Below are 56705 nucleotides of genomic sequence, written 5' to 3'. Positions count from 1 at the left end.
TCGCGCGCACCTGCCAGGTCGGGTGCGACCAGTTCTGGTCGCCCGGGTTCCTGGCGACGATCACGCGCCCGCTGCCGTCGGGGTCGCTGACCGCCAGGTCGCCGTCGCCGTCGATGAAGGCGGCCTTCGCGCCGTTCGGCGACCAGGCCAGGTCGCGGACCTCGGTGCCGAAGTCCACCCGGGTGCCGTTCATGACGACATAGCGGGTGCCGTCGCTGATGGTCAGACCGGAGTGCGCGGTGCCGTTGAGCTTGGTGCTGCTGCCCACCGGGCTGGCCCCCGAGCCGTTGGCGCCGTCGTCCCCCGCGTTCCCCCCGCTGCCGCCCTTCCCGCTGGGGGTGGGCTGACCGCTCGCGCCGCTCGTCGCCGAGGGCGCCGGGTCGGAGGCGGTGCCGTCCGCGGGGCCGCAGGCCGACAGGAGCAGGGCGGCACCCGCCGTGATCCCGGCGGTGAGCGCGATGGCGGCGGCGGTGCTGCGACGGCCACGGGCACGAACGGACATATCGGGTTCCCCCCAGGAACGGATGCGGTGCGGCGTTCTCCGGCCGCTCGCGGCGGTGTCCCGCTGTTCCGGCCGGCTCCGGCTGTTCGTGCCGGTGACACAAAGAGTGCTCCCGCAACGTCCGTCTCCTGTGCTGCCGTTGTCACGCCAGTGCAACAGCGGGGGCGCGCGCGGCGGGAGGGCCCGCGGTCCCGCGCCGACCAGGACCGGTACGGTCCGCGTGCCCTGCGGGCGGTTCGCGCGTTGTATCGATCATGAACGTAAGCCGAATCCTCACCACCGCCGCCGCCGGTTCCTTCCTGATCGCGGCGGGCGCCCCCGCCGCCATGGCCGCCGAGCAGTCCGCCGACCTGGGCTCCACCCTGAGCAGCACCGCGATCACCGCGAGCGCCGCGGGCGAGCAGGCCAAGGGCGCCACCGCCAGCGTGCTCGGCGACTACAAGGTCGACCAGAAGGTCCAGGACGTGAAGAACGTCGCCCAGGCGGGCACCGACGCGGTCACCGCCGCCAACGACCTGGTCCACTGACCCGAGCCAAACGCCGTACGCACGGGACGCGTGCGGGCGCGTAGGCACAGACCCACCACACGCAGGGGCGCCCCGCGGGACTTCTCCGGTCCGGCGGGGCGCCCCTGCGCGCGGGTTTCGGGCTCTAACCCTTGAGGGTGCCCACCGGCACCAGGCAGTGCGCGGCGGTGCCCAGGACGTCGGTGTCCCCGGCAAAGCCCTGGAGGGTCTCCTCGGTCACCGGGGTGCCCGGCTTGGCCTCGGGCCACGGGCGGGTGGCGAGGATGAAGTACACCGCGCCCCGGTCCTGCGCCGCGGCCACCCACTGCTCGGGCACCGGGCACGCGGCGTGCAGGTACGGCATCGTCAGCACGGCCTTGCCGCCCTCGACCAGCACCTTCACCGGGACGTTCGGCGCCTGCTTGACGTCGAGGATCGCGCCGCCGACCGGCAGCCCGACCTCCTCCGCGACGGCCAGCGCCGCCTCCTGCCCCGACTCCGGGCCGTCCGGCCCGTCACCGAGCGAATAGGCCATCAGGAACGGCATGTCGCGGCCGTCCTCGTGGTGTTCACCGGCCCACGGAATCACCACGAGGGTGCCGAGTCGGCGCTGGAGGGCGGAATTCAGGGCGGTATTGGTCTGGCTCATGCGCCGGACCCTAACCGCCGGGAGAGCCCGGCCGGGGCGGATATCACCTCCGCGGGCGACCCGAGGCTCCCGGATTCCTCCGTTAGGGGAGAAGTCGGCCGCGCGTACGCACCCTAACGGCCCATCAGGGTGATGTGGATCGGCAGCGGTTGAGAACAGGAAATCCGCAGTTCACACAGTTCGCGCCGCCACCCTCGTGGGCGGCGGCCATTCTCAGCAGTTGCGGTAATACCGTCTGCTTTTCACGGTGGTGGCGTAGCTGTTCACCACCGAAGGGAACTGTTTTCCATGCGTACCCACCGGATCACCGGCGTGGTCGTCGCCTCCGCGCTCGTCGCCACCATCGCCGGCGGCGCGCTCACGACGACCGCCGCTGCCGCCACTCCCGCAGACACCAAGCCCGCGGGCACCGTGACGGCACCGGCCGCGCCGGACGCGACCGCGCTGCTCGCGCAGGCCAAGTCACTGGGAGACGTGGCAGGCGTGCTCACCCCGGTCACGAAACTGGTCCAGGACGTGCTCGCCAAGCCCGGCACCGTCAAGCCCGAGACCATCACCGCCGACGCCGCCGGGGCCAAGTCGGCGATCGACGCGGCGAAGGCCGCCGCGCCGGCCGTCCCCGCCGCTCCCGCCGCCCCTGCGGCTCCCGCTGCCCCGGCGGCTCCCGCGGCTCCCGCCGCGCCGGCTCTTCCCGCCGCTCCCGCCGCCCCCGCGGTGCCGAGCCTCGGCAGCCCCTCGGGCAAGGTCGCCACGCAGCCGTCGGCCAAGCCGTCCGCCACGCGGGACCTGAAGGCCGACGCCCTCACCGCGCTCCAGACGGCCGTCGACAACCTGGTCAAGGCGTCCACGGCCGGTGACCCGGCGGGGCTGCTGACCGCCGCCACGGCCGTCGTCACCGGCCTGGTCAACGTCGTCGTCGCCACCGTCCTCGGAGGTGGCCTGCCGGCGCCGAACCTGCCCGGTCTGCCCGCCCTCCCGTCGCTGCCCGGCGGCCTCCCTTCGGCCCCCGGCCTGCCGCTCTGACCGAGCGCCGGGCGTAGCCGGAGCCGTGGTTCACAGGGTTCCCGAGCGGCGCCACGAGCCGTGCTCCGGCCGGATGTGACACCCGAAGGGGTGAGCGCGAACAGCGCTCACCCCTTCGGCCTATTTTGATACGCCGTCACCGATTCAGCCCAACATGCGTGACTATTCGTGATCTCCCCCCGTTGCGCACAGCGTCAACGCCGCAGGTATTTGCGGTTGGGTTTCGTCTCAGGGAGATCTTGATGTCGCGTATCGCAAAGGCGGCGGCCGTCACCGCCGCGGCGGGTGCCGTTCTGGCCGCCGGCGCCGGTATGGCTGTTGCCGACTCCGGCGCGCAGGGTGCCGCTGTCGGTTCGCCGGGTGTGCTGTCCGGCAACCTCATCCAGGTGCCCGTGCACGTCCCGGTCAACGTCTGCGGTAACACCGTCGACGTCATCGGCCTGCTGAACCCGGCGTTCGGCAACCAGTGCGCCAACGTCTCCGGGCACGACGGCGGCGAGTGGTAATTCCGCGCCACCGCGGCCTCCCGTCACCTTGTGTGCGGGAGGCCGTTTTCTTTTCCCTCGGCCCGTCACCCTCGGCGCGTTTCCCTCCGCCTGTCACCCGCGGCCCGTCACCTGCGGCCCGTCACCCGCGGCGCGAGCGCGTCAGCTCTCCTCGTAGCGGTAGAACGAGCGGTGGTCGAAGTAGTCCGACGGCTTCTCGTTCCACGGCGGCATCAGCTCGTTGCTGCTGATCACGCGGCCGTGCTCGGGGTCCTTGGCCGACAGCGGCATGGACGGCAGGTACGCGGACTTCGGGTGCAGCCGCTGCCAGCGGATCCACACCAGGTCGAGGAAGGCGTGGTGCATCCAGAACACCGGGTCGTTCGGCGAGGTGCCGCCGATCATGTGGCCGCCGACCCACTGGTGGACCCGGTTGTGCAGGTAGCCGCCCTTGGTGTCGCTGACCGTCCAGCCCTCGATCTTGTTCCTGAAGCCCTTGGTGGACGGGGCGGAGTTCCACGGCGCGACGTCGTAGACCGGCATCGCGAGCGCGTTGTCCAGCTCCGCCTTCGTCGGCAGCACGATCGGCCGGTCGGGCCGCCCCATGTTGCGGGTCAGGTACTTCTCCTGCGTGACCCCGTAATTGATCGGCCAGTCGCCGGTCTGGTACGCGAACGGGCCCGTCATCACCTGGCCGTCGCTGTCGCGGCCGTTGCCGCCCATGAAGTCCGGGCCCCACAGAGAAGAGCTCTGCGCGTTGTCGTACGTCCAGTCCCAGTACGGGATGGTGACGCCCGGGTCGAACATCTGGAGATCGGCCTCGAACTGGAGCAGGAACCGGCGGTGCCAGGGGAAGAAGGTCGGCGCCATGTGGGCGACCCGCAGCCCGCTCTCGCCGTCGGCGGCGAAGTACTTGCCGTGCGTGATGACGTACTTGTCGTAGCCGCCCACGCGCTTGAGCTCCAGCACGGCCTCGACGAACCGGGAGCGTTGGCTGCTGGTCAGATGCCGCTGATTCATTCGCGTGTACACAGGAACTGACCCCTCGGCGGTCGTACGGCGCTCAGCCGTCAGTGGTGGCGCGTGGTGCCGCGCTCAGTGGTGGCGCTCAGTGCGGGCGCCCGTGGACGGCGCTCAGTGGTGGTGCTCCGCGGTCGTGGACAGCTGGGCGCGGCCGAGCACGTCGACCGCGCCGCGGGCCGTGCCGAGGGCGGTGGGGAAGGGCTGGTAGTGGTTGGCCATGCTGATGAAGCTGCCGTCCACGCGCCGCATCACGTGCAGCGGGCGCCCGTCGATCCGGATGTCGACGCCGCTGTCCCGCGCGGAGCTGAACCCCTGGATGCGGCGCCCGCGGTAGACCTCGTCGAAGAGGGCGGCCCCCGCGCCCGGTACGGGAGCGGGCTCGTACCCGGCGGCGGCGCTGTCGTACCCGGCGGCGGGCTCGGCGACCGCGGTGTCCGACTGCCTCGCGGCCAGCATCGGACGCAGCGCCGCGGTGGTCCCCGATACGGCGGCCACGGTCGTGATGCCGCGCCTGATCAACCGCCGTCGCGTCGCCACCCGGGGTCGTGAGTGTTTTCCGCTGCCGTTCTCGATGGCTTCGCTCATGTCCGACACACTCCTCTCCTCCGGCCGTTTCCGCGGCTCATCATGCCGCCGTAGGGGTGAGTCACCCGGATAATCGGTGGGCGATGCAAGGAATTTCATCCGCCCGAGTGATATCGCGATCGGCCCGGTGCCGGTATTGACGGACCGCCAGGTTGTTTGAGGCCGGGTAGGAACTGTCGTGGGAACCGCTTTTGGTCTACGTCAGGGGGCGCGCTTATTACTCATACGTTATGACTGATCGTTAGGAGTCCGATTTCCGTGCGGTCGCACGGGGGTCACCGCACCACGCACCACGCACAGCGGACAGCGAACGAGGAGTGACCATGGCCAACCGACGCCAGTGGCTGACGGGTGCGGGCGTCGGGTTCGTGTCGGCCGCCTTGATCGTGTCAGGACTGTCCGGCATCGCGGGTGACCCGCCGGGCGCGGGCCGCCGCCTGGTCACCGCGCTCGCCGGTGCCGTCGGCGCGGAGGGCGCCACGGGACCGGGCGGCCCGGACGGCGTCAACGGATCGAGCGGCGCCAGCGGATCGAACGGCCCTGACGGCCCTGACGGCCCTGACGGCTCGAACGGTCCCGCCGGTGCTTCCGGGGCCACGCCCACGCCCCCGCCGCGCGCCTCGTACGCCCCCATGGGCGCCTTCACCGACTCCGGCGCCGAGGGCGTAGCACGGATCGGCGCCCTGGAATCCTGGCTCGGCGGTACGGAGGCGACGGTCGGCCATACGTATCTGCCCGGTGACGACTGGTCCGGCATCGAGGGCAGCGGCGGGCTGCTCCAGCCGTGGGCCGCCTGGAAACGCGCGAAGTCCGACCGGCTCTTCGTCCTCAACGTGCCGATGCAGGAGCACAACGAGGACCGCGTCCCCGACCGCGACGTACGCGAACTGATCCAGGAGGGCGCGCGCGGCGACTTCGACGGCCACTTCACCCGGCTCGCCCACCGACTGGTCGACCTCGGCGTGCCCGACACCGTGATCGTCCTCGGCTGGGAGATGAACGGCACCACGTACACCCACCGCTGCGGGCCCGACCCGTCCGGCTGGAAGACGTACTGGAACCGGATCGTCAAGGCCATGCGCGCCGTCCCCGGCCAGCGCTTCCGCTTCGACTTCACCCCCAACCGCGGCCAGGACGCCATCGGCTGGACCGAGTGCTACCCCGGTGACGCGACCGTCGACATCGTCGGCATGGACTCCTACGACCAGCCGCCCGGCGAGACCTTCTACGACCAGGTCAACGAGGCGTACGGGCTCCAGGCGCAGGTCGACTTCGCCGACCTGCACGGCAAGGAGATCTCGTACCCGGAGTGGGGCCTGTTCAGGAACGGCGACAACCCCGACTACATGCGGCAGATGCTCCAGTGGATCAACGACCACCAGCCGGTGTACCAGACCATCACCGACTACTGCCCGCACGGCGTGTGGCAGTGCACGGAGAACCCGAAGTCCTCGAAGGTGTATCGCAACGCGCTGTTCGACCTGAAGCCGGCGCCTGCTCCTTCGGAGACGCCGACGCCTACGGAGACGCCGACGTCCACGGGTACGCCCACGCCGACGGAGACTCCGACGCCGACCGGCACTCCGACTCCCACGGACACGCCGACCGTCACGCCGACGCCCACGGATACGCCTACGGATACGCCCACGGTGACGCCGACGCCCACGGATACGCCTTCGGGCACGCCTACGGATACGCCGACCCCCTCGGTCAGCCCGTCCGCGACGCCGACCGAGACCCCGACGCCTACGGACACGCCCACGGTGACGCCGACGCCGAGCGGCACGCTCACCCCGGAGCCGTCGCTGTCGCCGAGCCCGACTCCGACCGCGCCGACGACGCCCTCGGTGTCGCCGTCCCCCGACCTGTCGCCGAGCCCGGCGGTCAGTCCGAGCGCGAGCCCGACGCCCAGCGTGCTGCCGCCCGTGACGCCGACCCCGGCGCTCACACCCGTGGCCGTACCGACTCCGCTTCCGGCCGTCACGCCGGGCCCGACGCCGGTGCCGCAGGCCGGGCCCTCGCCGCTGCCGCCCGTGGTGGAGGCGTGCCTGCCGCTCCAGCTCAGCGAGGAGATGCAGAAGCAGTACGCCAGCGGTCAGGTCTGCATCAAGCTGCAACCGAAGGCGCCGGGGGAGCAGACGGCGACGCCGACGCCGAGCGCGTCGACACTCGGTTCGCCGACGCCGACGCCGACCGCGCCGACGTCCGAGTCGCCGACGCCTGAGGCGCCGACTCCGGCCGTGCCGACGACACCGACACCCACGTTGCCGCCGACGGCCACGTCCGCCGTGAAGCCGGAGTCGGTGCAGGAGGCCGCGCCCGCGACGAGCCCGACGCCGCCGGCCGGCTAGCCGCAGGGCGGCTCAGGCGCCGTGAGCCTTGCCGCCGCGCCTGGCGAGCCGGTCGTTCAGCCCGGCCCGCCAGGCGCGCAGCACCGGCAGGCGGCGCTTGGCGGTCGCGGCCAGGCGCGTGCGGGCGGCGGCCAGGGCGACGCGGCTGTGGAGGACGACGGCCAGCGGTCGCGTGGTCAGCAGCAGGCGGCGGTTGGCGAGGTGGTCGGGGCGCCAGTGGAATTTGTGCGGCTCCGCACCGCGCAGCAGGCTGAGGGCGGCCCGGCCGCCGTCCTGGGTCTGCCGGACGCCGTGCCGCATCAGCAGCGTCGTGACGTCGACCTTGGTGGTGCGCAGGTCCGGGTGGGCGCCGTAGAGGTAGCCGCCCGCCAGGCTCGGGCAGAGCACGGTGAGATTCGCGGCCACCACCTCGCCGCCGAGGCTGAACTCGGTGACCGCCGCGTCGCCGTTCGCCACCATCAGCCGCGCGGCGCGGGTCAGGTGCTCGGCGAAGCGCGGGCGTACGTGCTCGGGGGTGACCCCTCGGCCCTGCCACTGGAGCAGGTGCAGCCGCAGCATCGTCCCGACGGCGGGCGCCACCTCGTGCGCGGGCACCGCGCGTTCCTCGACGCCCGCCGCGTCCAGCTTGCGCAACTGCGAGCGGATGCGCTGGCCGCGCGAACTGCCGACCCTCGCGATCAGGCCGTCCATGGGCAGGCCAGGCAGCTCCAGGCAGACCGAGTCCTCCAGGTCCTTGCGCGGGCCGCGCCACGCGCCGTACACCCGCTCGGCCGCCGCGCCCGGCCGTACCTCGCGCAGGTCGATCACCGCCGTCCGCGCCAACCGCCGCAGCGCCCCGGTCAACGCCGCCGCGTACGCCGGATCCGCGTCGTCCACCAGCACGTCCGCGTAGTCCGTGATCGCCCCGCCGAGCGCCACCAGCACCGGCACCGGCCGGTACGTCACCATCAACGGCGCCGCCGCGACCAGCTCCTCGCCCCGCCGCACCACCACGACCCGCAGCCGCCCGCGCCTGCCGTACGACAGCCACCACGAATACAGCCACGCGTGACTCTGGAACGGCGTCGCCGCCCCGCACCGCCCGTACAACCGCCCCCACTGCGCGGCCATCCCCCCGAACGCCTCGCCGTCCCGGCACACCTCCACCCTGAGCCCGCCCCCGTCCCCGTCCGGTGCGCCGATGTCGGCGCCGGGGGCAGTGCGTGGCTCGGATACGCGTCCGGCCGCGGTGCCGCCCGTGCTGCCGGTGGTCGCTTGCGGTGCCTGCGCTGGCGCGGGCGCAGCCATCGGCGTTGTCGCAGGCCCGGGGGTGGGCGGGGGCTTCGGGGGGGTCTCGGGCGTGGGCCGGGGGTGGGCGGCGGGGGTGGTCATACGGATTCCCTGGGGATCGCTGTCGGGGCGTGGCCCGGGGTGGGGGCCGGGAGGGAGGCGCCGTAGGCGGGCTCGCGGCGGGTGCGGGGGCGGACCAGGAGGAAGAGGGCGCCGAGGAGGCCGCCCGCGCTCGCGCCGACCGCCGCGGACAGGGCGGTGGAGGGCGAGGAGGGAGAGGTCGGGGCGGTGGCGGGGGAGAAGACCAGCAGGCGGACGCCGGTGCTGCCGGCGCTGCGGTTGCCGGTCGCGGCCAGCGAATCGGCCACGGCGTTGGCGACCTTCGCGGCGGTCGCCCCGCGCCGGGCCGTCCCCGTGATCGAGATCATCGGCGCGTCGGGCGAGGTCGCGGCCTGCACGCTGCCCTTGAGGTCGTCCACCGCCATCCCGGACGCGGCCTGCGCCCCCGCGAGCACCGCGGAACCGGTGACGACCCGCCCGTACGCCTGCGCGAAACCGGTGGTGGTCGTCGCGTCGCCGTGCTGCGGCACCACGATGACGTAGCTGGTGGCGGCGTACTGCGGGGCCGCCGTCAGGCCGTAACCGAGGCCGCCCGCGAGGCCGATGCCCAGGCACAGGGGCAGCGGCAGCCAGCGCGGCGGCGTCCGCCACGAAGCGCGGCGCCCGCGCCCCTGCCTGCCCGCGGGGGCGCGGCCCTCGTCGCGGATCGCGGCCTTCTCCTGCACTGCGGTGTCCTGCATGAGCGGTCTCATTTCTTCTGTCCCGGCCCCACGCCGGTGGCGGATGCGGATGCGGATGCGGTTGCCGTTGCGTACAGCCGCATCACGCGGTCGGCGGTGTGGGCGATGTGGTAGCTGTCGACGGCGGCGGGCACCGGCAACCGCCGTACGCCCGCGCCCTGTTGGGCGTGGAGCGCGGAGACGAGGTCCCGCGGGCCGGTGCCGATCCGGCGGGCGCCGGGCGCGCTGTCCGGCGGCAGGTCCTCGATCGCGGGGCACGCGGTGTGCAGCACCGGCAGCCCGGCCGCCAGCGCCTCGACCATGGCGAGCCCGAAGGACTCCTCGCGCGACGCGGACACGAAGACGTCCATCGCGGCCAGCAGCGCGGGCATGTCGGGCATGACACCGCTGCCGTCCTCCCCGCCCGCCGCGCCCACCAGATGCACGCGCGGCGCGACGCCGGTCGAACGGGCCAGCCGCAGCAGGGCGTCGTGCTCGGGCCCGGTGCCCGCGACGAGGAGATGGGCGTCCGGGACACCGGCCAGCGCGCGGATGACGGTGTCGAAGTTCTTGCCCGGTACGAGCCTGCCGACCCCGCCGACGACGAACGCCCGCTCGGGCAGACCGAGTTGGGCCCGCGCGGCGGCGCGCACCGCCGGGTCGAAACGGAAGCGGGCCGGGTCGATGCCGTTGGGCACCAGGTGGATACGCGGGTCGGGCACGCCCCACTCGCGCAGCCTGCGCGCGACCGTCGCGGAGACGGCGACGGTGGCCACGCCCAGCCGTTCGGTGGCCCGGTACAGCGCGCGGGTGCCACGGGTGAGCGGGCGGCCCTCGATCTGGGAGTCGCCGAGCGAGTGCTCGGTGGCCACGACCGTACGCACCCCGGCCAGCCGTGCGGCGAGGCGGCCGTAGACGCACGCGCGGTAGAGGTGGGTGTGCACGACGTCGTACCGGCCCGCCCTGATCTGCCGGGTGAGCCGGGGCAGCGCGGACAGGTCGCGGTTGCCGGTCATGCCCAGGTGCGTGACGCGTACGCCGTCGGCGCGCAGCGCGTCCGCGACCGGGCCGGGGTTGGTGAGGGTGATCACCTCGCTCTCGCAGGAGGCGGGCAGGTGGCGTACGAGCAGCCGCAGTTGCTGCTCCGCGCCGCCGATGCCCAGACCGGTGATGACGTGCAGGACCTTCACCTGGGCTCCTCCGGAGCGGCCGTCCCCCGGCCGGACCCCGGGCCGGACGGCGCGCCGTCCCGAACGCCGGACCGCCCGCTGTCCCGCACGCCGTCCCGCCCGCCTGACTGCCCGCCGTCCCGCACGCCGGGCAGGACGCTGATCCCGTCTCCCGGCACGGGCGTCGGCGCGGGTGCGGCGGGCGGCCCTCCGGCGGCCGTCGCCGTCCGCAGCTTGTGCAGCAGCCGCTTGGCGTTCAGCCGCCCCGCCGCGTCCCGTTGGCCGACGTACGCGCGCGGCAGCGCGAACGTCCCGGCGAGCGGGCCGGGGTCGACTGAGCACGCGTAGCGGTAACCGGCGCTGCGGGCGGCGGCCACCGTGCGGGCGTCGGTCGCGCCGTACGGGTAGCAGAAGCCGTCGGGCTCGTGGCCGGTGATCTCCCGCAACAGCTCGCGGCTCTCGGTGAGTTCGACGGTCAGCTCGTCCTCGTCGACCGCGGTGAGGTCCAGGTGCAGCAGGCCGTGCGAGCCGACCTCCATCCCGGCCGCCGCCGCCGCGCGGATGCCGTCGGCGGTCAACAGCGGCTTGCGCGGGCCCTGTTCGTCCCAGGCGTTGACGCCGCCGAGCCTGCCGGGCAGCACGAAGACCGTCGCGGTGTGGCCGTACCGGAGCAGCAGCGGGACGGCGTACTCCAGGAAGTCGGCGTAGCCGTCGTCGAAGGTCAGCCCGACCATGCGGCTCGCGCGTCCGGCCGCGTGGGCGCGCATCAACTCGCCGACGCCGACGCCGGTCAGGCCCCTGCGGCGCAGCCACTCCAGTTGGCGGCCGAGCCGTTCGGGCGAGACGGTCACCAGATACGGGTCGTCCCGGCAGTCGCCCACCGAGTGGTACATCAGCGTCCACGGCAGCGCGGCCTGCCTCCTGCGGCTGCGCGCGGCGCTGTGCGCGCGGGCCCGGTCGGCGGCGCTGTCGGGCCGGGGACCTGGGACGGGTCCCGAGCCGGAGCGGGCGCCGGAGACGCGCACGGGCGACGGGCGGAACGCGGTCGTCCGCGCGGTGGTACGTACCGAGGCCGGTCCGCTGGGGGACACGGGCGCGGATTCGGGGGCCGGGCCGGGGGACGGCCTGCGTACGGATCGGAGGACGGATTCCGGCGCGGAGCCGGGCATGGCGTTCGAACTAGGCATGGGACAGCCTTCGTTTCGCTGTGGCGAGCAGGTGCGGAACCTCCGGCACCCGCACCGCGGCGGCCGCCGCGGCGAAGGTGACGGGCACGGCGATGCAGCACACCGCCGTCGCGGCCAGCGGATCGGGGATCAGGGATCCGAGGCCCCAGCCGGCGACGGTGGCCACCGCCGCGGCAAGCGTGATCCGGCCTACGCCGGTGAGGAGTTGGCGTGCGCCGATCGCGATGGTGTGCGCCGCGAGGCCGCGGACCAGCAGTCCGGCGGTCACGGTGATCCCGGCGGCGTTGCCCGCCGCGATGCCGTACGCGCCCCACGCGCCGACCGTCGCCGCGTCGGCGCCGATCGTGACGAGCAGGCCCGCGGACATGGCGGCGGCCGGGTACCAGGTCGGCCGGGCGGCCGAGAAGTACGGCCTGATGAGCGCGCCCACCAGGCTCTGGCCGAGCAGCCCGAGCGCGTACACCCGCATCACGGCGGCCGTCGCCGCGGTGTCGGAGGCGTCGAACGCGCCGCGCTGGAAGAGCACCTGGATGATCTGCGGGGCGCAGCCGATGATGAAGGCGGTGCCGAGCAGGACCACGACGCACACCACCGTCAGGTCGCGCTGCACCTGCCGTCTGGCCCGCTCCCGGTCGCCGCGGGCGAGCGCCTGCGAGACGACGGGGAAGGTGACCGTGCAGATCATCACCGACAGCACCATCGGCATCTGCGCCACTTTCTGCGCGTAGTTGAGGTGCGAGATCGCGCCCGACGGCAGGGGCGCGGCGAAGAACCGCTCGATCAGCACCTGGGCCTGGCGGCTGACGGTGAAGAAGATGACGGGCGCGACCAGGGCGAGGCCGAGCCGGGACGCCTTGGGCCGCGTGGGGAGTTGGGGGCCGGTCCGGACGCGGGGGGCCCGGTGGGAGCGGGCTCCGGCGCTCGCTCGGCCGCCTGCCGGGGCGGATTCGCTTGCCAGGGACGGCGCTTCGGGCCCGGACCGGCCCGCGTTCCTCAACTGCCCCTCTCGCTGCGGCTGTTCGGGAATGGCCGCGGTCTTCGCCGGTACGGTCTGCCGCCCGGTGCGCAACTCGGCCAGAAACGCGGGCAGTTGGATGAGCACCATCAGCAGGCCGCCGACCGCGACACCGGCCGCTGCGGCCCGCGCGCCCCAGTGGGCGTGCAGCGCGAACAGCGTGCCGATGATGCCGACGTTGTACGCCACGTAGATCGCGGCGGGCGGCAGGAAGCGGCGGTGGGCGCGCAGCGCGGCGCTCAGGTACCCGGCGAGGCCGAAGGTGAAGACCGTCACGGCGGTCAGCCGCGTGCAGTCCACCGCGAGGCGGTGGTCGGTCAGTCCGGGCGCGAGCACGTCGACCACGAGGGGCGCGGCCACCGCGATGGCGGCTCCGACGGCGGCCAGCAGCAGCGTCAGCCGCGGCAAAGTGGCGGCCAGCAGGGCCCGTACGGGATCGCCCGTCCGCGCCGCCCGGCCGTCGGCCGCCCTTCCGTCCGCCCGCCTGCTGAGGGCGGCGGCGAAGGCCGGTACGAGCAGCAGCGCCATCGCGTCCTCGATCAGGACGGTCGCCGCCAGCTCCGGGACCGTCCACGACACGAGGAACGCGTCGCTGGCCGCCCCCGCTCCGAAGAGGTGGGCGATGGCCTGGTCGCGCACCAGCCCCAGCACGGAACCGGCCACCGACAGCACGGCGGTGACCAGGGCGGCCCGCGCGAGGCCCTTCGACCCCCGGTCGCCCCCGGAACCGGAACCGGAGCCGGAACTGGAACCGGAGCCGGAGCCGGAGCTCGGGCCGGATTCGACGCCGGTGTCGACGCCGCTTCTGGCTCCGTTGCCGTTGGTGTCGCCGTCGCCAGGAGCCGGGTCCGGGGCCCGGAGCGTACGGCCGGTCGGCGCGTCGTCCTCGTGGGCGGCGGTCGCCGCACTCGCGGTCATCGGCGGCGGCCGTCCGTGGCGTCGGCGCCGAGGTCCGCGTCGGCAGCGGCGTCCGCCGCGGGCGACAGCGCCCACCAGGCCGTCAGGCCGAGCAGCACCGCGGTCAGCACGGTGGAGGGCCCGCCGATGTCCGCGTAGAGGAAGTCGACGCACTGCCAGATCAGCAGCCCGACGGCGGCCAGTCCGCTCGCGGCGGCGCCCGGTGCGCGGTTGCCCGCGCGGCGGGCGCGCAGCAGACGGTCGGTGCCGCGGGTGAGGAAGGCGGCCCAGCCGCCGACGAGGAGAGCGAAGCCGATCAGGCCCTGCTCGCTGAGCGCGAGCAGATACATGTTGTGCGGCGACAGCAGCGGTTCACGGGTGAAGCGCTGCCCGGCCCCCGCCGTGTCGCTGCCCGACGACAGCGCGAGCGAGGCGTGCCCGTCGCGCTCGTCGGGGAAGCGCTTGAGGCCGACGCCGGTCGCCGGGTGCTGGCGCCACATGCTGACGGCGGCGGCCCACAGCGTGTACCGGTCGGTGACCGAGGGGTCCGGGTCCGCGGTGACCTGCGTGATGCTGCTGACCCGCTGCCCGATCATCTGCGAGCCCACGCCGAGCCCGCCGACCAACAGCACGGCGGAGGCGGTCAGTACGCCGAAGACGCGCAGCGCCTGACGCCGTCCCGACAGCACGATCATCGCCGCGCACGTGACGGCCGTGGCGATCCACGTACCGCGGCTGAAGGACACCGCCAGCGGTACGAGCAGCGCCGCCGCGCAGGCCAGCGCGGCGGGGCGCAGCCAGCGGGGCGCTCCCGCCGCGGCCGGTACGAGCGCGCAGCCGGTGGCGATGACCAGGCCGTACGCGACGACCGTCGCCATCCCCATGATGTCCGAGGGGCCGAAGGTGCCGACCGCCCTGATGTCCTCGCCCATGTAGGAGGCGCCGGTCGCGGTCGCGTACTGCCACACGCCGATCGCGCCCTGGACGAGGGCGACCGCGACGACGGCTCCCGCCACCACCGCGAAGTCCCGCCGGTCGCGCAGCAGCAGCACCAGCGAGGCGGGCACCAGGACGAACACCTGGGCGTAGCGCAGGAATCCGGCGAGTCCGGCCGCCGGGTCGACCGAGGTCATCGCGGACAGCGCGAAGCCGACGACGGGCGCGCCCAGCACCACCGCGGCGGTCGCGGTCAGCGGCCGTGCCCGGTCGCGCAGCAGCCGTACGGCGACGGTCAGGATGAGTACGGCGGAGGCGGCGTCGGCCGGGGTGACCTTGCCCGAGGTGCTGACGTCGCCCGTGCTGACCGGCGCCGCGAGCAGCAGCACGGTCGCCAGGGCGGGCAACAGCGGTGCCAGCCAGCGGTATCGGGCGAGGCCCGGGGGGATACGAGGGGCGGGTTCGGCTCGGTGCGCGGGCGCCGTGTTTCGCGCGGGCGCGGGCGTGGCGATCGTGGCCATGATTCAGCTCCCACCGAACCGGAAGAGCGAAGTCGCCGTGCGGGCGAGGATTCTGACGTCCTGCCAGAGCGACCAGCTGTCGATGTAGTGGTTGTCGAACCGCGCGCGGTCGGCGATCGAGGTGTCGCCGCGCAGCCCGTGCACCTGGGCGAGCCCGGTGATGCCGACCGGCATCCGGTGCCGGTCCTGGTAGCCGGGGTGGGTCTGGCTGAACTGCTCGACGAAATACGGGCGTTCGGGGCGCGGACCGACCAGGCTCATGTCGCCGCGCAGCACGTTCCAGAACTGCGGCAGCTCGTCGAGCGAGGTGCGCCGCAGCAGTCGGCCGACCGGGCTCACCCTGCGGTCGTGCGCGATGCTCCAGCGCGTCGCGGACTCGCCGGGGTCGGCCGGCCGCAGCGTACGGAACTTCAGGAGGGTGAACGGGCGTCCGCCCAGGCCGATGCGCTCCTGCCGGAACAGCACACCGGGGCCGTCGGTCAGCCGTACCGCGAGGCCGCAGCCCGCGAGGACCGGCGCGAGCGCCAGCAGGGCGGCCGAGGCGAGCACGATGTCGAGGGCGCGCTTGCCCCAACGGCCGGGCGGCGCGGGCGGATACGGGTCGAGGCGGCGGCACGCGAAGCCCCACAGGTGGCCGGGGGCCGCCTGGCCGTCGCCGGGGCCGGGACCCGCGGTGACCTGCCACACGCAGGCCCCCTGCGCGGCAAGCAGCCGTACCGTCGCGGTCGTACGCGCGTCGAGCGGCTGCGGGCCCGCGACGACCGCGTACCGCACCGAGTTCTGGATCACCGCGCGCGTGATGTCGCCGTGGCCGGTCAGCACCGGCAGGGGGAAGTCGTCGGGCGCGGTGCCGTGTCCGGGCCCCGGGCCCTGCTCCTGCCCCGGCACCTGGCCGGTGGCCGCGATGCCCACCGGGTGCATCCCGTACTCGGGATGCGCGTGCAGTACGGCGGCGACCTCGCGTACGGACCCGTCGCCGCCCACGATCAGCGTCGATCCGGGGTGCAGCCGCGCGTACCGGCGCCGCGCGCCGTGCACGACCCCGCGCAGCACCCACTGGCCCAGCACGGTCAGCACGAGCGCCGTCAGCAACTCGCTCCATCCGAGGGCGCTTTCGGGCGCGGTCGCCGCGGCCGTCACGGCCACCAGGCCCCACGCCAGCGTCGCGCACAGCGCCAGCGCCGGCACCTCGTCCGACGCCGTCGGCGCGAACCCCGGCCGGTACAGCCGCGCCCTGCGCAGCGCCGGGACCAGGCACCCGAGCAGCGGCGCCAGCAGCAGCGGCCCCACATCCGCCCGCACCGCGAACGCGCCCATCAGCGCCGCCGCGCAGTCCGCCGCCACCAGCGGCCCCGCCACCCGCTGCCGAAACGCCCGATGCCGCGGTCGGGACACCGTCGCGGGCGTCTGCCGCGGTGCCGACGCGGGCGTCTGCCGCGACGCCAACACGGGAGCCCGCCCTCCGCCGTCGCCGCCCTGCCCCACGACCACCCCGAGCACCCGCCCGGCCGAGGACGCCTCAGCCGCCTGCCCGTTGCCCCGCCCGGCTGAGCCGGTCCCGGGCCCCGTGTCCAGCGCGACACCGACCCCCCGGTCGACGGCCCGCCCGGGGGCCGGGCCCGCAGCGGCTTCCGGCTCCTGGCCGCGCGTGACGGCGCGGGGGCGTTCCGGGGCGCGGGTGGCAGTCGCGGGGGTCGTGGACTCGGGGCGTGGGCCGAGGGTGAAGCGGAGGCTGCGGTCGCCGCCCCACCTCGGGGGCGTACTGGACGCGGTGTCGGAGGCGGGGGCGAGCGCGAAGCTGAGCCTGCGGTCGGCGGCGCGCGCGGGCGCCGGTTCGGGCCCGCCTCCTTGGGCGCGGTCACCGCCCTGGCCGGGCGTCGCCGTGGCGTTCTCCGCGGCCTGGCCCACGACGCCCAGCACGCGCTCGCCACGGCCCCCGCTCGCGGGCGCGCGGTCGGCCGTACGGGCCGCGGGTGCGGCTGCACGGTCGGACGTACGGGCCCCAGGTGCGGGTGCGCGGTCGGCGGGGCGGCTTCCCGACACGGGCGCGCGGTCGGGCGTACCGCCTCCGGACGCGGGTTCGCGGTCGGGCGTACTGCCTCCGCGGTCGGGCGTACGGCCCCCTGGCGCGGGTGTGCGGTCGGCGGGGCGGCCTCCTGAGGGGAGGGGGCGGCCGGTGGGGGTGGGCGGCGGCACGCGCGCGCTCTCCCACGTCATCGGGTGACCCTCTCGGTGGGGCGGCCCGGCTGGGGCAGCGCGAGGACGTCGCGGTAGAGGTCGGCGACGGCGGCAGCGGTTCTTCGTACGTCGTGCCGTTCGCGGACGTGCGCGAGCGCGCGGCGACCGGCGTCGGCGCGCCGTACCGGATCGGTGAGGAGCCTCAGCAAGGCGTCGGCGAGGGCGCGTTCGTCCTCGACCGGGACGACGGAACCGGCGGCGTCGGCGGGCGGCACGCTCTCGCGGGCGCCGCTGACGTCGGTCTGGACGACCGGCCGTCCGCAGGCCATCGCCTCCAGGGGCGCGAGCGCCATCCCCTCCCAGCGGGACGGCAGCACGACGACGTCGGCCGCGCGGTACCAGGGCGCGGTGTCCACGGTGCTCCCGGCGAACAGCACACCGGGCGGCGCGTCCCGCAGCAGCGGCCGCAGCGCCGGGCCTTCGCCGACGAGCACGAGACGGGCGTCCGGCAGCCGCTCGCTGACCCGGGGCCACGCCCTGAGCAGCACGTCCTGGCCCTTCTGCGTGCAGAGCCTGCCGACGCACACGACCAGCGGGGTGTCGGGCCCGAGGTCCGACAGCGCGGGCAGCGCGGCCCGCGCCGAACCGACGTCCGCCGTGGGCGTGAAGTGCGTGAGATCCACGCCGTTCGGCACGACCGCCCACGTACCCCGTACCCCCGCGTCCTGTCCCGCGCGCCGCTCCGCGTCGCTGACGCACAGCACCCGGTCGGCCCAGCGGGCGGCGTACCGCTCCCAGCGCAGCGCGGCCCGCGCGGTCGGTCCCGTGACGGCGTCGAACGACCAGGCGTGCGGCTGGAAGACGGTCGGCAGGCCGCCGCGGACGGCCAGCCGTACCGCGAGCCCGGCCTTGGCGCTGTGGACGTGCAGCAGGTCGGGGCGGACGGCGCGGATCAGCCGGGCGACGGTGCGGACCTCGCGCGGCAGGCCGGGCCCCGGCGAGCGGCCGGCCTGCCACCGTACGACGTGGCCGCCGGCCGCCGTGACGGCCTCGGGGAGCGCGCCGTGCGGCGGACAGGCCACCACCGCGCGCGTACCGCCGTCGAGCTGGGCCCGGACCAGGTCCGTGACGACGCGGGCGACTCCGCCCTCGACGGGCTGGGTCACATGGAGCACCGTCAGCCCGGCGAGTTCGTACTGGTGTTGCGGCATCGCGCGCCGTCTCTCTGTCCGTGACCATCTCCGTGACCGTCTCCGGTGGACCGACCGGGGCCGAGGAGAAGCCGATGGGTTTGCTGCGTGTCATGTGCGCGCCCGCGCGTTCGAGCGGGCTGCGTGGAGTCAACGAATCCCGTGCCTGTCAGGTAATCCTCGTGAAACAGGAATGCACGGTCGCAGACCTCGGCGCACGATTCACGTAAGGCGCGCGGCCCGCCGAGCAGGACGAATGTCTTATGACGATCACATGACCGGTGTTGACGAGACGTCAACCCACGTCACCGCCGTCACCCTTCCGATATGCCCTGGCGCCCGGCCTCCGGGGGTTCTATCCATTCGGGTGAAACATCATTACTAATCGCCTGGGAGCCGGTTGGTCAGTGCGACCCATGTAGACCCATGTACAGGGCAATCTCACCCAAGAAGGACCAACCGTGATCAAGAAGTTCCTCGCCACGGCCGCCGTCGCCGTCTCCATCGCGGGCGTCTCGGCGTCGGTGGCCCCCTCCGCGATGGCCATCGGTGACGACCACGGAACCACCACCGCCAACGGCAACGGTTCCGAGCAGAGCTACGGCAACACGTACACCAGCGGTTACATGAGCCCGTCGTTCGCGCTGGTCCAGGGCTCGCTCAACAAGCCCTGCCTCGCGCTGCCGCTCAAGGGCAACGTCGGCTCGCTGGTCGGCGTCGTGCCGGTCACCGTCCAGGACATCAACGTCCTGTCGTCGCCGCAGAACCAGCAGTGCACCGAGAACTCCACCCAGGCCAAGGGCGACGAGCCGCTGTCGCACATCCTGGACAACATCCCGGTGCTGTCCGGCAACGGTGCCGCCAACCACTGAGCCATTCCCCTGGCTCCGTACGGCCCCGGCCGTCGACTTTCCGTCGACGGCCGGGGCCGTACGCGTTTTCCGCGCCGGGTTTCCGCGCCGGGTTTCCGCCCCGCGCCTTCCGTCCCGCGCCTTCCGCCTCGGGGTTTCCGCTCCGGGCGGAAAAAGCCGAGCCATTCGAGTGGATGATGGAAGGCGCCGCACGCTGGGGAGTTGCTTACGGTCGGCACCCGTCGTTAGCCCGGTCGGTAGTGGTGTTCACGGACGCGGATTTCCTGTGTCCGGCCCGTACGAAGGACGTGCTGGTGCCAGACACCGCTCCGGAAAGGGAGCTCAACGTGAAGTACTCGAAGGTCGCGGCGGTCGCTGCCGGAACGCTCATGGCTGTGGGTGTCGCGGCCCCCGCGTTCGCCGACTCCGACGCCAGTGGCATCACCTCGCACTCCCCGGGCGTCCTGTCCGGCAACAGCATCCAGGTGCCGATTCACATCCCCGTGAACCTGTGCGGCAACACCGTCAACGTCATCGGTCTGCTGAACCCCGCGTTCGGCAACACCTGCGTCAACAAGTGACGAAGTGAAGTGACGTCGTCCTGTCAGGCCGTCAGGTTCTGATCCCGGACCGCCCCGGAGCGTGTGCGTCGCGCTCCGGGGCGGTCCGTCTTACGGGGATGGGCACGGGACGGCCGCGGGACGTATTCGGCGCAGCCGAAGAACCGAGCGGAGAAAAGAAGTCGATGCGACACATCTTGAGCCGGAGCCTGCTCACCGTCGCCGCCGCCAGCAGCATCCTCGCGGCCACCGGGGGGTACGCGAACGCGGATTCCGACGCGCAGGGCGGTGCGTCCAACTCACCCGGCCTGCTGTCGGGCAACAGCGTCGAGGCACCGGTCGACGTCCCGCTGAACGCGTGCGGGAACAGCGTGAACGTCGTGGGAGCCGACAACGCCGCGCTGGGCAACCACTGCTCCAACGAATCGCATTCCCACCACCACACCGCTTCCGGCGCCCCCTCCTCCGCCCATTCGTCGGGCACCCAGGGCTCCGCGGGCGTGGCCTCAGGGAACTCGGTGCAAATTCCGGTCGACGTTCCGCTCAATGTGTGCGGAAACACCGTGGACCCCCTGGCGCTGCTGAATGCGGTGTCCGGGAATTCCTGCGACAACGACGGCACGGGCGCGCACGCGGTCACCGGCACCGACACCAGTTCGGTGCACACCGATCCGACGGTCGACGTCCGGAGGCTTCCGCCGGCTCCCGAGCCGAACCACGCGGTCCCCGCCGTCCTGGACGGGGTTGACCAGCAGTCGCTCGCCGAGACCGGCGTCGCCGGCGGCGAGTTCGGGGCGGCCGGGGCGACCAGCGCCGCGCTGCTGCTCGGCGGCGCCATGCTCTACCGCCGCGGGCGCGGACCGCGGGTCGCGCACGCCGCCGCCCACGGCGCGCACGCCGCGTCGGGCGCCCACGCGGCCTCCATGGCCCGTATTCGCCGCACGTATTCGTAACCCTGGGCAACGGAATTAATACGAGAATTGGGCGAGGCGGCTCTCACGTTCGGGTGATTGTCGAGAGGCCGGTTTACTCCTCGTTTCCGTTGCTATCCGCGGTCGTTGACCATGCCGACAGACACCGGCACTGAAAGGGTGGCAATGAAGTACTCGAAGGTCGCAGCAGTCGTGGCCGGATCGATGATGGCGGTCGGCGTCGCCGCGCCTGCCTTCGCCGACGGTATGACGGCGCCCGAGATGCCCACCGCGGCCACGATGCCCACCAGCATCAACGGCGGTGTCGAGCAGGCCCTGAACGAGCAGCCGCTGCAGCAGCTCAGTGACGGCCTCAAGGTCGACTCCGCGCTCCGGACGGTCAGCGCCGCCGCCGACCGCCTGCGCGGTGAGACCTCGACCGACGCGCTCCTCGGCCAGGCCACCTCCGCCACCAAGGATGCCGCCACCTCCACCGTGACCGGTGCGGTGCCCGGTGCCTCGCTGCTGGGCGGACTCCCGCTCGGCCGCTGACCCGGCCCCGGCTCCCCCACCTGCCGCGCGTCGGCTTCGGCCATCCTCGCGGCAGCACTCCGCCATCGGAGTGAATCGCCGGAACCAAACCCCACGTGAGCGGTTGATCAGATCGCTCCAGAACCGTGCAATCGAGCACCAAAAAGGGATTTCAGATGATCAAGAAGATGCTGGCCGGCGCTGCGCTCGCCGCCTCGGTTGTTGCTGTCGGCGTCACCGCCGCCCCGCAGGCCATGGCCCTCGGCGACGACCAGGGCACGACCACGGTGAACGGCAACGGCGCCGAGCAGAGCTACGGCAACACCCACACCGGCGGCACCCAGAGCCCGCAGATCGGCCTCGTCCAGGGCACCCTGAACAAGCCCTGCCTCGGCGTCCCGGTCAAGGCCAACGTCGGCTCCCTCGTGGGCCTCGTGCCGGTCACGGTCCAGGACGTCAACGTCCTGGCCTCCCCGCAGAACCAGCAGTGCGCCGAGAACAGCAGCCAGATCAAGGGTGACGAGCCCGCCTCGCACATCCTGGACCAGATCCCGGTCCTGTCTGGCAACGGCGTGCACAACGGCTGATCCGCCCCCCACGGCTGATCTGCTCCACCGCACCGCACAGCGAACTGCCCGACCCGGCCGCACCGGCCGGATCGGGCAGTTCGTCGTTGAGAGGTGTTCCTAGCGCAGCGTGGACGCGTCACGGCGGCGGGTGACGCGGGTGACGTACCAGTGGATGAGCAGGCCGGTCGCCATGACGATCGTGACGATCTGGGACCACACGGCGAGCTTCTTGTCGTAGAACCAGACCGGCTCGTACATGTTGGGGAACGGGCCGTGCGCGCCGACGTTCACATAGCGGTAGAGCATCAGGGCGAAGAGGCCGCCCGCGGCGACCAGCCAGGCCAGGGCGGCGCTGAGCGGGCGGCGCCAGACCAGGATGAGCAGGGCCGCGAACGACGCCATGCCCGCCTCGATCCGGAAGAGCGTGCCCTGGCTGATGTCGGCGGACACCGCGTCGTACTGGTCGGCGAGCTTGGCGTGCACATAGGCGTCCACGGCGAGCCCGGCGGCGGCGACGAGGCGTGCCGCCAGGTCGAGCGCTCGGCCGGTGGAGCTGACCCCGGCTGACGGCATGACGGATCCTCGTTTCCTCGTACGGCGCGTACCGGTCGTACGGCCACGGTGGGGGGAGCGGAACGCGCGGTGATCCGACGGCGCGTCAGTTCACGGTGAGCGTGCCCTTCATGAACTGGTGGATCGTGCAGATGTAGTCGTACGTGCCCTTGGCCGAGGGGGCCTTGAAGGTCACCGTCTTGCCCGGCGCGATGTCGTTGGTGTTGAACTGGCCGCTCTTGACCGAGGTGACCGTGTGCGCCGTCGAGTCCTTGTTGGTGACCGTCACGGTGGCGCCGGCCGCGACCGTCAGCGACGCGGGCGTGAAGGCGAAGTTCTGGATGACGATGGTGTCCGCGCCACCGCCGCTGGAGGCCGACGCGGAACTCGACGCGGAACTCGACGCGGACGAGGACGCCGACGTGGCAGCCGCCGACGTACTCGTACCGCTACCGCCGCTCGAACCCGAGCTGGAGCAACCGGTCAGGGCCAGCGCGGCGCAGGCGGCGGCCAGCAACGGCGCACGGCGTACGCGTACGGGAACGCGCGAAGGCACGCGTACGGGGACGGGAGCGGTGCGTGCGTGGAGCCGGGTGACGATCAACTCGGGCTTTTCCCTTCGGAATTCGGGCGAGGCACGGGACGGCCCGTGTGGGGGTGCGGGCCGTCCCGTACAGGTGGGGTCAGACGGTGAGCAGGGTCGGGCTGGCCGCCTTGTCCACGGGCAGGAAGTCGTCGGGGACCGGGTACTGGCCCAGGACGAAGTTGAGGATCGCGGCGTGCTGCGCCTCGACCGGCGCGATGGTGGCGGCGGTCGCGATCCCGGCGGGGCTGGTGACGTTGTAGGTCGCGAAGAGATACGTCTGCGCGGCCTGGTCCTCCAGTTGCAGGGCCAGCTTGGCGACGGCGCCGTAGGTCTTCGCCTCGCCGAGCGCCTTGAGGGTGGCGGCCTGGTTGGACAGCGGCACATTGGTGATGGCGGGCTTGCCCGCACCCGTGAGTACCGCGTTCCACGCCTTCGCGTGGTCCGCGTGCTGAGCCATCGCGGTCGTCACGAAGGTGGCGACGGCCGGCGGCACCGTACCGAGCTTGCCCGCCTTGGCCGCCTCCAGCGTCGCCTTGTAGGCGCCGACGGCCTGGTTCTCCAGCGCCGTCGCCAGCGCGACGACCTTCAGGTCACCGGTGTACTGGCTGCTCCCGGACGCCGACGCCGAGGCGGTCGGCGAGCCGCCGGGCGCACCGGTCGCGGAGTCCGCGGAGGTCTTTTTGTCGCTGCTGGAGCACGCCGCGAGCGCGAACGCCGCCGCCACCCCGCCGGCGCCGAGCAGGAAACGCCGCCGGGAGGCGTCGGCCACCCCGCCGCGCCGGTCGCTTTGTGCCTTGTCGCGCTGTTCCGCTGCGAGGTCCGCGGCCGCCGCACGCATCGCGGGCAGCGTGTCGCGGTGGGCCTCTTCCATGTCCTGGGTGAGACGGGCGAGCTCGCGCTCGCTGATCTGCAGCTCCCAGCCGTCGCGTGCGGTGGTCACTTCACGGCCCCCTCAGAGATCGGTGAAGCGTTCTTGGTCGGGTAGAAGGCGTTGGGGAAGCCGACGCTGCCTGCCGCGGCGGGCAGCTTGGCGACGTCCGTCGGGATGGCGATCAGGTCGCCCATGTTCCCGGCGAGCAGCGCCTGTACGGCCAGCAGCGTCGCGCGGTGCTGGGCCTCGACGGGCGCGACGGAGGCGAAGAGCTTGCGCAGGTCGCCGTTGCTGACCTGGCTGACGTTCTTCGTGTACGTCTGGGCCGCGACGTCCTCCAGCGTGATCGCCAGCTTCACGACGTCCGCGGGGGTCTTGATCGACGGCAGCGCCTGCTTGACCACGGCCGCGTACTTCGGGTCCGGCTGGTCCTGCGCCTTGCCGCCCGCCTGGGTGGCGGCGGAGTTGAACGCCTTCGCGTGCGCCTGGTGCTGCGTGGTCGTCTTGGCGATGAACGCCGCGATCGTCTTGTTGCCGTCCTTGATGAACGGCAGTCCCGCGGCCGTCTGGTAGACGCTGATCGCCAGGTTCTCGATCGACGCCGCCGTCTGCAGCGCCATGATGTCGTCGCTGGAGGAGGCCGCGGCGACCCGCGAGGTGTGCAGCAGAGCGGCGGCGCCCGCCACTCCGGCGACCGCTCCGCCGCGGTGCCACCAGCGGCGCGAGGACGCCGGCGCGGGCTGTGCCGCCGCGCGGAAGTCGTCCAGCGCGCTCGCGGTGATCCGCAAGGCGTCACTGTTCAGGTCTTGTGACTGCTCCGTCAGTTCTTCGAGCAGCCGGGTGTCGATGCGCTCTACGCCCATCACGCCCCATCTCTCACGGTGCCCGCTCTTGTGAGGGCACTCCTGCGACAGGTTCGTGGCGGCGGCTCATCCGGATTGGTCCCGTCCTCCGTACGGGCACCGAGACCACTCTTCCGGGTGACGGCAGGGGGCCGTTCCGCCCAGTAAAAGCGTCTGTACGGTGCGTGGCGGTACCGCCAGGTGTCACATCGGGCCCGTCCGGCGGGTCACTGCCACGACGACGAGGTGACGGAGGTGGGTGGCCCGATGGACGAGTACGAGTTCCTGGCGGCGCGTTTCGAGGAGCAGCGCGGCCGGTTGCGCGCGGTGGCGTACCGGGTGCTCGGCTCCACCGGCGAGGCGGACGACGCGGTGCAGGAGACCTGGCTGCGGCTGAGCCGGATCGACGCCGACGAGGTCGACAACCTCGCCGGGTGGCTGACCACGGTGGTGGCCCGGGTGTCGCTGAGCATGCTGCGCTCGCGCGGCAGCCGCCGCGAGGAGCCGCTGGAGACGCCCTCGGGAGGCCCGGTCACGCGCGCCGCCGCGGCCGAGGACACCGACCCGGAGCAGCAGGCGCTGCTCGCCGATTCGGTCGGGCTCGCCCTGCTCGTCGTCCTCGACACGCTCGGTCCCGCGGAACGGCTCGCCTTCGTCCTGCACGACATGTTCGCCGTTCCCTTCGACGAGATCGCGCCGATCGTGGAGCGCTCGCCCGCCGCCACCCGTCAGCTCGCCAGTCGCGCCCGGCGCCGGGTGCGGGGGGTCGCCGTCGTCGACGAGGAGCGCTCCGCGGTACGGCGCCGCGCCGTGGTCGACGCCTTCCTCGCGGCCTCCCGCGGCGGGGACTTCGAGGCGCTCCTCGAACTCCTCGACCCCGATGTCGTGCTCCGGGCCGATCCCGCCGCCGCCCTGTCCGGCGCCACCTCCGTCCGCGGCGCCGCCGCCGTCGCCACCACCTTCCTCACCCGGGCCAAGGGGGCTCGCCGCGTCCTCGTCGACGGGGTCCCCCAGCTCGCCTGGATCCACGACGGCCGGGCCCGCGCCGTCTTCGCCCTCACCGTCAGCCCATCCGGGCGCGTCGCCGAAATTCACGTCCTCGCGGACGAGGCCCGCCTCTCGCTCCTGCGGGTCGTCGTCGTGGACGAGTGACCCTCCCCCGCGCCGCGAGGACGGTTCCTCTGCCGTGGGGGTTCGCCGATGGTTTTGGGGCGCGGCCCCGGGCGGTTCTTCTGCCGGGTGCCGGGTCCTAGCGGGCGCGGTAGGCGTCGATCGCCGCGAAGGTCGCCTCCGGCTGCTCGATCTGCGGGAGGTGGCCCGCCTTCGGGACGACCTCGAAGCGCGCGTCGGCGAAGGCGGCGGCGTACGCGGCCCCGTACCCCGGTGTGAAGACGCGGTCGCTCTCGCCCCAGAGGACGAGGGTCGGGACGCGGACGTCGGCGAGCCGTTCGCGCAGGCCGGGCGTGTGCATGTACGGGTCGCCCGCGATGATCCGCATGGTGGCCATGTTCGCCTGGCGCGCGGCCAGTTGACCGGCCGGGAGGGTGGCGGGGTCCACGAAGAAGCGGTCGGGGTCGTGGAAGGAGCGCTCGGCCACGCCCCGCGCGTCGAGCGCGAAGAAGTCCGTCATCGGCTCGCCCTCGACCAGCACTCCGGCCGCGTCGATCAGGACGAGCCCGGTGATCAGGCCCGCGCCGTCCCGTACCGCCATCTCGGCCGCGATCCAGCCGCCGAGCGAGGAGCCGACCACCAGGACGTCACGCAGCCCGCGCTCCCGAAGCAGCTCCAGGTACGCCACGGCGAGGTCGTCCACGCCGTCGTACGCCTCGGGCCGGGGCGTGCCGTCCCAGCCGGGGAGGGTCGGGGTGAGGACACGCGCGGTACGGGCGAGGTGGGCGCCGAGGCCCGCGACGGTGAAGGGGCCTCCGCCGCCGTGCAGCAGCAGTACGGGGCGGGCGGCGGCGGCATCGGTCTCCGCGTCGGCGGGGCCGGTCTCGGCAACGGTGAGCTGCGATGGGGTCGTCATACCGTCGACTGTAACTAAGGATATTTATATAAGCAAGCTTAGTTGGAGTGTTAGGCTGTGCCCATGCCCGTTGAACTCCAGCTCCTCGGACGAGCCGTCAAGCAGGCGCAGTACCGCCAGCACCGCGCCCTCGACAGTCGCCTGGCCACCGTCGGCACCACCCTCGCCCAGTGGGACGCCCTGCGCGCCGTCGCCCGCACGCCCGGCGCCTCGGCCCGCGACCTCGCCGCCGCGACCTTCCAGACCGAGCAGTCCTTCGGCACCCTCGCCACCCGCCTCGCCGACCGCCACCTCATCGACCGCCGCCCCGGCCGCGGCCGCCGCATCGAACACCACCTCACCCCCGCCGGCGAAGCCCTCCTCTCCGCCGGCCACCGCATCGCCGACGACGTCCTCTCCTCCGCCTTCTCCGCCCTCGACGACACCGAACGCGCCACCCTCCTCGCCCTGTTGCGCCGCATCGGCGAAGAACCGACGTGAGCCCGTGACCCTGTTACGGGTCACGGGCTCACAAGGCGCGGTCGCGTGGCGTCAACGACCCCTGCGGGTCAGTCCAGTTCGGTCAGTCCAGTTCGGTCAGCCGGGTCAGGGTGTAGCCGGCGATGCCGTGACCGGCTGCCACCGAATCGGAGTCCTTGTTGCCCGCGGCGCCGGTGTTGGGACCGGCAAGGGTGGTGTAGACGTAGCGGCCGTGGACCGCGTGGGTGACCGCGCAGGGCACCTGCTTGCAGAAGTTCGGGATGCCGGGCTGGCCGGTCAGGGGGATCAACTTGCCCTTGAAGCCGGTGTCGACGGCCTTGGCCTCGGCCTCGGTCGGGAAGACCAGCACGCCCACGCTCACCGAGTCCTTGCCCGAGACGTAGGTGGCGAGCACGATCTGGGTGCAGTGGTTCTTGTCCAGGACCGGGCCGAGTCCGCCCTGGGTGCTCTTCCAGCAGGGCGTGCGGTGGCTGGTGGCCTTCCGCGCGAAGCTCTGCCCGTTGATCGTGAGGGTCTTCGCGGTGAAGAGGTCGCTGCCCTGCAACGTCGGAGTCGAGGACGGTCCGGGGGTGCCGTCGGTCGGCGAGGTGTCCGCGGACTCGGTCGGCTGGACGGACGGCGCTGTCGTCTGCTTGTCCTTGTCGTCCTTGGCGACGGTGCCGTCGTCCTTCTTGGACCCGCCCATCAGGAACAGCGCCGCCGCGCCCGCCACGGCGACGACCAGGACGGCCGCCACGCCGATGATGAGCATCCGCTTCTTCCGTGCCCGCTGCTCGGCCACGTGCTGGTCCGCGAGCGCCGACCAGTCGGGCTCGTTCGGATTGGGCACGTAGGGCTGCGGCTGCGGGAACTGCGGTACGCCCGGCCGGATTTCGTACGGGTAGCCCTGCTGGACCGGCTGCGGATGCTGGGTCGGGGGGTAGCCGTAACCCGGTTGCGCCTGCTGCGTCGGTCGCGCGGCCTGCGTCTGCTGCTGGTCGACCTTCGGTACGGCACCGTTCTGGTGCGGTATGCGAGGATCCTGGGGCCCCGTGGGAGTACTCATGGCCTGGGGGAGTTCGCCCTTCCGTCACTCATTTCGGTGAATCATAGCGTCCGTCATGGACTCAGGGTGGCTTCTCCCGTTACGGCACCTTCACAGGACCTTCGGTTCTCAGACGGCTCACAGACAGCCCGCGGACTAGTCACGCGGGCGGCGTTCAGGACCCTCCGGCCGACATCGGCCAGGGCCGCAGGGTGAGCGAGTCGAGTCCCTTGCGGAATGCCGTCTTCGTCTGCGGCGAGATGTCGAACCGGTAGTCGTACTTGCCGCCCTCGTCCTTGCTGTACTGGAACCAGATGAAGCCGATCACGTTCGGCGTGCGCTTGATCCAGCGGAAGAGATCGGCCGTCCAGCCTGCCTGTTGCGGCCCCGGCGCGCTGCCCGTCTCGCTCACCAGGATCGGCTTGTGCGAGAACTTGGTGATCTCGTCCACCGTGGGCTGAAGCACCTCGGTCGCGGTGCGCTCGCCGAAGCCGTAGCCGTCGAGTCCGATCCAGTCGACGTACCCGTCACCGGGATAGAGCGGATTCAACGCGACGCCGTTCGTGCCGCGCAGCACATTGGGACTCCAGACCCAGATCACCTCGGAAGCTCCGACGATCTGAAAGAGATCGTGAATGTGGCGCCACGCCTTCACATAATCTCCATATGAATTCCCGCTGTTCTTCTCTGACCACGGGTACCAGTCGCCGTTCATCTCGTGTGCGAAACGCAGACCAATCGGTTGTCCGATCGCCTTGACCTGCCGCGCGAAACGGATGATGTAGGCGTCGTACGTGCCCGACGCGATCCGCTTGAGCGCGTACTTCGGCTGGTCGGCGGAGCGTGAATCGCCGTACGGCTCCCAGGTGACCAGCGGCAGCGCGCCCTGCTGGTAGGCGAGTTCGGCGTCGGAGGCGGAGAAGTCCCGCCGCCAGTCCTGGTAGTACTCCAGGATCCTGGGCGGGCGGCCCGCGGCGGCCGAGGCCGAGGCGGTGGTCGCGCGGTTCGGCCCGTGGAAGGTCGCGAGGCCGAAGTAGAGGCCGTCGGGGTGCAGATACTCGGCTTTTGTCAGGGTCTTGGTGCGGGGCGGCGTTCCGGGTGATGCCGGTGATCCCGGCGTTCCGGACGCTCCGGGCGCCGTGGCCGATCCCGTGGGGCCGCTCGGCGGGGCTGTGGTGACCGGTACGGCGTCGCCCGCGATGGTCGTCCCCCCGCCGCCGTCGGAGGAGCATGCGACCAGGCTCAACAGCAGTGCGCCCACGAGCAGGCACGCCGGCAGGGCGGACGTGCGCCATATCCGTCGTGTCAGGACATTCATCCCCGGTATCCCCGGCCGTTTCTTCTCCGCGGAGTCGCGGATCGATGGATCCGCGAACCGTCAGCGTCTCAGCGAACCGTCAGCATCTCATCCGACGACCATACGGACGACGGCGCGACGGGCTTGTCCGGGTAATTCACGGAGCGGGGCGAAATGCGCGACATCGGTGTGCGGTACGCCACATGTATGTGTGTCAGCTGTGTGTCGGGCCGCAGGTGCCGGCTGTGTTACAGGTGATGACCGAATTGGGGGACGCTAAGGATCATATGATAAAAATCGTGTCACCACTTACGTTCTCTGCGGCGTGCCGCCTTGTAGGTGGCTCGGGGGAATCGGCGCGATAGGAAGACATGCTGGCGTTCTTGCTGGAGATCCGTGAGTTGCGGCTCCAGGGGGTGGTGTACCCCTTCGCCGCCTTCATGGCGCTGATCTGGCTGCTGTGGCTGATCAAAGTCGTGTTGGCGCGTCGGTACAAGCCATGGAAGCGCCCGTTCCAATCCACCACTTCCGTGATCATCCCGGTCGTGGACGAGCCCGAGGACCTGTTCCGCGAAGTTGTCGGCCGGATCATCGACCAGCGGCCCACCGAGATCATCGTGGTGATCAACGGCCGCCGCAACGAGGCGCTTGAGCACATCTGCGACGACCTCGGCGTGTTCTGGAAATGGACGCCCGTTCCCGGCAAACGCAACGCGCTCAAGGTCGGCCTGGCGGAATCCAGCGGCGAGATCGCCGTACTCGTCGACTCCGACACCATCTGGACCGCCAACACCCTCAGCGAACTGGTCAAGCCGTTCCGCGACCCCGAGGTCGGCGGCGTGACGACCCGTCAGCGCATTCTCCAGCCGAGCCGCACCGTGCTCACCCGCTGGGCGGACTGGCTGGAGAGCGTGCGCTGCCAGTATTCGATGCCCGCGATGAGCGTGCTCGGCACCGTCGGCTGTCTGCCCGGCCGCACCATCGCCTTCCGCAGTCACATCCTCTTCGACTGCATGGACGCCTTCCTCGGCGAGAAGTTCCTCGGCGTCTTCCTGGAGGTGAGCGACGACCGCACGCTCACCAACTACACGCTCAAGGCCGGGTACAAGACCGTCTACCAGTCCACGTCGCTCGTCTACACCGACGCCCCGCTCCAGTTGAAGAAGCTGGCCAAGCAGCAGTACCGCTGGGCGCGCGGCTCGCAGTACAACACGCTGCGGATGATGCCCTGGATGCTGCGCAACGCGAAGATGCTCGCGCTGTTCTACTTCACCGACGTGGCCGTGCCGTTCGTGCTCCTCGGCACCTTCGCCTCCTGGCTGGTCGCCGCCTTCCACCGCGGCCGTCCCGGCGTCTACCACGACCTGCCGCTGCCCGGCGACCCCACCAAGGCCCTGGTCCTGCTCATCGCGCTGGCCGCCGTGATGTCGCTGTTCTCGCTGATGTTCCGCTTCGGGCGGCACTTCGCCTACCGGCCGCAGGACCTGCTCTTCCTGCCCGCCTTCATGGTGATCAACACCCTGCTGTTGCTCCCCGTGCGCCTGCTCGGCTTCTTCCGCTGCGCGCACAACGCGAGTTGGGGCACCCGCGCCGACAGCTTCGCGGGCGAGAAGTCGCACAGCGCCCTGGTCCTGGTGCCGTACGTGATCGGCGGCCTCATGCTCGGGGGGTCGGTGATGATGAGTGTCTAGCAGCCAGAACACCCCGGCGACACCGCCCCCTTCCGACCCCCGGCGACCGAGCGCCAGCCGACGGCGCAAGAAGCCGGCGCACTGGTGGAACCGGGGCACCGGCATCCGGCTGCGGATCTGGATGGCCGTCAACGCGGTCCTGCTCTCCGCCCTGTCCTACGGCGTCTACGCGGCCGTGGTCTCCAACGCGGAGGGCACCGGCTACTCCGGACTCGGCGGCGGCAGCAGGACCAACCCCGGCCTGCTGGAGCGGCTCAAGGGCAGGACCGAGCCCGGCATCCCGACCAAGGCGCAGTTCCTGCACCCGGACGGCGTCTACTTCGGGGCGGCCACCACCAACGCTCCCTACGACGCGGCGGAGGTCGACAAGCTGACCGTCGACGCGGGCGGCATCCGGCCGACGATGACGTCCTTCTTCCTGTCGTGGAGCCAGAAGTTCAACCCGTACGCGATCACGGCGGCCTACGAGCACGGCACGCTTCCGGTGCTGAGCTGGGAGCCCTGGCAGGGCGGCGCGCAGAATCCGGAACCCGACCAGATCCTGAAGTCCAATATCGACCAGCCCGCGTACCGGCTCGCCAACATCACCGCGGGCACGTACGACACGTACATCACGCAGACGGCGAAGGCCGTCGCGGCGGCCAAGTGGCCGCTGGTGATCCGCTTCGCGCACGAGATGAACGGCGTCTGGTACCCGTGGGCGGAGCGGGTGAACGGCAATCACCAGGGCGACTACGTCAAGGCGTACCGGCACGTCCACGACATCTTCCGGAAGGTCGGGGCCACCAATGTGATCTGGGCCTGGTCGCCGAACATCGTCCGGCCGGCCAAGAAGGTCTCGCTCAAGGCGCTCTACCCCGGTGACGACTACGTCGACTGGGTCGGCATGACCGGCTATGGCGTACGCGAGTCGACGCCGGAGATCACCTTCCGGGCGACGATCGACCAGATCAGGACCTTCACCGACAAGCCGCTGGTCATCATGGAGACCGGTGCGCAGATCGACGCGCAGCAACTGAGCTGGGTCGAGGCCTTCTTCCCGTGGCTGCGGAAGAATTCCGAGGTGATCGGGTTCGTCTGGATGCAGAAGGACCGCGACTCGGGCGCGGGCGGGAACTGGCGGTTCACCTCCAGCAAGGCCGAACAGCAGGAGTTCCAGGCGGGCTTGGCCACGCTGCGTCTGGCGACGGGTCACGCGGGCGCGCCCGCGCCCTCCGACTCCCCCGCCGGGAGCACCCCATGAGCGAGCGGGAAGTCCTCGAATCCGACGCCGACTACCCCGATCACCCCGACACCATTCCCATCTCGATCATTCCGCAGCCGCGGAACTCCCATCACGACGAGGGCGAGTGGGAGATCCAGGACGACAGCACCGGGGAACGCCCCGCCTCGGGGGGGCGCGCCTCGCGGCGGCGCCAGGAGGAGAAGCGGCGCGGGATGGGCCGCGCCGCGATCATGCTGCCGCCGATGCTGGTGACGCTCGTCGCGGGCGGGTACCGGGTGGGCGCGGCGCAGGTCAGGGAGGACGAGGCGGCGACGTGGTGGGCGGCGCATCTGTCGTGGTCGGACCTCGGGCGGCTGCTGGACAACACCGATGTGGTGCTGGCGCCGTACTACGTGCTGATGCACATCTGGGTCGCGGTCGCCGGGAGTTCGCCCGCGATGCTGCGGGTGCCGTCGGTGGTGGCGATGGCGGTGACGGCGGGACTGCTGGCGCTGCTCGGCCGCCGGATGTTCGACGCGCCGACCGGGCTGGTCGCGGGGCTGGTGTTCGCGGTGCTGCCGGTGACGACCCGATTCGCGCAGGAGGCACGGCCGTTCGCGCTGGCGGCGCTGTCGGTGGTGGCGGGGGCGCTGCTGCTGTACCGGGCGCTGGACCACGTGGGCGCGGACCGGTGGGGCGGATACGCGTTCGGGATGCTGTGCACGGGGCTGTTCCACCCGGTGGCGGCCACGGTCGTGGTGGCGTATCTGCTGATCACGCTGGCCACCGAACGCCAGCGCACCGGGGCGTGGTTGGCGGTGACGCTGGTGCCGGTCGCGCCGCTCTTCGCGGTGCTGATGCTGGCGCGCGGCCAGAACCACCAGGACCCGCAGGGCGGCACCGACGTGCACGCGCTGCTGCGGCTGCCGCAGGAGCTGCTCGGCTCGCAGCACGCCGCCCTCGCGGTGGGCGGCCTCGCGCTGCTCGGGGTGCTGCTCGGCCGCAGGAACGGCGTACCGCTGCTGGTGTGGGCGGTGCTGCCGCCGGTCGCGCTGTTCGGACTGCGCTCGTACGGCAACCTGTTCACGCCGTCGTACTTCGTCTTCACCGTGCCCGCCGTCGCGCTGCTCGCGGGCGCCGGGGTGTGCGGTCTGGCCAAGCTGCTGCCGGGCAGGGAGGGCGGGGCGGCGACCCGGCAGATCGTGCTCGGCGCAGTCGCCGCCGTCGCCGTGGCCGCGGTCTCGCTGCCGGCCCTCAACGGCCTGCGCACCGACCCGCGGCCCGGACTCCCCGACTACCAGGCGGCGTCGGCCTGGCTGCGGACGCAGACGCGCGGCGGCGACGGGGTCGTCTACAGCGGTGAGCTGGACAAGGCGATGCGGGGCACCGCGTACCAACTGCGCGCCGTGGCCGACCCGCCGGACGCGGTGTACGTGACGGTGTCGCCGCAGCGGGACGGTACGTACACCGGACAGCCGTGCTCCGCGCCCGTGGTGTGCACCAAGGACGTCCAGCGGATCTGGCTGGTGGCCACCGCGCCGCGCACGCCGTACGCGGGGATGACGGCCGACGAGGGGAGATTCCTCCAGACCGAGTACAAGGCGGGCACCGCGAAGGACTTCGCGGGCGGGCTGCGGATCACGCTGTTCGACCGGCTGCCGCGGAAGTCGGCGCGGTAGCGGGCGCGTTGGGCGCGCCGACCGGGCCGGTCGCGGGCGGGGCCGGTCGCTGGCGTGGCCGGGCCCTAAGGGGGCGGGGCGCGCGGGGGCAGGGTGCGCGGGGCGTTCAGGGAATCGTCGGGGGAACGGGTGACGGAGGCGGGGGAGCATGCTCGGGGGAAGACGCGACCGGTGGACACGCGGAGGTCCGCTCGTCAACTGGCCGGGGCGGCTGTCCAGCCCCTTCTACGGCCAGGTCTGGAGCCGGGCGAAGTACGTCGTGCCCGCCGCGGTCCTCGCGCTGCTGATCGGGGTCGCCGCGCTCGCCTGGGGTGACGGCGGGGACGGGGGCGGCGACCGCAGCGCGGGAGCCGACCGGGCGGCCGACAGCGGCGCGGGCGACGGCGACGGGGTGTCGACCATCGCGCCGGGACCGCCGCGGACCGCCGTGCCCGACAAGGACGCCATCCGCCGACCGCCCGCCGGGACCACGTACTTCGGCGTCGCCAAGCCCGACGCGCCCTGGAATTCGGCCGTCCTGGCCGGAGTCGGCCGCGACGCGGGCGGCGTCACGCCCAACATGGTGGAGTACTACGTCAATTGGACGCGCGGCTTCGACCCGGACCCGGTCCGCGCCGCCTACGCCCAGCACGCCGTGCCCGTCGTCTCCTGGGAACCGTGGGCGGGCTCCGCGAAGGGCACCGAGCAGCCCTCGTACGCGCTGCGCACCATCATCGACGGTGCGCACGACCCGTACATCAGGTCCTTCGCCGAGGCCGTCAAAGCCAACCGCTTCCCGATCGCGCTGCGCTTCGCCCACGAGATGAACGGCCACTGGTACCCGTGGGCCGAGCCCAACGGCGGCAACAGACCCGGTGAGTACGTCGCCGCGTGGAAGCACGTCCACGACATCTTCCAGCAGGCCGGTGCCACCAATGTGATCTGGGTCTGGGCCCCGAACACGCTGCGCGGCGCGGACGACATCAGCCTGAAGTCCCTTTATCCGGGCGACGGTTACGTCGACTGGATCGGCCTCGACGCCTACGGGGTCGCCGAGCGCTCGGCGGGCGAACTCCTCAACCCGTCGGTGAACGCCCTGCGCGCGTTCACCGCGAAGCCGCTGCTCATCACCGAGACCGGCGCTCAGCCGGGCGGGCGCAAGGCCCCCTGGATCGCCAGCCTCTTCCCGTGGCTGGCGAGCCGCCATGACGTCATCGGCTTCATCTGGTTCCAGTACACCCACGCCGAAGGCGGCGGCTCCGACTGGACGTTCATGTCCAGCACTGCGGCGCAGGAGTCCTTCAAGGCGGGAGCGAGGACGTTGCGGCTGGCGCAAGTGCCGTAACGCGTAGGGCTGTTGGTACGCGGGCCGCCCCCGGCACGTGCACCCGGGGGCGGCCTTTGACGCTCACGTGCTCACGTGCTCACGTGCGCACGCGGTCCTGAGGGTCAGGTGCCGAGCACCTGGAACTCCCAGAGCGAGTAGCCGTACTGCGTGGCGCGCGCCGTCCCGTACATCCGCACGTACCGCCCGGTGCCGGTGACGTTCAGCGTCTGATTGCCGCCGGTGCCGGTGGTCGTGGAGTAGACGTCCGTCCAGGTGGTGCCGTTCGCGGAGGTCTGGATCCGGTACGCCGTCGCGTACGCGGCCTCCCAGTTGAGCTTGACCTGGCTGACGGTGTGGCTGGCGCCGAGGTCGACCTGGAGCCACTGCGGGTCGCTGAAGGTGCTGGACCAGCGGGTGCCGGGGTCGCCGTCCACCGCGCTCGCCGCCGTGAAGCTGCCGTTCTCACTGGACGAGGCCGTGGCCGTCTTCCCCTGCGACAGCAGGGTGGGTGTGCCGGGTCCGCCGGGGTCGCCGCCGCCGGACGTCGGTGTGCCGTACAGCGCCAACTCGTACAGCGAATCGCCGTATTGGGATGTTCTGGCGGTCGCGTAGACCCGCACGTAGCGGGCCGTGGCCGACAGCGCGGTGTCCTGGATGTCGGCCGGACTGTTGTTGTTGGAGTAGACCGTCGTCCAGGTCGTGCCGTTGGCCGACGTCTGTAGCTGGTAGGCGGATGCGGCCGCCGCCTCCCAGACCAGACTCGCGTGCGTGAGGTTGTAGGACTGGCCGAGGTCGACCTGGACCCACTGCGGGTCGCTGAAGCCGCTCGACCAGCGGGTGGTGACATCGCCGTCGGTCGCGTTCGACGCGGGGAACTGCGCGCTCTCGGTCGAGGAGGCCGTGGTCGGCTTGCCCTTGGCGATGTTGGTGCCGGTGCTGCCGGGCGCGGCCTTGTTGTAAACCGCCACGTAGTCGACGTTCAGCGAACCGCCGCTGACCGTCGCCGCGTTGGGGCCGCCACCGAAGGCGGCGGGGAAGCCGCCGCCGATCGCCAGGTCGAAGATGATGTAGAAGCTGTGGTCGACGGCGTTGGCCCACGCCGTGGCGTCCACCTGGTTGGAGCTGAGCGTGAAGTAGTTCGCGCCGTCCAGGTACCAGCGGATCTGCTCGGGTGACGTCGAGCGGTCGATCTCCACCGCGTACGTGTGATAGCCCGTCTGGCAGCCGGAGCAAGCCCGTTCACCGCTGCCGACGCCGCTGGACTCGTTGCACGCGCCGCCCGGATTCGTCCCGCAGTGCAGGGTGCCGAACACCGAGCTGCGGCCGTTGATGTCCTCCAGGATGTCGACCTCGCCGGAACCCGGCCACGGCACGCCCACGCGCAGCGGCGACCCCAGCATCCAGAACGCGGGCCAGTAGCCCGCGCCGTTGGCCGTGGTCACGTTCGGCTGCTGGATCGACGCCTGCATCCGGACCACGCCGCCCGGCTGCGCGCCGAAGCCGTCCGCCTGGGTCTCGACCCGTCCCGACGTCCAGCCGGTGTTCGGGTCCGTGCCGGAGTGCAGTGCCTTGAGCACCAGATGGCCGTTGCCGTCCTGGTAGACGTTGGCCGTGCTGTTCGTCATCGTCTCGATCTCGCCGGTCCCGAAGGTCCAGCCCTCACCGGCGTCGTAGCGCCATGTCCCGGTGTCCAGGCCGGTGTTGGCGGCGCCGTTGAAGTCGTCGCTCCAGGTGGTGGTGAAGCCGCTCGGGGCGGCGGGGACGGCGTTCGGCTGTACGGCGGCCGGTTGTGCGGCCTGTCGCGCGGCCTGTTGTGCCGCCGTTTGTGCGGCCGTTTGTGCCGCCGCGGTCCGGGTCGCCGTCTGTGGGGAGACGGTGCCCTTTCCTACGGCGGACGCCGACGCGGACGCCGACGCCTGCGGCGAACCGGCCAGCGCCACCGCGGCCATCGCGCTGACGGCGACTAATCCGACGCCCAGCCGTTTCCGCAAGCGCTTGTCTCTCATCGACATGCCTGCTCCTTGTGTGGGGGGTGCGTGAGAGCGCTCTCTCCACGCGAGAGTCGGCCTTGCCCCAGCCCCTGTCAAGGCTTCCGGCAACGTTTACGGAGCCGTCCGCGCGCCGTACGGGAGGAGGACGGTGCCCCGCCAGGGAGGTATGCGGCAGCGGTGTGCACCCAGTGCAATTCCGGGCCGTGGCCGTCCCCGTGGGGCGCGGGTCTGCGTAGCGTGGCAGCTCTGTCCGTCGAGGGGAGTGCGCGGTGTCGGGACGTCCGGAGAAGGAGATGGCGCCGGGCGACGACCCGGTACGCCAACTGGCGCGCGAGTTGCGCGACTTGCGGGAGGCGGCGGGCAAGCCGACGTACCGGACGATGGCCAGGGGCGCGGGTTTCGGCGCGAGCACGCTGTCGCGGGCCGCCTCCGGCGAGACGCTGGCGACGCTGCCGGTGGTCCTGGCGTACGTCCGCGCGTGCGGCGGCGATCCGGCCGACTGGGAGCGGCGCTGGCGTGCGGCGGCCACGCGGGCCGCGGGGCCGCGGGACGCCGAGGACGGCGATGATCCGGCGCCCTACCGGGGCCTGGCCCGGTTCGAAGCGGGCGACGCCGACATCTTCTTCGGCCGCGACCGCCTCACCGACCGCCTGCTGGAACTCACCGCCCGCCGCCGCTTCACCGCCGTCTTCGGCCCCTCCGGCAGCGGCAAGTCCTCCCTCCTGCGCGCCGGCCTCATCCCCCGCCTCCAGCAAGTCGCCGACCCCGCCACCCGCCCCGCCGCCCTCCGCATCCTCACCCCCGGCGCCCATCCGCTCCGCGACCACGCCCCCCACCTGACGCCTGCGGCGAGCTCCACGTACGACCCTGCGGCCAGCACCGCGGACGGTCCTGCGACCGGCTTGGAGGGCGGTCGTGCGACGGGCACGTCGGCCGATCCGGAGGGTGGTCCCGCGACGGCCTCGGCCGCGAGTGCGGCGACGGATTCGACCGACGGTCGGGCGGCTGGGCTTGCGGCTGGATCGGGGTCTGGCCCGGTGGGCGGCCCGGCAACTGGGCACGTGATCGGCTCCGAGCCCAGCCCGGAGGGCGGTCGCCCTGCCGGGCACGCGTCCGGTCCGGCGTCCGGCTTGGAGGGCGGTCGTGCGACGGGTACGACGGCCGATCCGGAGCGAGGCCCGGAGGCCGGTCCGGCCGACGGGCATGCTTCTGGTCCGGTGACCGCCTCGGCCGCGACCGCGGTGCCGGATTCGTCCGATGGTCGCGTGGCTGGGCTTGCGCCTGGTTCGGGGTCCGGCCCGGTGGGCGGTCCTGCGGCTGGCTACGGGGCCGGTCCGGCCCCCGGCCCGGCGGGCGGTCGTGCGACGTTCACCGCTCGTCCGGCGACTGGGTACGCGGCTGACGCGGGGTCCGGCTCGTCCGGCGGTACGGCGGCTGGGCATGTGACCGGCTCCGAGTCCGGCTCGGAGGGCGCTGGCGCGGCTGGCTTCACGGCTGGTACGGCGATCGGCGCGACCGGCGGTCGGGGGGCTGGTGCGGGACTTGGGCCGGTGGGCGGTCGGGGGATTGGTGCGGAGGGTGGCGGGGGGGATACGTGGCTGATTGTGGATCAGTTCGAGGAGCTGTTCACGCTGTGCGCCGACGCGGCGGAGCGGGAAGGGTTTATCGAGCGGCTGTTGGCCGCGGCGCATCCGGCGGGGCGGACGCGGGTGGTGATCGCGGTGCGGGCGGACTTTCTGGGGCGGTGTGCGGAGCATCCGCGGCTGATCGGGGCGTTGCAGGACGCGACGCTGCTGGCGGGGCCGATGGACCGGGACGAGTTGCGGGAGGCGGTGGTGCGGCCGGCGCAGGCCGCGGGGCTGATCGTGGAGAGGGCGCTGTCCGCCCGGGTGGTCGCGGAGGTCGTGGGGGAGCCGGGCGGGCTGCCGTTGATGTCGCACGCGCTGCTGGAGACGTGGCGGCGGCGTTCCGGCCGGGCGCTGACCGAGCGGGCGTACGACGAGGCCGGTGGTCTGCACGGCGCCATCTCCCGTACGGCGGAGGACCTTTACCACCGGCTCACCGCCGAGCAGGCGGCCCTCGCGCGCCGCGTGCTGCTCCGCCTGGTCATGCCGGGCGACGGCACCCCCGACACCCGCAGACCGGTGGCCCGCGCCGAACTCGCCCTGGGCGCGGACGACACCGCCGTCGTCCTGGACGAGCTGGCCGGGGCCCGGCTGATCACCGTGGACGACGGGACCGTCGACCTCGCCCATGAAGCCCTCATCCAGGCGTGGCCACGCCTGCGGTCCTGGATCGACGCCGAGCGGACCCGGCTGCGCGTGCACCGTCGGCTCACCGACGCGGCGGTGATGTGGCACGAACTCGACCGCGAGCCGGGCGCGTTGTACCGGGGCTCGCGGCTCGCGGCGGCCGAGGAGGCGTTCCCGGCCGAGGAGGCGTTCCCGGCGGCGGAGGCGGACGGCGGACCCGACGAACTGACGCCCACCGAAAGGGCGTTCCTCGACGCCAGCACCGCCGCCCGCCGCCGCGAGGAGCAGGCCGCCGCCCGAACCACCCGCAGACTCCGCGCGTTGACGGCGACCCTGTCCGTACTCCTCGTCCTGGCCGTGGCGGCCGGGGCGACGGCGTGGACGCAGAGCCGCAGCAACGAGCGGCAGCGCAGGGCCGCCGACGCCGCCCGGCAGGTCGCGCTGTCGCGGCAGCTCGCCACCACCTCGGACGCGCTCGTCGGCTCCGACCCCGAACTCGCCTCGCTGCTGGCCGTCCAGGCGTATCGCGAGAGCCCCACCACCGAGGCGGTGGTCAGCCTCGAAGCCGCCGCCGCGCTGCCCCTCAAAGCCGTCCTGCGCCCGCCGGACCGCGAACACGACGTGGAGTCACTGGCGTTCAGCCCGGACGGCCGCACCCTCGCGACCGGCGACAGCGCGGGCACGGTGATCCAGTGGGACGCGGCGGGCGGCCGGGTCCGCTCGACGGTCGGCCACCCGAGCGCGGGCGCGACCGCGCTGGCGTACGGCGCGGACGGCCGTACCCTCGCGATCACCGGCTGGAAGGGGGAGTTGGACCTGCGTCCGGTGTCCGCCGAGGGCGGCCGGGGGGCCAGGACCGTGGCCCTCGGCCCTGAGCCGCCGCTGGACTGGGAACTCGGCCCCGACGCCCGCACCGCCGTCACCGCGGACCGCGGCGGCGCGATCAGGCTGTGGGACGTGGCGACCGGCCGCGACCGGCGGATCGTCACCAGCCGCGAGAAGATCCCGGGACCGATGGCGTTCTGCGCGGGCGGGCGCGTCGTGGCGATGTCCGACGCCGGGCGGATCCGCGAGTGGGACACCCGGACCGGCCGCCCGCTGGCCGACTTCGCCGCCAGGTCGCAGGCCCACGAAGTCCCGGACGACGGAGGGGACTTCCTCGACCTCGCGTGCGGCCCGGACGGCCGCAGCGTGGCCACGGGGGACTTCGCCGACGGCAAGGTGCGGATCCGGGACGCGGCGACCGGCCGCGTACGCGCGGTGCTGTCCGGTCACGCGGGCCAGGTCGGCGCGCTGGCGTTCAGCCCTGACGGCCGCACCCTCGCGACCGGCGGCGACGACCGGACGGTACGGATCTGGGATGTGGCCACGGGCAGGGCCCGTGCGGTGCTGTCCGGTCACACGGGCACCGTCCGCGCGCTCGCCTTCAGCCCCGACGGCCGCACCCTCGCGACGGCGGGCGCGGACCGCACCGTACGGCTGTGGGACGTGACGAACGGCCCCGCCGTCCTGCCCGGCGTCGCGGCGGCGGCCTTCGGCGGCGGTGGCGTCGTACTGGCCGGAACGGACGGCGGACTCCGGCTGCGCGACACGGCCACCGGACATGTGCGCGTCCTGGCCGGTCCGTCCTCGGGACCGCCGCCGGTCGCGGTCGCCGTCACCAAGGACGGTCGCGCGGTGGCCAGTTGGGACGGCAACGGCTCGGTGCGGCTGTGGGACACCGTGTCGGGGCAGGTCACCGCCACCCTTGCGGCGGTCGGGAACGCGGGCGGCCTGGCGTTCAGCCCCGACGGCCGTACGCTCGTCATCGCCGACTACGACGGCCGGTTGCGGCCGTGGGACGTGCGCGCGCACCGCTTCCGTACGACCTTCCGCGTGTGGATCGCACCCGGCACGGGACCCGTCTTCGGCCCGGACGGCCGGATCGTGGCCGCGCAGACCGTGGACGGCGCGGTCGCGCTCGTCGACCTGGGCACGGGGGAGACCCGGTCCATCCTCAACGGCGCTCCTGTGCACGGCAGTTCGGGCAGCATGCCCATGGTGGACTCGGGCGTCGCGCTCAGCTCGGACGGGCGCACGGCCGCCGTCGGCACCTGGGACGGTCACGTCCTGCTCGCCGACCTGACGACCGGCCGCACCCGCGCGCTGGCCACCGGCCGTACCGCGCCCGTGACGTCGGTGGCCTTCACCCCCGACCGCCGGACCGTCGCGGCGGGCGACTGGGACGGGCCCGTGCACCTCCTGGACGTGGCCACCGGACACGTGCGGGCCACCCTCACGGCGGCGCCCCGCTCCGCAACCGACCTCGCCTTCGGCCCCGACGCGCACACGCTCCTCGTTCTCGACCCGCAACAGACCGTGCGGCTGTGGGCCGTTGACCTGCCGGACCCCGCGGCTGCCGTCACCGCCGTCTGCCGCGCGGTCGGCCGCGACCTCACCCGGCAGGAGCGCGGCACGTATCTCCCCGACGAACCGGCCCACCCGGTCTGCGGCACCACGGCCCGCTGAGGCCCGCGCCGCGCGGGCCCGGCATTGCGCTCTCGGTCAACTCCCTTGCGCACAGGGCCGATGACGGGCGGCTCGGCCCCCGGCAGACTCGGTGGCCCGGCGCACGGGGGAGGGTGCCCGGGGCCGGTGGGCCGAGAGCGCGGCGCGCGGTGCGGGTCGTCAGTGGCGACGACGATCGGGGAGGACGACCGCAGTGAGCCGCGATGGGGGCAGGGGTCGCGCCTCGGCCGACCGGTCGTGTGGGGGCGGGGAGTTCGGGCGTACCGTCGCCCGCTCGGCGGGCGTGTGCGGGGGCGGTGTGGACGCTCACGCGCTCAACAGCCGCCTGCGGTAGGCGCCGGGCGCGACGCCGTACTCCTTCTTGAAGGCACGGCCGAAGACCGCCGCGTCCGGGAAGCCCCACCGCGCGCAGATCCGGCTGACGCTGCGGTGCGCCATCCGAGGGTCGGCCAGATCGGCCCGGCAGCGGTCGAGCCGTTCGGCGCGGACGTGTCCGCCGACGGTACGGCCGCCGTCCTGGCGGAAGAGGTGGTGCAGGTAGCGCACCGAGATGTGGTGCGCGGAGGCGATGGCGGCGGGCGACAGCCAGGGCGCGGCGAGGTGGCGGTCGATGTACTCGCCTATGGCGCAGCGGAGTTCGAGGGTGCGGGACGCGGGTACGGCCGCCGGTTCGGCGAGCTGGGCCAGGAAGGCCGTGGCCAGGCTCAGCGCCGCCGAGCCGAGGCGCGCGCCTTGCGGGGCGAGCACGGAACCGGCCGCCTGGTCGGCCAGCCCTTCGACGTAGTGCGCCAGCAGCGCGGCGGGTCCGGTGTCGGAGGGGAGCGGGCGCGCGACCAGGTGCCTCAGCGACCTGGCGGGCACCGGCACCGCCTCGCGCGGCAGGTGCAGCACGATCGCCCGCCCTCGCGGCGCGGCGGACTCAACCGCCCTGACGAGCAACGGCCGTGAGGGCTCCCACAGCCCCAGCTCGCCGGCCTCCAGCCGCGTACCGGCCCGGTCGCGCTCCGCGTCCCCGCCGAGGTCTCCGCCACCGGTCCGGCCGACGTTCCCGGCAGCGTTCCCGGCAGCGCTCAGGTCCCCCCGGTCCACCCCGTCCGCCCGGCGCAGCGTCAGCGGCCCCTCCGACACCAGCGCCAGCCGCCAGTGGTCGACCCCCGGCCCAGGCCCATGCCCAGGCCCATGCCCCGGTCCACGTCCAGGCCCCTGCCCAAGCCCCGGCCCCGATCCCCGCCCCGATCCCCGCCCCGGCCCCGCCCCCGGCCGTACGGTCAGCGGTCCCGGCGGGCGCACCACCGTCAGCCAGACCTGCCCCAACTCCCATGCGTGCGGACGTGCTTCGTCCATCGGCGGTGCTGCCCTTCCGCGACGATTCCCGCGGACCCCGTATGCGACGCCCGCGAGATTGATTCCACGGCAGCGCGCATTGATGGGCAGCCCCCGCCCGCCGGGTGAATCAATTCCGTTCGGGGCGACGGCCGTTCGCCGGGAACGTCTCGACCAGCTCTTGCGGCGCCGCCTGCTGCCACGAGTCGAGCAGGATGTCGTACAGCTCGCCCTCGTCCTCGAGCGCCGCCAGCCGCGCCCGTACCCACGACGAGTGGGCCTCGTGCGCGGGCACCCAGAACTTCTCCGGCTCCGAGGCGATCAGCTCCGCGCGCTCGTGCCGCGGACAGCGCACCGCGAACGACGTCCCGTCGTCGGGCACCGTCACATACATCCGGCGGCCGACATGGAACGTGGGATGTCCCCACAACTCCTTCTCGACGGTCCCGGGCAGCCCGAGCGCCACGCGCCGCACATCCCCGCTCCCCAGCACTGCCCGCCGCCCCACGACTCTCCCCATCCCGGCTCCGTCCGCGTGCCCGCGCGCCCGCCTCGCTCGAACGCACCCAATTCCACCACGGCGGGGCGCGCGGGCGGGGGAGGCCGCCGCCCGGCGCCGCGGGCGGCCCTACGGGTGCAGCACGATCTTCCCCACGTGCCCCCTGCGGGCCAGTTCCTCCTGCGCCCGCGCGGCCCGCGCGAGCGGGAACGTCGCCGCGACGACCGGACGGACAGCGCCCTCGCGCGCCAGGTCCATGAGGAGCCCGAAGTGCGCGGGCGTGTGCATCGAGGAGCCGATCACCCGCGCGTTGTGCAGATACAGACGGCGTACGTCCAAGGTGACGCCGTACCCGCCGAGCGCCCCCGCGACCACCCACCGGCCGCCCTCGCGCAGCAGCGGCAGGCACGCGCTCGCCAACTCCCCTGCGACGACGTCGAGTCCGATGTCGATGCCGTCCGGGGCGGCGGCGCGGATCTGCCCGGCGACGTCCCGCGCGCGGTCGATGACGACGTGCGCGCCCGCCGCGCGGACCGCGTCGGCCTTGGAACCGCTGCTGACGGCGAGCACCTTCGCGCCGCGCGCGCGGGCGAGTTGGGTCAGGGCGAGGCCGACGCCGCCGGACGCGCCGGAGACCAGGGCGGTTTCGCCGTCCCGCAGCCCGCCGCGCTCGATCATGCCGAGCGCCGTGCCGTACGCGGTCGGCAGCGACGCCAACTGGTCGTCCGTGAGCGGGGATTCGGTCATGTCGTGCACGCGGCCGACCGGCGCGGTCACGTATTCGGCGTAGCCGCCGTCGCGTTCGCTGCCCATGAGGCCGATGGGATTCGCGTCCTGGCGGTCGGAGTCGTAGACGGCCGGGTCGATGACGACGCGGCGGCCGAGGAGGCCCGCGTACGGGTTCGGCTCCGCGGCCGTGCCCCGGGCCGCCGCCTCGGCGGCGTTCCCGGCGACCGCCCGCGCCGTATCCCCGTCAACCGCCCGCGCCGTATCCCGGTCAACCACAGCGCCCCCGTCGAGGCCAGTGCCCCCTTCGAAGCCAGCGCCCCCGTCGGCGGAGACGTCCTCCCGGGGTCCGACCGCCACGACCCGCCCGGCCACGTCGGCCCCCTGGATCCGCGGAAAGTCGATCGGCCCGCGCCAGCCGGACAGCGCCGTCGCGTCCTGCGGGCTCCCGTACGCGCCCTCGCGCGTCCACAGGTCGGTGTTGTTGAGCGCGACGGCGGCGACCTCGACCAGCACCTCGCCCGCCCCCGGGGCGGGCACGGCCACCTCCACCGCCTCCAGCACCTCCGGCCCGCCGTGACCGGCGATCCGTACCGCACGCATGGTCCCGGGCATGCTCATCGCTCCACCGTCCTCCTGAGTACACTGATCTGTGAACATCAACCCACGGTACACCGATCAGTGAAGGGGGGCCCGATGCCGGAGGTCCAGGAGACGGAAGCGGGCGACGTACGGCCCATGACCGCCGCGGGCCGCCGTATCGCGGCGGCTGCCGAGGAGCTGTTCTACGGGCGCGGGATCACGGCGGTGGGCGTGGACCTGATCGCCGAGCACTCGGGCGTGACCAAGCGGACGCTGTACAACCAGTTCGGCTCGAAGGACCGGCTCGTGGCGGTCTACCTCGGCGAGCGCGACCGGCGCTGGCGGGCCCTCGTCCGCGCCGCCGTCGACGCCTGCGACGACCCCGTCGAGGCCGTCACCGCGCCCTTCGAGGCGCTGCGGACCTGGAGCGCGACCAACACCCGCGGGTGCGCGTTCATCAACGCCCTGGCCGAACTCCCCGACCCCGCGCACCCCGCGCACCGCGTCGCCGCGGACCAGAAGCTCTGGCTGCTCGGGCTCTTCGAGCGCCTCGCCACCGCGGCGGCGTGCGCGTCCCCCGCCGCCCTGGCCACCCGGCTCCTCCTGCTGCACGAGGGCGCGCTCGCCACCCAGCCGCTGCCGCTCGACACGCTCGCGGAAAGCGTCGGTCTGGCACGGGAGTTGGTACGGGCGAGCGCGCCGTCCCCCGGCGCGGCCTGAGCGCCGACGGGTGAAGTCGGCTGCTAGCCAGGGGCCTTGGGCGTGAAACCGTCCGGGTCCTGCGCCAGCAGCCCGTGCACCCGGCCGACGAGGCTGCTGTCCTCGGACGGGCTCAGCCCCTCGCGCGCGGTGCGGAGCACGGCCTCCACCAGGTGCCAGCGCTCCTCCAGGCGGTCGTACGCGCCGGAGGGGATGGCCGAGGCGGCGTCGATGTCGCGCTTGCGGGCCGTGAGGTCGCGCAGCTCCTCGGCGGCGTCGGGGCGGCCGACGTCCTCGAACTGCTCCGGGCGTACGCCGACGACATGCGCCATCCGGGCCAGCGTCTCGTCACGGCCGCGAACGGGGACCGGTGTCCCGTCGACCGACTGGTAACCGCTGACGATCTGCCGCCACCGCGTGTCGCTCATGCCGGCTCGCCGCGAGGCCTCCCGCTGGGAAAGGCCGGACGCCGCGAGCGCGACCTTGATCAGCTCCCCCTCGGGCGGCGCGTCCGGGCGCTCAGTCATGCGGCGAGCTTCGCACAACTACGCATTATGCGTCCAGCGATACGGCGAAGAGGGGCGGGTATCGGCCGGTCTGGCCTGCGCATATGCGCGGCGGCAACGTGCGCAGGTGTGCGTAGTTCCCGATAAATACTTGTGCTACGCGCTACTACGCGCTAGTTTTTGCCCATGTCGCACCGCACCCGGCCGAGCAGGCTCCATCAGGAGCCCGAGGCCGTCACCTGGGCGCGGGAGAAGTCCGGGCTGACCAAGCGGGCGCTCGCCGACCAGGTCGGCATTTCGGAGCAGCTCATGGGTGAGATCGAGTCGGGCTGGCGCAGCGCCACCCCGGCCAATCTCATCAAGATCGCCGATGCGCTGAACTGCCCGCTCGTCGTCCTGGAGCGCAAGCGCCACGCGGGCGCGGTCCGTACCGCCGCTCCTGAGGGCGCGGCCGAATGAGGCCGGGGGGCGCACGCCGCGGCCGAATGAGGCCGGGGCGCGCACGCGAAGGAACGCTCGACGCGTGGATTGGCATATGCCAAAGTCGTGCGACTCCCGGCCCGCGGGGCCGGGGCGGCACATCATGAGATGAGTACGCGGAGGCCGCCGCCGCATCCCACGAAGACGGCCCCCGCCCAGCCGGATTACCGGTCGTTGACGTGCTGATGGATCCAGACGGCAATCTGGACGAGCCACCAGCCCATGCGTAATCGATCGGTAGTCCGCAGCCTCTTCGGCCTGCGGTGACGCGCCACTGCACTGCTCCTCTCTCCGGACACCGCCGAATGCGATGTACGGAGAGGGCACCAGCGTCCAGGCGCCCGGTTGACGGTCAGGTTACGTGGCCGTACTCTCCGTGTCCGGCGGTCGGGGAATTGCCCCGCTTGACCGTTTCTGCCGGTGCCGTCGCTTGTTTTCCGGTGCCGCCGCCTGTCCTCCGGTGGTCCCGCTTGTCCTCCGGTGCTGCTGCTTGTCCTCGGTGGCGCCGCCCCCGTCCGCGTACGGCTTCGGGCGCGGCTCCGCGTAAGGCTCCCGGTACGACGCTGCCCGCCGTCCCCGGCCGGGTGCGGAACCGGGGGTGGCGGGCAGTGGGGCGATCCGGAAAGGGGAAGGGGCAGGTCAGGCGGTGGCCCCGGCCTCGCTGTGGACCAGCAGGACCGACACGGGAGACGCCTTCGCGACGGCGCGGCTGACGCTCGGGTGCAGAAGCGCGGAGATGCCGCTGTAATGGCCGGGGCCGACGGCGATGAGGTCGCTGCCGAGGGCTTCGGCGCGCTCGACGAGTATCGCGGCCAGGTCCTCGGTCAGGCCCTCGTCCACCTCGCCGTCGGCGGTGATGCCGTCCGCGCGCAGCCGCGCGAGCGCGTCGTCCACGACCTTGCGGCTCTCGGCGCTCTCCTCCACCGGCACCACTGTGCTGGTGATCCCCCCGGAGATCACCTGCGACGGCCGGATGTGGATGACCTGCACCGTCCCGCCGGTCAGCTTGGCGAGCGCCGACACCGCGTCGAGGACGGCACTGCCGTGGGCCGAACCGTCGACAGCGGCGAGGATCTTCTTGTACATGGGGTCAACTTCCTTGTCCGAAGGGGTCTCACGGGAGGTGCGGCCTCCGTACTCCCTCAGCCTCCGGCCGCCGGGCGCGCATTCCCGGATCGGTGGTGACCATGGCCACTTCGTACGTTTCCGCTCTCCGTCGCCCGTCACCGTTCCCTCGCCGTGCGGGGAGCGCGAGGACTGACTAGCGTGGAGACGTACGTAAGTGACGTACGTCACATTCGTTGGGACGGAGTCGCGGGTCATGACTGATTTCCCGGAAGGCGCACCGTGCTGGGTGGACGCCATGTTCGTGGACCTGGAAGGGGCCAAGCGTTTCTACGCCGACGTGCTGGGCTGGACGTTCGGGGAGAGCGCGAGCGAATTCGGCGATTACGCGCAGGCGTTCTCGGACGGGGAGGCCGTCGCGGGCGTGGTCCCGCCGATGCCGGGAGAAGAGGGGAAGTCGGCCTGGAACCTGTACTTCGCCACCCCGGACGCGGCGGCGACCGCGGAGAAGGTGAAGGCGGCGGGCGGCGAACTGCTCATGGAGCCCATGCAGGTGGGCCGGCTCGGCACGATGGCGCTGGCCAAGGAGCCGACCGGCGCGGCCTTCGGGCTCTGGCAGCCGGATCAGCACAAGGGCTTCGCGAAGGTGGGCGAGCCGGGCGCCTTCTGCTGGGCCGAGTTCTTCACGCGCGAGCCCGACGTCACGGATGCCTTCCTGACGAAGGCGTTCACGTACTCCGCGCAGCAAATGACCGACGCCGGGGTGGACTTCAAGGTCTTCAAGGTCGGCGGCAGCCCGAATCCGGTGCTCGGCCGCATGACCATGGGTGACGAATTCCCGCCGGAGGTACCGGCGTACGTGAACGTCTACTTCGCGGTCGGCGACTGCGACGCCGCCGTACAGAAGGCCGTCGACCTCGGCGCCACCCTCCGCTTCGGCCCGATGGACAGCCCCTACGGCCGGTTCGCCGCCGTCACCGATCCGCAGGGCGCGAACTTCTCGGTCATCGACACCGCGCGGACGGTGGGGGAGATGCCGGCGCCGGCGGAGGCGTAGGGGTTTCGCCGCCGCTTGTCCGCCGGGCCAGGGTGGCGCGGGCGCGGGGCGGGACCGGTCTCGGGGGCGTGCGGGCGGCAGGTCGGCGCGGGCGCGGGGCCGGACCGGTCCCGGAGGCGTACGGGCGGCAGGTCGGCGCGGGTGCGGGCCCGGGTTTCGGCGGGCGGCCACGTACGCTCGATGGGGGACGGGGCTGGGATCGGGAGGTGTGCGGTGCGGCGTACGTACCTGCTGTGGGCGACCGCGGCCGTCGGGCTCGTGGTGGACCAGACCACGAAGGCCGTCGCGGCGGTCGTGGTCGAGGGGCACGAGGCCAGCCACGCGTTCGGCGGCGCTGTGACCTTCACCGCCATCCGCAACTCCGGCGCGGCCGGTTCCTTCGCACCCCGCGCCACCCTCGTCTTCACCTTCCTCGCCCTCTGCGTCCTCGTCTTCATCGCCCGCGTCGCCCCCGCCGTCCGCTCCACCGGCTGGGCCCTCGGCCTCGGCTTCCTCTTCGCGGGCGCGGGCGGCAACCTCGCCGACCGGCTCTTCCGCACCCCCGCCTTCGGCCGCGGCGCCGTCCTCGACTTCATCCAGGTCGGCAACGGGGGCATCTTCAACCTCGCCGACCAGTGCGTCACGGCCGGCGCCCTCTTCGTCCTCGTCCAGGCCTTCCGCGGCGTTCCGATGCGCGCCGCCAAATCTCCTGGCGGAGAGCCGGACGCGGTGGGCAGCGCGTAGCCCACTGGCGGGTCGCCGTCTTGACGCGCGTCCCGGGCTGGACGCGGGCCCGTCCTTCCACGGCCACGTGGTGCGGCCTCGCCTTGACGCGGCCCCGTCCTTCTGCGGCCTCTTGGCGCGGCCTCTCCTTTACGTGCCACGTAATTCCTGGTCAGGGAGCAGGGCGTCAGGGAGTCAGGCGGCGCTGTCTCTGCGCGCCCCGGTGTGCCTTCGCCCGCGTGTCGCGGAGGCGGGGAATCGGACTGGCGTGCCATGGGTGAATATGCGCGGATCGGGATGTGCCGGAGGCCAAGTGCCAGGACTCTGTGAGGTGTTGATCCAATTGCGGTGACGGTGACGGCCGGGGGCACCTGTGACGGTGGAGCGAGACAGCGGCACTTCGGTCGTATGGGACACCGGAGTCCGCGTGGGCAGACAGCCGCGACGGGCCACGTCACCGACCCCGGCCCCGCGGCACGTCGCGTGTGTGATGGACGGGAACGGCCGCTGGGCGGAGAGCCGTTCGCTGCCGCGGACGGCGGGCCACCGCGCGGCGGAGACGACGGTGATCGACGTCATCGAGGCGGCGCGCGGAGCCGGGGTGGAGTGGCTGAGCCTGTACGCGTTCTCCACCGAGAACTGGAGCCGCCCGAGCAACGAGGTCGACTACCTGATGCGCCTGGTGCGCCGCGTCGTACGCAAACACGCGGCACTCCTGCACGCGCGCGGCATCCGCTGCCGCTTCCTCGGCGTCGCCGACCCGAGAATCCCGGCCCCGCTGGCCCGCGACTTCGCCGACCTGATGACACTCACCCGCACGAACCGCGGCATGACCCTGACCGTCGCGTTCGACCACGGCGGACGCGGCGACATCGTCGAGGCGGCCCGCTCCCTGATCCGCAGCGGGGTGTCCGCCGACGCCGTGGACGAGAGCCACTTCGCCGCACACCTGCCCTTCCCCGACACACCCGACGTCGACCTCGTGATCCGGACCTCCGGTGAACAGCGCATCTCCAACTTCATGCTCTGGCAAGTCGCTTACGCGGAATGGACCTTCCCCTCGGTGCTCTGGCCCGACTTCCGCGCGCCGCACTTCCTGGAGTGCCTGCACACATACCAGCAACGCAAGCGCCGCTTCGGCGGCGTGCCGCCGCACGCGAACGGAGAGTCCCGCACGTGACGGAGACAGGCAGTAGCAGCAGCATCAACCGGCCTTCCAAGCGCGTGCGTTCGCGGGCGGCCGGGGGGACCGGGGCGGTCGGGGCGGCCGAGGCGGTCGGCACCGTGAAGCCGGACGCGGCGAAGCGGAAGGCGGTGAAGCCGCGGGCCGTGAAGCCGGACGTCGTCGAACCGCGGGCCGTCAAACCGAGGGCCGTGAAGCCGAAGCCGGTGAAGCAGGCGAAGCCGGTGAAGCCGAGAGCGTCGAAGCCGGACGCCGTAGCACCGGACGCCGTAGGACCCGATCCGGTAGCACCCGATCCCGTAGCACCGGACCCCGTAGCACCGGACCCCGTAGCACCGGACCCGGTCAAGCCGCCGGCAGGGCCACCTCCGGCGGCGCCCGCCCCGCGGATCGAATCCCTCTTCGGCCCCGACTCCCAGTTCCACCGCTTCTTCAACGACCCCCGCTGGGGCCTGGCGGTGATCAGGGCGACGGTCCTGGAGGCGGCGCACCCGCAGATCGGCGCGGCCCTGGCCGACAACTCCACCTTCGTCGCGCACCCGTGGCGGCGGCTGCGCAACACCCTCGTCAGCCTCCAGCGGATGTTCGGCGCGGACGACGCGGTACGGCAGCGGGAGGCGGCGCGCCTCAACCGCCTGCACGCGCGGCTCAACGGCGCGGACGCCCGGCACCGTCCGTACGACGCGATGGACCCCGAGGTCCGCGCGTGGGTGGTCGCGACGCTCTTCGAGAGTTCGGTCACGATGTGCCGGCTGAGCGGGCAGCCGCTCGACCAGACGACGATGGAGCAGCTCTACGCCGAATTCCAGGCGTTCCTCGGTGCCTTGGGGGACCCGGCAGGTCAACTGCCCGCCACACTTCCGGAGTTCTGGCAGTACTTCGACCGCATGGTCGAGGAGAAGCTGGAGAACACCGAGGCGCTGCGCATCATCCTCTACAAGCTCTTCGACCACCTCCCCGCGCCGCCCCTGCTGGACGGCCTGCCCACCGTCTGGGCGGCGGGCCGCGCGCTTGCCGGGCCCGTCATCGGGCAGATCACCGTCGCGTCCCTCCCCGAGCCCTTCCGCCGCCGCGCCGGTCTGCCCGAGATCCCCGGCGCCCAGACGCTGATGCAGGGCGCCTACATGGCCGCCGGCCTGGCCCGCTTCCTCCCCGAGGGCTGGATCAGGACCGAGACCCTCACCAACCTGATGGCCCTCACCTCCGACAGCGACGACCCCGCCTACGCCACGGTCACCGCCGTGCGCGACCGTATGAAGCAGGCGGGCGCCTTCATCCGCCTCGTCACGCCCTTCCCCGCCCAGCGCGAGTCCGCCGACGACGGCCCCACCGCCACCGGCGCCTCCGCCACGGGCGGATCGCGGCGCAGCGCCGACGAGTTCTTCACCGAAGTCCTCGACCAGACCGGCGACGGCTTCCTCGACTGGCCCGATCTCGCCGCCATGGCCCGTGAGTTGTCCTCCCGCCTCGACCTCGACGAGCCCCAGGAGACCAAGCTCTACAACGCCTACGCCGACTGGTGGCGCGAACTCCAGTCCGCCCTCGACACCGACGGCGACGGCCGCGTCAGCAGAGCCGAATACACCGCCGCCGCCCCCACCCTCGCGGGCCCCGCCCTCATCCGCGTCGCCGAAGTCCTCTTCGACGTCACCGACAAGGACGGCAACCAGACCATCGACGCCACCGAATACCGCGCCCTCTTCCGCACGGCCTTCACCCGCACCGTCCCGGCCACCGCCTCCACCTACACCCGCTCCGCCTTCATCACCGACTTCCTCACCTTCATGTCCGCCCGCCACCGCTCCACCCCCTACGACCCCCTCCTCGCCGACGCCTGACATCCCCCGCGCGGGGAACCGTTCGACGCCCGCTTACATCTGTCGCGTTCCGGGAGTAGAACCTTCTGTGACGCCACGGCCCCGGTCCGTGATCGCACGTACAGGTTCGTCGGTTCGAGGGAAGGTCCCCGTGCTGCCAGCGGAGCCGTGGCGCGACGTCATGAGCCAAGGGACGACACGGCGGTTTCGCCCGCGCAGCGTGATGCTGCGGCAGGGCGATCCCGGGACACATCTTTTGGCTCTCACCACCGGAATCGCGAAGGTTGTGAGCCGGGACCATCAGGGGGTCACGACACTGCTCGCCTTCCGCGGACCGGGTGACCTGCTGGGCGAGGTGTCGGTCTTTGACGGCAGGACGCGGATCGCCGATGTGATCGCGCTCAGCCCGTGCACGGCGGTGGTCCTGGAGGCCGAGCGCTTCCGTGCCTACGTCGAGCGGCATGGGCTGGTGATCGACCTGATGCGCCAAGCCATGCACCGGCTGCGTGAATCGGATCTGCTGCGCGCCGAGTTGCTCACCCTTCCCCTGGTGACCCGCCTCGCGCGCACGTTGGTGCGACTGGTCGAACTGGCGGGCTCGGGTCACGGTCGACCGATATCAGTACCGGCCACGGCACAGCCGGGCTTGCCGGTCCGGTTGACCGGCCTCACGCAGGAAGAACTCGCCCAGTCCATCGGAGTGACCAGGAACGCCGTGGGCGTGGCGCTGCGCACCTTACGTGACGCCGGCGCAGTGGAGACGGCGCGACGGTCGATCGTGATCAAGGACCTGGACGGGTTACGGACGTGGGCCGATACGGCCTGACGTCCCGTCGGCCCGCTCTCCGGTCAGCCCTTGAAGGAGACGTGTCCGCTGTGACCGCGGTCACTCGCGGAGTGCCCTGCGCTGTGCAGAACGGCTCAAGACGTACGCGAATGCTGGGAGTCGGCCGCCAACCGGCAGTTGCACCGTCCAGAGCATCCGTCCGACGTCAGGAGCACACCTGTGAGCGTGACCGTTCCCGCCCCCTGGTCGCAGAGCCGACCGTTGCCTCCCTACCGCGCCCTCCTCGCGGTCGACGCGAAGGACTTCACCGGACTTCCGTCCGTTCTGCACGCCCCGGTGAGTGAGCTGATTCCCGAACTCGTCGATCGCGCACTGGAAAAGGCGGAGCTCAAGGACTTGAGGGACGCGAAGCGATTCCCGGCGAGTACGGGCGACGGCATCGTCTTCGGCTTCGACCCGACACATCTGCCCTATGTTCTCTGGCCGTTCCTGCCCGTACTCGACGAGATTCTCGGTCAGTACAACAGCTCCGAGGTGGGGCCGCGGATCAGGCTGCGGGCCAGCGTGCACGTCGGTCCGGTGCCGGACGCGGACGCCCCGGGCGACGGCAACGGCACCCCTCGCAACGACACACACAGGTTGCTGGACTCCCGGCAGGTCAAGGCGATGCTCGCCAATGCCAGCGAGCAGACCACGCACGTTGTCGCGATCCTCTCCAACCGTGTCTATGAGGATGCCGTAATCGGCGGATACACACAGTTGCACCCGGACCGCTGCACGGAGGTGCCCGCGACAGTGGACGGCAAGAACTTCGCCCAGCGGGCTTGGCTCTATGTCCCTTCGCCATCCGGGAACCTGCTCAGTGCGGGAGTTCCGGCGAGGGAGGAGCTCAAAGAGGCCCCCTCTGCCGACAGCGCTGACGCAGCGGTTGGTGCCCCGGCCGCTTCGGCAACGCCGGGTGTGCCACCGGCGGCCACGTATCACCGCAACAGCCAGGAAGTGGGAGACGGCAGCGCCGCGCTCATGGGGGGTGTGGGCGGGGACTTCAACTTCACGGGCCGGTCCACAACCCATCGCGCAGCCAACCAGCACTGGGGCAGCGGCGACAACGTCTCCGGCTCCAAGCACGTCGGCGGCGGTGCCGAGGACGACCGGTGACCGCGGAAACCGCAGACGCGCACGAAGTGCGCGGCGAGTGGGACATACCGCACCCTCGGGCCGAGGACGGCTCCGCCCCGGCGCCCCAGCCCGCCGGGTCGGCTTCGTACCAGGGCAATCGGCAGCAGGTGGGCGCCGGTGCCGCAGCTCACATGGGCAATGTGGGACGAGACCTGAATCTTCTCATCTTCCGCGACGGCGAAGAAGCAGCCGAGAACATCCTCACCCCACGGCTACGCGAAGGCGCATACTCCGCAGCGGAGATCGAGGACCGGCTGCGCGGCTTTGTCGAGCCCCCGTCGTATCCCCGATGCCGTGCGGTGCTGGAGGACCGCGTTCTCCTGTTGCGGGGCGCCCGCGGCGCTGGTGCGGCCACCGCGGCGTTCGCCCTGCTCCGTGAGCGGTTCGGCGCCGACGGCATCACCGGCCTCGATGCCGGACAGGACCTGGCCCGCTGGCGTCCGTCCGCACCGCGTGGCTACATCCTCGCGGGCGCCACACCGCAGACCGTCGACGCGCTCAACGATGTCGTGCTGAGCGCGATGGCCGGTCATCTGGTCCACGCCGGAGCCGCTTTGGTGATCGTGGTGGACGACGATCTCGCCCAGTCGGTGAAAGCGCGAAATCGGCTGGTGGACCATGTGCGTCCGCGGGCGTACGACGTCGCCGCAGGACACCTGAAGTCCGCCGTGGAATCAGGTGAGTTGTCGCCGGATCACCTCTCATCCGCCTGGTCGTACCTCGATGACCCGGTGTTCGCCGGATACCTCGACGCGGACCAACTTCCGCAGTCCGGGGTGGATGTCGCCGAGGAACTGCGAGCCGTGGCGGCCGGCGCCCAATCAGTGGAGAAGGCTGTCACCAACCTGAGTCAGGGCGGCGCGGACGAGGTGTGCCAATCTCTGGACCAGGTGGCCGGTAAGCCGGACGAACTGGCACTGCTCGCGGCGGTCGCCCTTCTGCACGGGGAGGACCGCCAGTCGGTACAGACGTACGCGGCGGCGCTGCGCGAGCGCCTCGGTAGGTGGGACACCACGCATGACCGAGCCGTCGACCTCGACGGCGACCGTACGCGTGTCCGCGATGTGCTTGTGCCCGATGTCCACGGTGCCCGGCCGCCGAACGTGCTGGGACCAAGCTTCGAAAGTCGGCTGGCGTGTGTGGAGGCGCGACTCCTGCCACGCCGACTGGTCCCCGGCGACAGTTCCAACTACTGGTCCCAAGCCGTCGACTTCCCGGCCAGGCACCGTGCGGACCAGGTGCTCCGGCAACTCTGGTGGGATCGGGCGGGCATGGAAACCCACCTTTGCGCGGTCCTTCTCAGCCGCGAGTACCAGCCCGGATACGACCTGACCGCCGGGCGGTCGATCGGGCGGGTTCTCTGCCATGCCACCGGTACCAGGCCGCTCCAGCCGCTCCAGGCGTTCGCGAAGTCGGGCCTGCGCTGGCGCCGTCGGCTGGCGGCATACGCCCTCGGCGAGGCGGCGCAGAACGAACAGATGGTCGGCAGGGTGACGGCACAGGTGCGGGATTGGAGTCGGGTCGTCGATGTCAATCTCCGCTGCACAGTGGCGGAGACCTGCGCGGGCAGCTTTGGCCTGGGTCGCCCGGGTACCGCCCTGCAACTGCTGCACAAGGTGCTCGACGGCCCCGTCGAGCAGGAGACCGTCAGGAGACTCTACGCGGCCGTGTCCTTCGCGCTGAGGGCCCTCCTGACGGAGTCGGCAAACCGGGATCCGGTACTGCGCCGACTGGCCGAATGGTCCACCGCGCAGGTCGGCACCGGCCACCATGCCTACGCCGTGTACGTAATGGAACAACTCGGCCGCAGCGCCGTCGACGGTGGTCAGCGCACCGGCGCTCTCAAGCTGCGGCTCTCCGAACTGGTCGTGGAGCAGCCGGAGGCATTGGTTCCCCTGGTGATGGCGGCGTTGGAGAGTCCGGGCACGGACACCGTGATGTCAGCGGCGCTGACGGCCGTCGGCGAATCGCCCGACAGTCGCCACCGCGTCGCGCTGGCCGCCTTGCTCGAAACTCTCGCCGCCGAATCCACCGGGCGGCCGGGTGTTGTCGCCTTTCTCCTCACTTGATACCACGCCCACTCTGCCGTCAGTCCTGCCGAATG

Annotated in this window: 49 protein-coding genes and 1 pseudogene (1 of these 50 only partly in view); 25 read left to right on the top strand and 25 right to left on the bottom strand. The window is 72.4% G+C overall.

Annotated elements, in window-relative coordinates:
- A protein-coding gene (locus ACIP4Z_RS05315; RefSeq protein ID WP_401305247.1) for a hypothetical protein crosses the window boundary here: on the bottom strand, nt 1–502 show its start. 572 nt of this gene lie to the left of the window's left edge; only the first 502 of its 1074 coding nucleotides appear in the window; it begins with the start codon at nt 500–502; its stop codon lies off the left edge, out of view.
- Nucleotides 503–756: 254 nt separating this feature from the next.
- Here ACIP4Z_RS05315 and ACIP4Z_RS05310 point away from each other — a divergent pair, with 254 nt between their 5' ends.
- A complete protein-coding gene (locus ACIP4Z_RS05310) occupies nt 757–1029 on the top strand; it encodes a hypothetical protein (protein ID WP_188284469.1) in 273 nt (90 codons plus the stop codon).
- Between the two features lie 124 nt (nt 1030–1153).
- On the opposite strand, the gene ACIP4Z_RS05305 is transcribed toward ACIP4Z_RS05310, so the two are convergent.
- Nucleotides 1154–1657: a DUF5949 family protein gene (locus ACIP4Z_RS05305; RefSeq protein WP_355336511.1), complete on the bottom strand. Its 504-nt coding sequence runs from the start codon at nt 1655–1657 to the stop codon at nt 1154–1156.
- Nucleotides 1658–1945: 288 nt separating this feature from the next.
- Here ACIP4Z_RS05305 and ACIP4Z_RS05300 point away from each other — a divergent pair, with 288 nt between their 5' ends.
- Complete coding sequence (locus ACIP4Z_RS05300) at nt 1946–2680, top strand: hypothetical protein (protein WP_355336510.1); 735 nt, start codon at nt 1946–1948, stop codon at nt 2678–2680.
- A gap of 242 nt (nt 2681–2922) precedes the next feature.
- Nucleotides 2923–3186 (top strand): chaplin, encoded by a 264-nt coding sequence (locus tag ACIP4Z_RS05295; RefSeq protein ID WP_188284466.1) that lies wholly within the window; start codon nt 2923–2925, stop codon nt 3184–3186.
- Between the two features lie 141 nt (nt 3187–3327).
- On the opposite strand, the gene ACIP4Z_RS05290 is transcribed toward ACIP4Z_RS05295, so the two are convergent.
- Together ACIP4Z_RS05290 and ACIP4Z_RS05285 are read right to left on the bottom strand one after the other, a co-directional pair.
- A complete protein-coding gene (locus ACIP4Z_RS05290; RefSeq protein WP_355336509.1) occupies nt 3328–4197 on the bottom strand; it encodes a tyrosinase family protein in 870 nt (289 codons plus the stop codon).
- Between the two features lie 102 nt (nt 4198–4299).
- Entirely contained in the window at nt 4300–4773 is a 474-nt protein-coding gene (locus tag ACIP4Z_RS05285) for a tyrosinase family oxidase copper chaperone (protein WP_355336508.1), read from the bottom strand.
- Nucleotides 4774–5096: 323 nt separating this feature from the next.
- Between ACIP4Z_RS05285 and ACIP4Z_RS05280 the strand changes: the two genes are divergently transcribed.
- Nucleotides 5097–7124: a glycosyl hydrolase gene (locus ACIP4Z_RS05280; RefSeq protein ID WP_401305242.1), complete on the top strand. Its 2028-nt coding sequence runs from the start codon at nt 5097–5099 to the stop codon at nt 7122–7124.
- A gap of 12 nt (nt 7125–7136) precedes the next feature.
- On the opposite strand, the gene ACIP4Z_RS05275 is transcribed toward ACIP4Z_RS05280, so the two are convergent.
- From ACIP4Z_RS05275 to ACIP4Z_RS05240, 8 genes and pseudogenes are all read right to left on the bottom strand, one after another.
- A complete protein-coding gene (locus ACIP4Z_RS05275) occupies nt 7137–8234 on the bottom strand; it encodes a GNAT family N-acetyltransferase (protein ID WP_401305240.1) in 1098 nt (365 codons plus the stop codon).
- 257 nt (nt 8235–8491) lie between these two features.
- A complete protein-coding gene (locus tag ACIP4Z_RS05270) occupies nt 8492–9193 on the bottom strand; it encodes a lipopolysaccharide biosynthesis protein (protein ID WP_401305238.1) in 702 nt (233 codons plus the stop codon).
- A gap of 8 nt (nt 9194–9201) precedes the next feature.
- Nucleotides 9202–10362 (bottom strand): glycosyltransferase, encoded by a 1161-nt coding sequence (locus tag ACIP4Z_RS05265; protein ID WP_401305236.1) that lies wholly within the window; start codon nt 10360–10362, stop codon nt 9202–9204.
- A 188-nt stretch (nt 10363–10550) separates the two neighbouring features.
- A pseudogene (locus ACIP4Z_RS05260) lies at nt 10551–11234 on the bottom strand (polysaccharide deacetylase family protein); the annotation flags it as partial.
- A 286-nt stretch (nt 11235–11520) separates the two neighbouring features.
- A complete protein-coding gene (gene murJ / locus ACIP4Z_RS05255) occupies nt 11521–13461 on the bottom strand; it encodes a murein biosynthesis integral membrane protein MurJ (RefSeq protein WP_401305234.1) in 1941 nt (646 codons plus the stop codon).
- A complete protein-coding gene (locus tag ACIP4Z_RS05250) occupies nt 13458–14897 on the bottom strand; it encodes an O-antigen ligase family protein (RefSeq protein WP_355336503.1) in 1440 nt (479 codons plus the stop codon). Before ACIP4Z_RS05250 ends, murJ begins: the two co-directional genes overlap by 4 nt.
- A 3-nt stretch (nt 14898–14900) precedes the next feature.
- Nucleotides 14901–16817 (bottom strand): exopolysaccharide biosynthesis polyprenyl glycosylphosphotransferase, encoded by a 1917-nt coding sequence (locus ACIP4Z_RS05245; RefSeq protein WP_401305232.1) that lies wholly within the window; start codon nt 16815–16817, stop codon nt 14901–14903.
- A 293-nt stretch (nt 16818–17110) separates the two neighbouring features.
- Entirely contained in the window at nt 17111–18286 is a 1176-nt protein-coding gene (locus ACIP4Z_RS05240) for a glycosyltransferase (protein ID WP_401305230.1), read from the bottom strand.
- 440 nt (nt 18287–18726) lie between these two features.
- Between ACIP4Z_RS05240 and ACIP4Z_RS05235 the strand changes: the two genes are divergently transcribed.
- From ACIP4Z_RS05235 to ACIP4Z_RS05215, 5 genes are all read left to right on the top strand, one after another.
- Nucleotides 18727–19137, top strand: a complete 411-nt coding sequence (locus ACIP4Z_RS05235; protein WP_355336500.1) for a rodlin — start codon at nt 18727–18729, stop codon at nt 19135–19137.
- A 326-nt stretch (nt 19138–19463) separates the two neighbouring features.
- Entirely contained in the window at nt 19464–19697 is a 234-nt protein-coding gene (locus ACIP4Z_RS05230) for a chaplin (RefSeq protein WP_188280635.1), read from the top strand.
- Between the two features lie 164 nt (nt 19698–19861).
- The gene (locus ACIP4Z_RS05225; RefSeq protein WP_391159056.1) at nt 19862–20629 is read left to right on the top strand and encodes a chaplin family protein; all 768 of its coding nucleotides are present in this window, start codon (nt 19862–19864) and stop codon (nt 20627–20629) included.
- Between the two features lie 144 nt (nt 20630–20773).
- Entirely contained in the window at nt 20774–21139 is a 366-nt protein-coding gene (locus ACIP4Z_RS05220) for a hypothetical protein (RefSeq protein WP_355336498.1), read from the top strand.
- A 155-nt stretch (nt 21140–21294) separates the two neighbouring features.
- The gene (locus ACIP4Z_RS05215; protein WP_401305227.1) at nt 21295–21705 is read left to right on the top strand and encodes a rodlin; all 411 of its coding nucleotides are present in this window, start codon (nt 21295–21297) and stop codon (nt 21703–21705) included.
- Between the two features lie 99 nt (nt 21706–21804).
- Here the strand turns inward: ACIP4Z_RS05215 and ACIP4Z_RS05210 are convergent, their stop codons facing one another.
- The 4 genes from ACIP4Z_RS05210 to ACIP4Z_RS05195 all read right to left on the bottom strand — a co-directional run bounded on the left by ACIP4Z_RS05210 (nt 21805) and on the right by ACIP4Z_RS05195 (nt 24559).
- A complete protein-coding gene (locus ACIP4Z_RS05210) occupies nt 21805–22260 on the bottom strand; it encodes a hypothetical protein (RefSeq protein WP_391126687.1) in 456 nt (151 codons plus the stop codon).
- Between the two features lie 85 nt (nt 22261–22345).
- A complete protein-coding gene (locus ACIP4Z_RS05205; RefSeq protein WP_355336495.1) occupies nt 22346–22795 on the bottom strand; it encodes a cupredoxin domain-containing protein in 450 nt (149 codons plus the stop codon).
- Nucleotides 22796–22922: 127 nt separating this feature from the next.
- Complete coding sequence (locus tag ACIP4Z_RS05200; RefSeq protein ID WP_355336494.1) at nt 22923–23765, bottom strand: ferritin-like domain-containing protein; 843 nt, start codon at nt 23763–23765, stop codon at nt 22923–22925.
- Nucleotides 23762–24559, bottom strand: a complete 798-nt coding sequence (locus ACIP4Z_RS05195) for a ferritin-like domain-containing protein (RefSeq protein WP_355336493.1) — start codon at nt 24557–24559, stop codon at nt 23762–23764. The genes ACIP4Z_RS05200 and ACIP4Z_RS05195 overlap by 4 nt, the downstream gene beginning before the upstream one ends.
- A 246-nt stretch (nt 24560–24805) precedes the next feature.
- On the opposite strand from ACIP4Z_RS05195, the gene ACIP4Z_RS05190 reads away from it, so the two are divergent.
- Entirely contained in the window at nt 24806–25690 is an 885-nt protein-coding gene (locus tag ACIP4Z_RS05190) for a sigma-70 family RNA polymerase sigma factor (RefSeq protein WP_401305223.1), read from the top strand.
- Between the two features lie 97 nt (nt 25691–25787).
- Here the strand turns inward: ACIP4Z_RS05190 and ACIP4Z_RS05185 are convergent, their stop codons facing one another.
- Nucleotides 25788–26564 carry an alpha/beta fold hydrolase gene (locus tag ACIP4Z_RS05185; RefSeq protein WP_401305221.1) on the bottom strand — a complete coding sequence of 259 codons (777 nt, stop codon included), beginning with the start codon at nt 26562–26564 and terminating at the stop codon, nt 25788–25790.
- Nucleotides 26565–26627: 63 nt separating this feature from the next.
- Here ACIP4Z_RS05185 and ACIP4Z_RS05180 point away from each other — a divergent pair, with 63 nt between their 5' ends.
- Nucleotides 26628–27044, top strand: coding sequence for a MarR family winged helix-turn-helix transcriptional regulator (locus tag ACIP4Z_RS05180; RefSeq protein WP_355336490.1), 417 nt, complete (start codon nt 26628–26630; stop codon nt 27042–27044).
- Nucleotides 27045–27126: 82 nt separating this feature from the next.
- Here ACIP4Z_RS05180 and ACIP4Z_RS05175 read toward each other — a convergent pair whose 3' ends face one another.
- Entirely contained in the window at nt 27127–28089 is a 963-nt protein-coding gene (locus ACIP4Z_RS05175; RefSeq protein WP_401305219.1) for a hypothetical protein, read from the bottom strand.
- 154 nt (nt 28090–28243) lie between these two features.
- The gene (locus ACIP4Z_RS05170; RefSeq protein WP_401305217.1) at nt 28244–29386 is read right to left on the bottom strand and encodes a glycoside hydrolase family 26 protein; all 1143 of its coding nucleotides are present in this window, start codon (nt 29384–29386) and stop codon (nt 28244–28246) included.
- Between the two features lie 350 nt (nt 29387–29736).
- Between ACIP4Z_RS05170 and ACIP4Z_RS05165 the strand changes: the two genes are divergently transcribed.
- The 4 genes from ACIP4Z_RS05165 to ACIP4Z_RS05150 all read left to right on the top strand — a co-directional run bounded on the left by ACIP4Z_RS05165 (nt 29737) and on the right by ACIP4Z_RS05150 (nt 35263).
- On the top strand, nt 29737–31056 hold the full coding sequence (locus ACIP4Z_RS05165) for a glycosyltransferase family 2 protein (RefSeq protein WP_401305215.1): 1320 nt from the start codon (nt 29737–29739) through the stop codon (nt 31054–31056).
- On the top strand, nt 31049–32299 hold the full coding sequence (locus ACIP4Z_RS05160; RefSeq protein WP_401305213.1) for a glycoside hydrolase family 26 protein: 1251 nt from the start codon (nt 31049–31051) through the stop codon (nt 32297–32299). The genes ACIP4Z_RS05165 and ACIP4Z_RS05160 overlap by 8 nt, the downstream gene beginning before the upstream one ends.
- The gene (locus tag ACIP4Z_RS05155; RefSeq protein ID WP_401305211.1) at nt 32296–33939 is read left to right on the top strand and encodes a glycosyltransferase family 39 protein; all 1644 of its coding nucleotides are present in this window, start codon (nt 32296–32298) and stop codon (nt 33937–33939) included. Before ACIP4Z_RS05160 ends, ACIP4Z_RS05155 begins: the two co-directional genes overlap by 4 nt.
- A gap of 148 nt (nt 33940–34087) precedes the next feature.
- A complete protein-coding gene (locus tag ACIP4Z_RS05150) occupies nt 34088–35263 on the top strand; it encodes a glycoside hydrolase family 26 protein (protein WP_401305209.1) in 1176 nt (391 codons plus the stop codon).
- A gap of 104 nt (nt 35264–35367) precedes the next feature.
- On the opposite strand, the gene ACIP4Z_RS05145 is transcribed toward ACIP4Z_RS05150, so the two are convergent.
- Nucleotides 35368–37257 (bottom strand): discoidin domain-containing protein, encoded by a 1890-nt coding sequence (locus ACIP4Z_RS05145; RefSeq protein WP_401305207.1) that lies wholly within the window; start codon nt 37255–37257, stop codon nt 35368–35370.
- Nucleotides 37258–37505: 248 nt separating this feature from the next.
- Here ACIP4Z_RS05145 and ACIP4Z_RS05140 point away from each other — a divergent pair, with 248 nt between their 5' ends.
- On the top strand, nt 37506–41996 hold the full coding sequence (locus tag ACIP4Z_RS05140; protein ID WP_401305205.1) for a hypothetical protein: 4491 nt from the start codon (nt 37506–37508) through the stop codon (nt 41994–41996).
- Between the two features lie 306 nt (nt 41997–42302).
- Here the strand turns inward: ACIP4Z_RS05140 and ACIP4Z_RS05135 are convergent, their stop codons facing one another.
- The 3 genes from ACIP4Z_RS05135 to ACIP4Z_RS05125 all read right to left on the bottom strand — a co-directional run bounded on the left by ACIP4Z_RS05135 (nt 42303) and on the right by ACIP4Z_RS05125 (nt 45165).
- Nucleotides 42303–43124: a helix-turn-helix domain-containing protein gene (locus tag ACIP4Z_RS05135; protein ID WP_401305203.1), complete on the bottom strand. Its 822-nt coding sequence runs from the start codon at nt 43122–43124 to the stop codon at nt 42303–42305.
- Nucleotides 43125–43449: 325 nt separating this feature from the next.
- The gene (locus ACIP4Z_RS05130; protein WP_355336481.1) at nt 43450–43839 is read right to left on the bottom strand and encodes an MmcQ/YjbR family DNA-binding protein; all 390 of its coding nucleotides are present in this window, start codon (nt 43837–43839) and stop codon (nt 43450–43452) included.
- A 108-nt stretch (nt 43840–43947) separates the two neighbouring features.
- Nucleotides 43948–45165, bottom strand: coding sequence for a zinc-binding dehydrogenase (locus ACIP4Z_RS05125; protein ID WP_401305201.1), 1218 nt, complete (start codon nt 45163–45165; stop codon nt 43948–43950).
- A 117-nt stretch (nt 45166–45282) separates the two neighbouring features.
- Between ACIP4Z_RS05125 and ACIP4Z_RS05120 the strand changes: the two genes are divergently transcribed.
- A complete protein-coding gene (locus ACIP4Z_RS05120; RefSeq protein ID WP_401305983.1) occupies nt 45283–45846 on the top strand; it encodes a TetR/AcrR family transcriptional regulator in 564 nt (187 codons plus the stop codon).
- A gap of 23 nt (nt 45847–45869) precedes the next feature.
- Here ACIP4Z_RS05120 and ACIP4Z_RS05115 read toward each other — a convergent pair whose 3' ends face one another.
- Nucleotides 45870–46352 (bottom strand): helix-turn-helix transcriptional regulator, encoded by a 483-nt coding sequence (locus ACIP4Z_RS05115; RefSeq protein ID WP_355336479.1) that lies wholly within the window; start codon nt 46350–46352, stop codon nt 45870–45872.
- A 165-nt stretch (nt 46353–46517) separates the two neighbouring features.
- On the opposite strand from ACIP4Z_RS05115, the gene ACIP4Z_RS05110 reads away from it, so the two are divergent.
- Complete coding sequence (locus tag ACIP4Z_RS05110) at nt 46518–46790, top strand: helix-turn-helix transcriptional regulator (RefSeq protein WP_355336478.1); 273 nt, start codon at nt 46518–46520, stop codon at nt 46788–46790.
- 660 nt (nt 46791–47450) lie between these two features.
- Here the strand turns inward: ACIP4Z_RS05110 and ACIP4Z_RS05105 are convergent.
- Nucleotides 47451–47897, bottom strand: coding sequence for a universal stress protein (locus ACIP4Z_RS05105; RefSeq protein WP_401305198.1), 447 nt, complete (start codon nt 47895–47897; stop codon nt 47451–47453).
- Nucleotides 47898–48132: 235 nt separating this feature from the next.
- On the opposite strand from ACIP4Z_RS05105, the gene ACIP4Z_RS05100 reads away from it, so the two are divergent.
- From ACIP4Z_RS05100 to ACIP4Z_RS05070, 7 genes are all read left to right on the top strand, one after another.
- Complete coding sequence (locus ACIP4Z_RS05100) at nt 48133–48933, top strand: VOC family protein (RefSeq protein ID WP_401305196.1); 801 nt, start codon at nt 48133–48135, stop codon at nt 48931–48933.
- A gap of 213 nt (nt 48934–49146) precedes the next feature.
- Nucleotides 49147–49656 (top strand): signal peptidase II, encoded by a 510-nt coding sequence (locus tag ACIP4Z_RS05095; protein ID WP_401305194.1) that lies wholly within the window; start codon nt 49147–49149, stop codon nt 49654–49656.
- Nucleotides 49657–50062: 406 nt separating this feature from the next.
- Nucleotides 50063–50815: a polyprenyl diphosphate synthase gene (gene uppS / locus ACIP4Z_RS05090; RefSeq protein ID WP_401305192.1), complete on the top strand. Its 753-nt coding sequence runs from the start codon at nt 50063–50065 to the stop codon at nt 50813–50815.
- A gap of 392 nt (nt 50816–51207) precedes the next feature.
- On the top strand, nt 51208–52656 hold the full coding sequence (locus ACIP4Z_RS05085) for an oxygenase MpaB family protein (protein WP_401305981.1): 1449 nt from the start codon (nt 51208–51210) through the stop codon (nt 52654–52656).
- A gap of 130 nt (nt 52657–52786) precedes the next feature.
- Entirely contained in the window at nt 52787–53461 is a 675-nt protein-coding gene (locus tag ACIP4Z_RS05080) for a Crp/Fnr family transcriptional regulator (protein ID WP_401305190.1), read from the top strand.
- Between the two features lie 180 nt (nt 53462–53641).
- Nucleotides 53642–54580 carry a hypothetical protein gene (locus ACIP4Z_RS05075; protein WP_401305188.1) on the top strand — a complete coding sequence of 313 codons (939 nt, stop codon included), beginning with the start codon at nt 53642–53644 and terminating at the stop codon, nt 54578–54580.
- Nucleotides 54577–56670, top strand: coding sequence for a hypothetical protein (locus ACIP4Z_RS05070; protein ID WP_401305186.1), 2094 nt, complete (start codon nt 54577–54579; stop codon nt 56668–56670). Before ACIP4Z_RS05075 ends, ACIP4Z_RS05070 begins: the two co-directional genes overlap by 4 nt.
- Nucleotides 56671–56705 lie beyond the last annotated feature (35 nt).

This window comes from Streptomyces sp. NPDC088910, from assembly GCF_044749865.1.
Classification (GTDB): Bacteria; Actinomycetota; Actinomycetes; order Streptomycetales; family Streptomycetaceae; genus Actinacidiphila.
Note: the sequence above shows the minus strand (reverse complement) of the source record. Positions and strands in the feature narration are given on the sequence as shown.

Excerpts from the sequence above, each read along its gene's own strand:
- ACIP4Z_RS05115 (WP_355336479.1), bottom strand. The coding sequence starts at position 46,352 with ATGACTGAGCGCCCGGACGCGCCGCCCGAGGGGGAGCTGATCAAGGTC.
- ACIP4Z_RS05225 (WP_391159056.1), top strand. The coding sequence starts at position 19,862 with ATGCGACACATCTTGAGCCGGAGCCTGCTCACCGTCGCCGCCGCCAGC.
- ACIP4Z_RS05180 (WP_355336490.1), top strand. The coding sequence starts at position 26,628 with ATGCCCGTTGAACTCCAGCTCCTCGGACGAGCCGTCAAGCAGGCGCAG.
- ACIP4Z_RS05170 (WP_401305217.1), bottom strand. The coding sequence starts at position 29,386 with ATGAATGTCCTGACACGACGGATATGGCGCACGTCCGCCCTGCCGGCG.
- ACIP4Z_RS05145 (WP_401305207.1), bottom strand. The coding sequence starts at position 37,257 with ATGTCGATGAGAGACAAGCGCTTGCGGAAACGGCTGGGCGTCGGATTA.
- ACIP4Z_RS05300 (WP_355336510.1), top strand. The coding sequence starts at position 1,946 with ATGCGTACCCACCGGATCACCGGCGTGGTCGTCGCCTCCGCGCTCGTC.
- ACIP4Z_RS05215 (WP_401305227.1), top strand. The coding sequence starts at position 21,295 with ATGATCAAGAAGATGCTGGCCGGCGCTGCGCTCGCCGCCTCGGTTGTT.
- ACIP4Z_RS05155 (WP_401305211.1), top strand. The coding sequence starts at position 32,296 with ATGAGCGAGCGGGAAGTCCTCGAATCCGACGCCGACTACCCCGATCAC.
- ACIP4Z_RS05175 (WP_401305219.1), bottom strand. The coding sequence starts at position 28,089 with ATGAGTACTCCCACGGGGCCCCAGGATCCTCGCATACCGCACCAGAAC.
- ACIP4Z_RS05100 (WP_401305196.1), top strand. The coding sequence starts at position 48,133 with ATGACTGATTTCCCGGAAGGCGCACCGTGCTGGGTGGACGCCATGTTC.
- ACIP4Z_RS05220 (WP_355336498.1), top strand. The coding sequence starts at position 20,774 with ATGAAGTACTCGAAGGTCGCAGCAGTCGTGGCCGGATCGATGATGGCG.
- ACIP4Z_RS05165 (WP_401305215.1), top strand. The coding sequence starts at position 29,737 with ATGCTGGCGTTCTTGCTGGAGATCCGTGAGTTGCGGCTCCAGGGGGTG.
- ACIP4Z_RS05310 (WP_188284469.1), top strand. The coding sequence starts at position 757 with ATGAACGTAAGCCGAATCCTCACCACCGCCGCCGCCGGTTCCTTCCTG.
- ACIP4Z_RS05190 (WP_401305223.1), top strand. The coding sequence starts at position 24,806 with ATGGACGAGTACGAGTTCCTGGCGGCGCGTTTCGAGGAGCAGCGCGGC.
- ACIP4Z_RS05185 (WP_401305221.1), bottom strand. The coding sequence starts at position 26,564 with ATGACGACCCCATCGCAGCTCACCGTTGCCGAGACCGGCCCCGCCGAC.
- ACIP4Z_RS05305 (WP_355336511.1), bottom strand. The coding sequence starts at position 1,657 with ATGAGCCAGACCAATACCGCCCTGAATTCCGCCCTCCAGCGCCGACTC.
- ACIP4Z_RS05285 (WP_355336508.1), bottom strand. The coding sequence starts at position 4,773 with ATGAGCGAAGCCATCGAGAACGGCAGCGGAAAACACTCACGACCCCGG.
- ACIP4Z_RS05150 (WP_401305209.1), top strand. The coding sequence starts at position 34,088 with ATGCTCGGGGGAAGACGCGACCGGTGGACACGCGGAGGTCCGCTCGTC.
- ACIP4Z_RS05130 (WP_355336481.1), bottom strand. The coding sequence starts at position 43,839 with ATGGGGAGAGTCGTGGGGCGGCGGGCAGTGCTGGGGAGCGGGGATGTG.
- ACIP4Z_RS05105 (WP_401305198.1), bottom strand. The coding sequence starts at position 47,897 with ATGTACAAGAAGATCCTCGCCGCTGTCGACGGTTCGGCCCACGGCAGT.
- ACIP4Z_RS05110 (WP_355336478.1), top strand. The coding sequence starts at position 46,518 with ATGTCGCACCGCACCCGGCCGAGCAGGCTCCATCAGGAGCCCGAGGCC.
- ACIP4Z_RS05195 (WP_355336493.1), bottom strand. The coding sequence starts at position 24,559 with ATGGGCGTAGAGCGCATCGACACCCGGCTGCTCGAAGAACTGACGGAG.
- ACIP4Z_RS05295 (WP_188284466.1), top strand. The coding sequence starts at position 2,923 with ATGTCGCGTATCGCAAAGGCGGCGGCCGTCACCGCCGCGGCGGGTGCC.
- ACIP4Z_RS05270 (WP_401305238.1), bottom strand. The coding sequence starts at position 9,193 with ATGCAGGACACCGCAGTGCAGGAGAAGGCCGCGATCCGCGACGAGGGC.
- ACIP4Z_RS05125 (WP_401305201.1), bottom strand. The coding sequence starts at position 45,165 with ATGAGCATGCCCGGGACCATGCGTGCGGTACGGATCGCCGGTCACGGC.
- ACIP4Z_RS05240 (WP_401305230.1), bottom strand. The coding sequence starts at position 18,286 with ATGCCGCAACACCAGTACGAACTCGCCGGGCTGACGGTGCTCCATGTG.
- ACIP4Z_RS05275 (WP_401305240.1), bottom strand. The coding sequence starts at position 8,234 with ATGGCCGCGCAGTGGGGGCGGTTGTACGGGCGGTGCGGGGCGGCGACG.
- ACIP4Z_RS05280 (WP_401305242.1), top strand. The coding sequence starts at position 5,097 with ATGGCCAACCGACGCCAGTGGCTGACGGGTGCGGGCGTCGGGTTCGTG.
- ACIP4Z_RS05250 (WP_355336503.1), bottom strand. The coding sequence starts at position 14,897 with ATGGCCACGATCGCCACGCCCGCGCCCGCGCGAAACACGGCGCCCGCG.
- ACIP4Z_RS05210 (WP_391126687.1), bottom strand. The coding sequence starts at position 22,260 with ATGCCGTCAGCCGGGGTCAGCTCCACCGGCCGAGCGCTCGACCTGGCG.
- murJ (WP_401305234.1), bottom strand. The coding sequence starts at position 13,461 with ATGACCGCGAGTGCGGCGACCGCCGCCCACGAGGACGACGCGCCGACC.
- ACIP4Z_RS05120 (WP_401305983.1), top strand. The coding sequence starts at position 45,283 with ATGACCGCCGCGGGCCGCCGTATCGCGGCGGCTGCCGAGGAGCTGTTC.